Here is a 57,329-nt window from a genome sequence, read left to right as displayed (position 1 = left end):
AAAGATGCAAGTGAATCTTTGGATGAATCTAAGAAAGCCTTTGAAGAAATATACCTATCTATATTAACTGCTATGGAAGCTATAGAAGAGTTAGGAGCAAATTTAAACATTGTAGATAAGGAAAAAGGCGATGTGGTACTAGCTATTCAAAGCATATCTTCAATAACTGAAGAGGCAGCAGCTTCAACAGAAGAACTATCGGCTTCTATGGAAGAACAAGCAGCTACAATGGAAACCATATCTGCTAATGCAGATAATTTGGCTTTAATAATAGAAAATTTAAGTGAACTAGTTCATAAATTTAAATTATAAAGAAGCTTCTAATGGAATATATTTCATAGAAAGCTATTCTAAGAGAATCTATATTTTAAAGGAATATAAAAAAGGGAGAATTTTTCTCCCTTTTATTTATGTTCCTTTAAAAGTTGATCTTTAATATCCCATAAAGGTTTGGATAGGTCAACAAAATATTCATGAGGATTTTCAAATCTTTTAACTTCATCCCAAAGAGTATCTATCTGCTCTTTACAATATTCTCTTATATCATATACACTAGGGCTGTCATAAGTACAATTTCCCTTATCAAATATTTGAACTAACAATTTCTCTGCATAAAAATTTTTCAGGGTTTTTCTTTTCCAAGTATATAAAGGATGAAATATTTCATAGGTTTTACTTTCATCTATTACTTCATCGTGTAAAGTTACTACATCAGCAATAGCTTTTTTTGATTTTTTATCAAACAATCTATAAACTTGCTTAAATCCAGGAGTAGTTATTTTTCCTACATTTTCACTTACTTTAATTTTAGGGACAACCCTGCCATCTGCTTCAACAGCAGTTAATTTATATACTCCACCAAAAACGGGTTCGGACCTAGCAGTAATAAGTCTTTCTCCAACACCAAAGGAGTCTATTTTAGCTCCTTGATTTAATAAATCTCTTATAACATATTCATCTAAACTACTGGAAGCAACAATAGGACAATCTTCATAGCCTGCTTCGTCTAGCATTTTTCTAGCTTCTTTTGATAAATAGGCAATGTCTCCACTATCTATTCTAATACCTTTAGGTCTAAAACCACGAGGAATCACTTCTTCATCAAAAGTTTTAATAGCATTTGGAACACCGCTTTTTAAAACATTGTATGTATCTACTAATAAGATACAATTATTAGGATAAATTTTAGCATAGGCTTTAAAAGAATCTAGTTCTGTAGGGAACATTTGAATCCAACTATGAGCCATAGTACCTAGTGCAGGAATATCAAAATCTCTATCTACTATAGTACAAGCAGTACCAATACTTCCTCCAATATATGCAGCTCTTGCACCTAAAATTGCGCCTTCATAGCCTTGGGCTCTTCTAGAACCAAATTCCATGACAGGACGACCGTTGGCAGCTCTAACTATTCTATTAGCTTTAGTAGCAATTAAACTTTGATGGTTTATAGTTAAAAGAACCATAGTTTCAATAAGTTGAGCTTGTATAACTGGACCTCTAACTATAACGATAGGTTCCTGAGGAAATATAGGAGTACCTTCAGGAATGGCCCATACGTCACATTCAAATTTAAAATCTTTAAGGTAATTTAAAAACTTTTCTTCAAACATATTTTTACTTCTAAAATATTCAATATCATCATTATTGAAGCGAAGATTTTTCAAATAGCCCATAAGCTGCTCAACACCAGCCATTATAGCAAAGCCGCCGTCGTCAGGAATAGCTCTAAAAAACATATCAAAATAGGCTATTTGACCTTCCATGTCGTTTTCTAAATAACCGTTAGCCATAGTGAACTCGTAAAAATCAGCTAGCATGGTAAGGTTCTTTTTATCCTTCCAGTCTATATTAGTCATTACAAAGTCTCCTTTTTAAATATTGTTACCTTAATTATATTCTTATACTCTATAAAATTCAATACAAGGCTTAGGAATCCATAAAATAGTACAAAAAATTATTGACGGGCAATTTCTTTTACTTCTTAGAAACCACCCGTCAATTTAAATAGAACTTATTATAAATATGACAACCTTTTAGTTTTGATGCAATAACAATTTCCAATATGCTATCTAACACTCCTTAATGTCAAATTACTATAAGTCTTTATTAAAATCTACTTGTAACTTAACGACCATTTTTGCGATAATTAAATACTTAATCAAATACTACCAGTTGACTTGTTTTCCGATACTAAATTTTTACTAATGATATACTGATTCGCAGTTTAATATTTTTTAGCTTACTAGTTACTTAATCTAATTACTTGAGGAACTTAATTGAAACTTTAAGCTTGGTGAAACCATTAGGTTGACATATGTTATAGTTCTATTTAATTTAATTATATGCCACCGCATTGCTTTAGTCAAGTAAATTAATGAAATATTTTTTAACTATTATCTGGTAATTTTATAGAACTTATTAAAAAATAAAGAGCTAAAAGAGGTCTAACCTCTTTAACTCTTTATTTTTCCTAAAGATTTCGTAATAGTTTTTTCCCTTTATCTGTAATACTTACTGTTTTCAAAGATGTGGTAGAACAACTACTTGTAGAACAACCACTGCACTTATGTTGGCAAGTAGGTGAACCTGTATCTTCAACAATATAACCCATTCGGATTAATTGATTTATAGCATCTTCAACTAGTGCTTCATTTATGTTTAAGTTTTTACTTATCAAAGTCTTAGAAAAAACTTTAGATTCATTTATCTCCTTTAAAACATCTTTAAGCATGAGATCATCTCCCTAAAATCCTAATAACTTTCCTACTTGGAATACAATAACAGCACCGATCCAGCCAATTAAGAAGGTGTAAACTGCTGTAAATACTGCCCATTTTGTAGAGTTAGTTTCTCTTTTAACAGTACCTATTACTGCTGCACAAGGTGTATATAAAAGAGTCATTACCATGAAGGACATAGCAGTTAAAGGAGTGAAAGCACCTTGAATAGCAGCTATAAGCTGGCTGCCTTCTTCAACTCCTGCATATACCATACCTAAGGTAGCTACTACAGCTTCTTTAGCTACTATACCAGCAAATAAACTTACAGAAGCTTCCCAAGTACCAAAACCAGCAGGCTTAAATATAGGAGCTATAATAGTACCTATCTTTCCAAGAACACTACCTTGACTGTAAGGTTCAACTCCAAAAGGTATAACTGCTAAAATCCAAAGTATAGTAACTACAACAAATATAGTAGTTCCTGCTCTTCTAACAAAGGACCATACCTTATCCCACATATTTCTTAATACACTTTTTAGTGAAGGGAATCTATATGGAGGTAGTTCCATTACAAAGTAAGAAGATTCACCTTTAAATAAAGTTTTGCTGAAAATTTTTCCCATAAGCAATGCAACAGCAATACCTAAGAAATAAATTGAAAATAATATTAATCCACCCTTATTTGGGAAAAATGCCGCAATAAATACTAAATAAATAGGAAGCCTAGCTCCACAAGACATAAAAGGATTAATAAGCATAGCAATCATTCTATCTTTCTTACTATCTAAAGTTCTAGTAGCCATAACTCCAGGTACATTACACCCAAATCCTACTAGCATAGAAATAAAAGTTTTTCCGTGTAAGCCTAAAGCTCTCATAATTCTATCCATAACATATGCAGCTCTTGCCATATAACCTGTATCTTCTAGTATTCCCATAAACATATATAGGACCATAATTAAAGGAACAAATTCTAGAACTGCACCAACACCACCAAAAACACCTTCAGTCATAAAAGAAACTAACCATTCTGGTGAATTTATACTTACTAAAAATCCATTTAAGGCTTCACCTAACCATTCAATTCCTCCAGCAACATATTCACCTAGAAAATCTTGACCTACCTTAAAAGTTAGCTGAAAAATAGTAAACATGATAAGAGCAAATATAGGTAGACCTAACCATTTATGAGTTAAAATCTTATCTATTTTATCGGTCTTAGTATCTATAACCTCTGAAGGCTTAGAAACGCTTTTACTTACTACTTTCCCAATAAAATCATATCTTTTATCAACTATTTCTAACTCATATTCAACAGCATCTTCTTCCAAGGAGACTAATCGTTCTTTAATATGGTCTGGACCTTTAGATTTTATAAGATTGTATATATCTTGATCTCCTTCTAATAACTTTACTGCAATCCAATCTTGAGGATATTCTAAATGAGTATTGACTAATAAGCCTTTAATATTGTTTATCTCTTTATCGATATTTTCTCCATAGCTAAAAGGCATACTGAAAGAATTATCTTTATTTATATAGGCGATAGATTCCTTAATTAAATTTTCTATTCCCTTTTTCTTAGAAGCAACAGTAGCAATAACAGGAACTCCTAATCCCTTAGAAAGTTTTTCTATATCAATTTTAATATTTTTTATTTCAGCTTCATCCATCATGTTTAGAGCAACTATAACTTTAGTACCCATTTCCAAAAGTTGAGTAGTTAAATATAAGTTTCTTTCAATATTGGTAGCATCCACAACATTAATAACAACATCAGGATTTCCTTTTAATATAAAATCTCTAGCAACGACTTCATCCTCAGAATAAGCTCCTAAACTATAAGTCCCAGGTAAATCTACTACATTATATTGTTTATCATTATATTTAAATTTTCCTTCTTTCTTTTCTACAGTAACTCCAGGCCAGTTTCCAACATGTTGATTGGAACCTGTTAAAGCATTAAATAAGGTGGTTTTACCACAATTTGGGTTACCTACCAATGCAATAGTATTCAAATCAATCCCTCCTTTAAATGATAACTATTATCAATAAATCTAAAAAAAAAATTACTTTTCTATCATTATTTTTTGAGCCAATCCTCGACCTAAAGCTAATTTACTTCCAGAGGTATATAAGATAACAGGTCCAGAATCATTTTTTACCATCCGAACTTCCGCTCCTGTATTTAAACCCATTTCAAATAATCTTTTTATTATAGAATCTCCACCTAATATTTCTTTAACTTTTCCTGCTTCACCGCAATTTAAAAAAATCAAAGGTATAGTTGTCATAAGAATCGTCCCTTTCTATTCAACTAAAATACTTGCCGCTTCTTCTTTTCTTAAAGTCAATTTATATCCTCTAAGCACTATTTCTATAGGATCACCTAATGGTGCCTTTCCTCTAACCAATACTTCTATACCAGGCACTATACCCATTTCCAATAATCTTCTTTTAACTGAAGAATCCTTAGAAATAGATTTAACTTTTACAGTAGTACCAACAGATATTTCGCTTAAGCTTTTCATAATGCTCCCCCCTTTATCTTATTTATTTTATAACGAATAGGAAAGTTCTACTTTTGCTTTTTTTAATATAGGAACTTTCCGTAAATGAGTTTCAAAAAAGGCTACATTGAAATGCTTCCATAGAAGCCTTTTTTATAATCAATAGTTTCATAAGCTTTAAATCACCTATAAGGGTATTTGTAACACTAAGCATTCATTTATGGTATAAAGTACCATTTAGAAATCTTAGTTTATGTATGATTTAGAAAATGATAACCATTATCAATATTAATAGGATAATACATTTTACACATAAATGCAATAGTTTGTGAAAAAAATATTGAAACATTTAATAAATAATTGATAGATATTCTTTAACTTTTATGAAATAAGTACATATTTAAACTGAAATGTAAATCTTTCGTAACTTTTTTGTAACTCTAAAATTAAATATGCGAGGTATTATATAAATATACAGGATATCAACAAATTAAAAAAGAAAGAAGGAAAAGAAATGAAGAAGAAGGCTGTTACATTATTATTATCAGGAGTAATGGTTGTTTCAGCAGTTAGTTATTCTTTTGCTGCTACTAGAAACACTCCAGAAACAAAAGAATTAGGATTAAATAAAAGAGAGTATATAATTGAAGAGTTACAAGGAGATATAAACGGAGATAAGATAAAGGATAGGGTATTATTAATAGGTGAGAAGGAAAATGAAGATGATATATATAATAAATCTATTTTTCTTAAAGTAGTAGATGGAAAAAGTAAAAAAGTTTCAGATATAAAAATTAATGATTTTGGAGGATATGAAGGAAAATTATTCTTAGGTGATTTCACAGGAGATAAAGTAGAGGAGGCAATGATAGTTACCAATACTGGCGGAAGTGGAGGTATGGTTGATACAAGAATAATTAGTATGAAGGATAATAAGGGGAAGATAATATTCGATGGAAAGGATAATTTAGGCATAAACTTTAAAGGGAAATTTGCCGACAATTTTAAGGCTGAATTAAAGGAAGATACTTTAGATGAAAAACTAGTTATAGATTTGTCTGCTTTTAAAGACTCATATATAGAACAAGGGATTTATGATAAAAATGGAAAGCTTCTTAAAGAAACAGAACCTTGGACAGATCCATTTTCTGGATTAAATCCTATAGATGTAGATGGAGATGGGGTATATGAGTTATTAGGACATCAAACTATTGCTGGAGCATACCATGCTAATACTATTTCAAGACTTAACAGTATATTCAAATATGAAGATGGAGAATGGAAGGTAAAAGAAACAGAATATACAACTAAAATCAATTTCGATGAAAAATAACCAATTAAGAGTACAGCAAAATCTGGTTTTACAAGTTAAAATTACACAAAGATTTATGGTTTAAACCCATTGATATTTATAAATATTTGTGAATTTTCACCAATGACAATAATCATGATTTTTTATAAAATTTAATATAATTAAGAATCTTATTTGGATTACATCTTATTTGAATAATATAGAGAATTTTATGTTTTCCATTTTGAAAAAAAGATGATGTATAAAATCATAGCATATACAGAAATTTCATATATCTTTATAGATGAAAAAATAAAAAGCAGCTATCATTAAATGAGGGGCTGCTTTTTATTCATATACTTAACATATAAATTCGTTGGTGAAAGGGGGAATAGAAATGTTCTCTAAAGATGTAAATAATATAGTATGGAATTATATGAACATATATGAAATATTGGACCTGAATATGGTAAAAAAGGAAGTACTTTCTTTCGTAGGAGGAGGCGGGAAGACTACTAGTATTTTTTTATTGGGGAACGAATTAAAAATGCTAAATAAAAGAGTCCTTATTACTACTACCACAGCTATGTTTAGCCCTAATAGAGAAGACTACGATTATTTTTTTCTAGAAGAAATTAAAAAGAATTTTATTCCTCATAAAGGAACTATTACGATATATGGAGAGAGTATAAAAAATGGGAAATTAATAGGTTCGGAAGTTTCAAAAGTCGATAATATAATTGAAAGAGATTTATTCGATTTTGTACTTATAGAAGCAGATGGTTCTAAAGGAAGACCTATAAAAGCTCCAGAAGTTTATGAGCCAGTAATCTCAAAGCTTACTACAAAAACTATTGGGATTATAGGGTTGGAGACATTAGGAGAAAAGATTTCCCAAGAAATAGTACATAGACCCGAAATATTTACAAAGGTCATAGGAAAAGACTTATACAATATAATTAATGAGAATGATGTTGTAAAGCTAGTACTACATAAAAATGGATTATTTAAAGATGCCCAAGGAGAGAAAATTTTAATTTTAAATAAAGCGATTAATCAAGAAAGAATAAATAAAGGTTGTAATGTAAAAGAAATGTTATTAAATACGAAACTGAATAAAATACTAGTTGCAGACATAAAAGAGAAAAAATTTTATTGAAGGTGGTTAAGATGATTGTAGGTATTATACTTGCATCAGGTTATTCTAAACGAATGGGAAAGGACAAGCTTTTAATAGAGGTAGAAGGCAGGAGGATTATAGAATGGGTCATAAAGGCCTGCTATGAGTCTAAGTTAGATAAAACCATCCTTGTTTACAGGACTAAGGAAGTAAAAGAGTTGGGGAATAAATATGGTATTAAAACCATATATAATTCTACTGCATACTTAGGTCAAAGTGAAGGATTAAAGTTAGGGATAGGAAAAGAAAAGGCAGACGCTTATATGTTTCTTATGGGTGATCAGCCCTTTATTAGAACAGAATATATAAATCTATTAATTGAAGAACATGAAAAGGAAAAATCTAAGATAATCATTCCCTATTATAATGGAAAAAAAGGAACGCCAACAATTTTCCCATCTTTATTCAAAGAAGAACTAATGAAAGTGAAAGGGGATAAAGGAGGAAGAGAAATAATAGAGGAATATGGTTTTTGGGTTAAGAAGGTTTACATTAACGATGAAAAAGCTGGTTTAGATATTGATACAGAATTTGACCTTGAAAGAATAGAGGGTGAAGACAAATGGACTTAGTAGTTATAAGAGGTGGAGGAGATATAGGATCCGGTATAGCTCATAGGTTATTTATGTCAGGATATAAGGTTGCCGTTTTAGAAATAGAAAAACCTTCAAGTATTAGAAGAGAAGTTTCTTTTAGTGAAGCAATTTATAGAAACGAAATAATAGTAGAGGGAATAAAGGGAGTTTTTGTTAAGGATTATAAAAGTATAAAAGAAGAAATTGAAGGAGGCAATATTCCAGTTTATATAGATGAAAAAGGAAGTATTATTGAAAAGTTAAAGCCACTAGCTGTAGTAGATGCCATTATTGCAAAGAAGAATCTAGGCACAAGTAAGCAATTAGCACTTATAACTATAGGGGTTGGTCCAGGGTTTGAAGGTGGAATAGATGTAGACTTAGTCGTTGAAAGTAAAAGAGGTCATTATCTAGGAAAAGTTATATTTAAAGGACGGGCAGCAGAAAATACAGGGGTGCCAGGGGAAGTAATGGGTTATACAGAGGAAAGAATTGTTAGAGCACCTAAAAGTGGACTTGTAAAATCTTTTTATAAAATAGGAGATAAGGTGAAAATAGGAGATACAATTTGTCAAGTGGATAAAGAAGAGGTAATAGCACAAACTAGTGGTATCCTCAGAGGGATGATAAAGGATGGACTCTTTGTAAAAGAAGGACTTAAAATAGGGGATGTTGATCCTAGGGGAATAAGAGATTATGCTTTCACAATTTCTGATAAAGCTAGAGCAATAGGGGGTGGAGTCCTAGAAGGAATACAATATTTAAGAAAAGAAAGGGGTATCTAATATGGCGGACTTATTTGTAATGAAAAAAGTTTTAGAAGAAGTAGAAAAGGGAAAAGAGGCAGCTATTGCAACTATCACTAAGGCTAAAGGTTCCACACCAAGGGGAATAGGGGCAACTATGGCAGTTATAGAAGATAGTACTACTTATGGAACTGTTGGAGGAGGCAGTCTCGAAAAAAAGGTTATAGAATTATGTTGTGAGGCTATAAAGGAAGGTAATAGTTACAGTATTACCCTTCCCCTACATGAAGAAGGTATAGAAATGATCTGTGGGGGAGAGGTAGATGTATTTATAGATGTTTATAAAGGTAAATCAAAACTGTTTATAGTTGGTGGAGGCCACGTAGGTCACGCTATATACGAACTTGCTTCTTTACTGGATTTTAATATTGTAATATTTGAAGATAGGGAGGAATTCTTAAATAAAGACAGATTTCCTTTAGCTCATGACCTAGTGCATGGAAATATAAAGGAAAGACTAGAAAATTATCCTATAGATAATAATACCTATATAGTAATAGTTACTAGGGGGCATAAGTATGATCAGGAAAGTTTAGAAGCAGTAGTAAATAGTAGTGCCAAATATATTGGAGTAATGGGGAGTAAGAAAAAAGTAATAACCATGATGGAAAATTTGGAAGATAAGGGTATAGATAGAGAAAGATTAAATAAAGTATATTCACCAATAGGTTTAAAAATAGATGATGGAACTCCAGCAGAAATAGCTTTTAGTATTATTGCAGAAATATTGCTGATTAAAAATAATGGAGGATTTTTACACCTGAAAGATAGTTAAAATAATTGAGTTCTCTGCAATAGCAAGATTCTCTCAATTTTAAAGATTTAATTGTTTACAAAATGGAAGAACAGGGGTATAATATAAGCACACCCCCCAGGGGAGGGGATGAAAAATAGGGAGTTGATATAATGGCTACTAAAAAAGTGAATATAGATGTAATGGGTATGACCTGTGCAGCTTGCTCTACTAGAGTAGAAAAGGCACTTAATAAGCAGGATGGAGTAGATACTGCTGTAGTAAACTTAATAGCTCAGAAAGCTACAGTAGAATTTGATACGGAAAAAATAAAGATAGATGGTTTAATAAAAACCATTGAAAAGGCAGGATACGAAGTACCCTTAGTAAAGAGAACTTTAGTCATTGAAGGAATGACTTGTGCAGCCTGTTCAACTAGAGTAGAGAAAGTCTTAAACAAGATAGAAGGTGTAGTTAAAGCTACAGTAAATCTATCCAATAATAAGGCTGTTGTAGAATTTCCATCAGGAGCTGTTGAAGATGAAACATTAATAAAATCTGTTGAAAAGGCAGGATATAAAGCAGAAATAGAAATAGAAAGAGATTTAGATAGAGAAAAGGAAATGAGAGAAAAGGAAATAAAATCTTTAAAGACTTCCTTTATTGTTTCAGCAATTTTAAGTATTCCATTATTTTCAGCTATGTTTTTCCATATGGCAGGGATAGAAACTATACTTACCAACGGATATTTCCAATTGTTATTAGCAACTCCAGTCCAATTTATTATTGGATATAGATTTTATAAAGGTGCCTTTAATTCACTAAGAGGTGGAGGAGCTAACATGGATGTATTAGTATCCATGGGAACGTCAGCAGCTTACTTCTATAGTGTTTATAATGTTATAACAGGAGTTCATGAGTATTACTTTGAAGCTTCAGCAGTGATTATAACTTTAATACTTTTAGGTAAAACCTTTGAAGCAGTAGCAAAAGGAAAAACATCTGAAGCTATTAAAAAGTTAATGGGACTCCAACCCAAGATAGCAAGAGTTATTAAGGATGGAGTAGAAATGGATATACCTATAGAAAAAGTAGAGATAGGCGATATAATAGTGGTTAGACCGGGAGAGAAGATTCCAGTGGATGGAGTCATTGTAGAAGGAGATTCTTCAATAGATGAGTCTATGATTACAGGGGAAAGTATTCCTATAGATAAAGCTATAGGTGATGAAGTAATAGGGGCTACTATAAATAAGTTCGGTTCTTTTAAATTCCAAGCTACAAAAATAGGGAAAGATACTGTATTATCTCAAATTGTTAAATTAGTTGAAGATGCTCAAGGGTCTAAGGCACCAGTTCAAAGATTAGCAGATAAAATCTCAGGAATATTTGTACCTATAGTAGTAGCTATAGCAGTTATAACTTTTTTAGGATTCTATTTCGTTAAAGGCAATTTCAATATAGGATTAATTAATGCAGTAGCAGTTCTTGTAATAGCATGTCCTTGTGCTTTAGGATTAGCCACTCCAACAGCTATAATGGTAGGTACAGGGAAAGGTGCGGAAAATGGAATTTTAATAAAGAGTGGAGAACATCTAGAAAGAGCTCACAAAATGGATACTATAGTATTTGACAAAACTGGTACTATTACTAAAGGAGAACCAGAAGTAACAGATATAGTTGTTTTCAATGAAATAGATAGAAACGAAGTTCTTAGAATAGGTGCTTCCGTAGAAAAGACCTCAGAACATCCTTTAGGTCAGGCTATAGTTAAAAAAGGAGAAGAAGAGTTACTAAAGATTACTGAGCCAGAAAAGTTTATGGCAGTACCAGGAAAAGGATTAAGAGCTACTTTTGAAGGAAAAGAAGTATTGATAGGCAATAGGAAATTAATGGCTGAGAATAATGTATCTATAGAAGAAGGAGAAAAAGAGCTTCTAAAATTAGAAGAGGAAGGGAAAACTGCTATGCTAATAAGTTTAGATAATAAGCTATCAGGTATAATAGCAGTAGCAGATCAGATCAAAGAAACCTCTAAGAAAGCCATAGAGGAATTAAAATCTATGGGATTAGATGTATATATGATAACAGGAGATAATGAAAGAACAGCAAAAGCTATAGCTAATCAAGTAGGAATCACCAATGTTTTAGCAGAAGTTCTTCCAGAAAATAAGGCAGAAGTAGTAGATAAAATAAAATCAGAAGGTAAACATGTAGGCATGGTAGGAGATGGAATCAATGATGCTCCAGCTTTAGCAGCAGCTGATGTAGGTTTTGCCATAGGAACAGGTACCGATGTGGCTATGGAAGCAGCCGATATTACCCTAATGAGGGGAGAGTTAACAGGAGTAGTTACAGCTATGAAGCTTAGTCATAGAACAATGAGAACTATAAAACAAAATTTATTCTGGGCATTTTTCTATAATTCAGTAGGAATTCCTTTTGCAGCTCTAGGATTTTTAAATCCTATGATAGCAGGAGCAGCTATGGCTTTTAGTTCCGTATCTGTAGTTACAAATTCATTAAGACTTAAAAATTTTAAATAATTAGGAGGAATAAGAAATGAAAAAAACTATGATAGTAGAAGGTATGTCATGTAATCACTGTGTTAAGGCAGTAAAAAATGCTTTAGGAGAATTAGAGGGAGTATCAAAAGTAGATGTAGATTTAGAAGCTAAGAAAGTAGAAGTTGAAGGGGAAAATTTAGCAGATGAAAAACTAAAGGAAGCTATAGAAGATGCAGGATATGATGTAGTAGAAATAAAATAGAAAATTGGTGATTTTATGAATGACGGTAAGAAAAGAGCAGCTAATAAATTAAAGACTGCACGAGGACAGCTAGATGGTATAATTAAAATGATAGAAGAAGATAGATACTGTGTAGATATATCTACACAGATTCTATCGGCCATAGGGCTTCTGAAAAAAGCCAATATTGATGTGTTAAATGGACACATTAGATCCTGTGTTGCCACTGCTATATTAGAAGGAGAAGAGCAGGGAGAAGAAAAGATAGAAGAGATAATAAATATAATAGATAAATATATAAAATAGGTTGGCAGATGCCAACCTATTCTCTACAATGTTTAAATATATGTAGATTATTTTTATTAGGAACCCTAATTTCCAAGGTAAGGTAATATCAATCTAATCATATCTTTTATTAAAGATATTTCTTTTTCTGAACATCTTGACAATAAGTCCCTTATTTCATCATCAATTTCTTTAATATAATTTTCATTATTTGATTCTGATACAGAAAACTCTTTATTTAAATGGGTGTTATTAGTATATAAGATATGGCCTTTAAGCAGATAATCAACAGAAACATGAAGAGAATCGGCTATTTTAATCAATGTATCTACACTCATTTTTCTATCTCCTCTTTCAATTTGACCTATATAAAAAGAAGACAATCCTATGATTTCTGCAAACTTTTCTCTTGTTAAATTTAATTTTTCTCGTTCTGCTCTTATTCTTGATCCGATTTCCTTAAAGTTTAAAGGGTCCTTTTCCTTATTCATTATGTCTCACTCCTTATGTTAACTTTAAACTTTTATGTTTTAGAACTAAATTAGCCAATAGCATAAAAAATCATTTGCCAATTTGCATAAAAAATATTATGGTAGTATATAGGGAATGAATCAGATTAAATTAGAAGTTATATGATTAGGGGGGAGGCAGATTGATAGACAAAATCAATCAAGTTAGAGACTCATTACATAAGCAGTTAGAATCTAAAGATATAGATGATAAGGAAATATTAAAGATAAGTCAAGAACTAGATGAACTTATAAAAGAGTACTATGTCTCTGAAATGAAAAAAGAAAATAAAAATGAAGAATATTGAATGTAAAATAAGAAGTAATTTCCTAAAAGAAAGAAAGCTAGTAAAAGAGTACTAGCTTTCTTTCTTTACTATTATTTATATATTCCAATATACCTTCAGATTAGAAATTAAATTCTTTATAAAAAGATTCAAAGAGCTTGTTTTTTCCATTATAACTACAATCTTTTTTTAAGTATATAATAAATAGAATAGAATCACTTAAAATGATTCTAATAATACTATGGAATATAAATATATCATGGCATTTATTGTTTATCAATGAATTGTTTTAAAAAGGAATGATTAAAAAGAAAAAGTAAATAATTAAATAAAAGAGAAGAATAAAAACATTATTGATTTTTGCCAGTAAAAGGATTATAATTATAATTGAAGGTCAAAGAAAGTCAAACTTTTTTGATTCTCCTATTTAATTATAAAGGAGGATGATTTAATGGAATATAAAGATTATTATAAAATATTAGGAGTAGATAAAAGTTCTTCTCAAGATGAAATAAAGAAAGCCTATAGGAAACTTGCAAAAAAATATCACCCAGATTTAAATCCTAATGATACCAAAGCCCAAGAAAAATTTAAAGAAATAAATGAAGCCTATGAAGTATTAGGAGATGAAGACAAGAAGAAAAAATATGATACTTTTGGCAGTGGATATAATTTTACCAATGGTCAAAACTTTGATCCATCCCAATTTGGATTTGAGGACTTTGGTAATGGATATAGGTATACTTATACGACCGGTGGAGATGGTGGTGGATTTAGTGATTTCTTCAATATGTTCTTTGGTGGACAAAATTTTGGAGTAGGAGATATATTTGGAGGAAGGACAAAAGGAAGAAATGCTAGATATGAAACACCGAGACAATCCTATGAATCCCAGCTAAATATTACACTAGAAGAAGGATACAATGGTACCACTAAAGATGTAAATTTGAGAATAGGCGGGGAAATAAAATCCTTGTCGGTAAAAGTTCCTAAAGGAATATTTCCTGGGAAAAAATTAAAAGTTAAGGGAGAAAAATGGGGAATAAATGGAGATATTCTTTTTAAGATTAATTTTATTGAAGATGGGAGAAATACCTTAGAAGGACTAGATATAATATATAAGCTAGATTTACTTCCTTGGGAGGGAGCATTGGGTACTCAAGTCATAGTAAATACTTTGTCGGGAAAAATCAAAGTAACTATACCAGAAGCTATATCTAGCGGTAAGAAAATTAGGATACCTAAAAAGGGATATATAGATATGAAAAATAATGTAGGAGATTTATATATAGAAGTAAATATTGTAAATCCTCCTACATTAACGGAAGAAGAAAAGAAACTATATGAACAGCTTAAGAGTATATCAAAATACAATCCTAGAAAATAAGAGGTGATAAATATGGATTTAAATAAATTTACTCAAAAAAGCTTGGAAGCAGTTCAAAATTCTCAAAATATAGCTATAAAAAATGGAAGTCCTCAATTAGAAGAAGTTCATATTCATTATGGATTAATTAGCCAACAAGAAGGTCTTATTCCCAAAGTTCTATCCTATATGGGGGAAAATGTAGATTTAATTAGAAATGATATTGAAAGAGAAATAGATAAGCTGCCAAAACAATCTGGTGGTGGAGGTTCTATATATCCTAGCAGAATTTATACTAAAGTTCTTTTAAATAGTGAAGATGAAGCTAAGAAGTTTGGAGATGAATATGTTGGAGTTGAACATATTTATATATCTTTATTAAAAGAAAAAGGAACATCATCAGAGAAGATATTTAAGAAATATAATATAAATTTACAAAGATTTTTAGAAGCCTTACAAAAAATTAGAGGCAGTCAAAATATAACTTCTGATAATCCAGAAGCTACCTATGATGTTTTAAATAGGTTTGGTAGAGACTTAGTAGAGGAAGCTAGAAGTGGGAAAGTAGATCCTGTAATAGGGAGAGATAGTGAAATAAGAAATGTTATTAGAATACTCTCTAGAAGAACAAAGAACAATCCAGTTTTAATAGGAGATCCAGGAGTAGGTAAAACTGCCATAGTAGAAGGTTTAGCACAAAGAATTGTAAATGGTGATGTTCCAGAAGGATTAAAAGATAAAACCATATTTGCCTTAGATATGGGAGCATTAATAGCTGGAGCTAAGTATAGAGGCGAATTTGAAGAAAGATTAAAAGCAGTATTAAGCGAAATTGAAAAAAGTGAAGGACATATTATTATGTTTATAGATGAAATTCACAATATAGTAGGGGCTGGTAGAGCAGAAGGCTCAATGGATGCTTCTAATCTATTGAAACCAATGCTTGCTAGAGGAGAAATTCATTGTATAGGAGCCACAACATTAGATGAATATAGACAATATATAGAAAAAGATGCGGCTTTGGAAAGAAGATTCCAAAAAGTTTTGGTTACAGAACCAACAGTAGAAGATACCATATCCATTTTAAGGGGACTAAAGGAAAAATATGAAATTCATCATGGAATAAGAATATCAGATGGTGCCGTTATAGCAGCTGCCACTCTTTCAGACAGATATATAAGTGATAGGTTTTTACCAGATAAGGCTATAGACCTAATGGATGAAGCATCAGCTATGATTAGAACAGAAATAGATAGTATGCCTGTAGAACTAGATGAAATAAGAAGACGTATTTTACAACTTGAAATAGAGAAGGCGGCTCTAAAGAAGGAAACTGATGAAGGGTCTAAGATAAGGTTAGGAAAAATAGAAAAAGAATTGTCGGATTTAAAGGAAAAATATGATATTAAAAAAGCTCAATGGGAAGATGAAAAGAAGAGTATATCCAAGGTAAAGGATATTAAGGAAGAAATAGATAAGGTAAAACGTCAAATTGAAGAAGCTGAAAGAAAATATGATTTGGAAAAACTTTCTCAGCTTAAATATGGAACTTTAGTAGATTTAGAAAAAAGACTTGAAGAAGCAAATGAGAAAAATGAAAATCAAGAAAGAATGTTGAAAGAAGAAGTAACAGAAGAAGAAATAGGAGAAGTAGTATCTAAATGGACAGGAATACCAGTTACTAAACTTGTAGAAACTGAGAGAGAAAAGCTACTAAATTTAGATAAAATTCTTCATAAAAGAGTAGTAGGTCAAGAAGAAGCAGTAGAAAGTGTAGTAGATGCTGTAATTAGAGCAAGAGCTGGTATGAAACAATTAAATAGACCAGTAGGTTCTTTTATTTTCCTAGGCCCTACTGGAGTTGGTAAAACAGAACTTTCTAAGGCATTGACAGAATCCTTATTTGATGATGAAAGAAATATGATAAGAATTGATATGAGTGAATATATGGAGAAACATTCTGTTTCAAGACTTATAGGTGCTCCTCCAGGATATGTCGGGTATGATGAAGGGGGACAGCTAACAGAAGGAGTAAGAAGAAAGCCTTATTCAGTAATTCTATTTGATGAAATTGAAAAGGCTCATCCTGATGTATTTAATATTTTACTTCAAGTACTAGATGATGGTAGACTTACAGATAATCAAGGAAGAACTGTAGACTTTAAAAATACGGTTATAATTATGACATCTAATATAGGTTCCTCTTATTTAATTGAAGGAATAAAGCCTGATGGAACCATAGATGAGTCTTCAAGAAATCAAGTAATGGAAGAAATGCGAAGAACTTTCAGACCAGAATTTTTAAATCGTGTAGATGAAATAGTTATGTTTAAGCCATTGCAAAAGGAAGAAATATTTAAAATAATAGATCTACAAATAGAAGAAATTCAAAAAAGGCTAGAAGATAGACAAATAACCATTGAGTTTACAGATAAAGCAAAAGGATTTGTACTAAACAGAGCTTACTCTATACAATATGGTGCAAGACCAGTAAAGAGATTTTTACAAAAGAATTTAGAAACTGAAATAAGTAGAATAATAATTAAGGGAGATTTAAAAGACAAGGATAAAATAGTCGTTGATGTTAATATGAATGAGTTAGATATTAAAGTAAAATAAGGATGGTCTTATCCATCCTTATTTTTTATATTATTTTAAAATAAATCATAACTTTCCTGATTTAAATATAGAAATAAGAAGTAAAAATCCAGCTAAACCAGCACCTAAGTAACCAATAATACCTATGGCAGAAATACCATAAATCTGTAACCCTGCATTAGCATTTATTACAAGAGAGGAACTAACTAGCAAACCTGCTACAATAATGGAGAAGACAAGTCTATTTACCATTTTGTTTATTTCATTAAAATTCTTATCCATATTTTTAAGTTCAAGATTAAGTCTTAATCTACCTTCTAAGCCTCTATTAATAAGCTCTAGCAGCTTAGGTGGAATGTCTAAAATGGATTTTCCTGATGAAAGAATGGTATTACCCAATAAGGCTAAATCAACATCTTTCAGTTTGTCTTCCATCATTTTATTCTTGAAATAGGGAAGAGCTATATCCATTATGTTTAACTCTTTATCAATTTTAGCTAGAACTCCCTGTAAAGTTAGAGTACCTTTTACTAATAAAGTGATATCTTTAGGCATAACAATATTGTTTTTCTTACAAATAACTATAACTTGTTCTAAAATTTGAGGTAGGTCATAATCATGTATGGATTCTTCAATATAAGTATTATAAAGTAGGTTAATGTCCTGATAAAGCTTATTTGTATCAACTTCTCCTTTTCTAATTCCGATTCTAAGAACAGATTTAGTCATTAATTCAATATTATTAGTAGCTGCTCCTTCTAAAAAGGAGTTGAACTTTTTTCTAATTCCTGAATCTAAATTTCCCATCAAGCCAAAATCTATAAATCCAATCTTATTTTCATAGATTAATAGATTCCCAGGATGAGGATCTGCATGAAAAAAACCATCTTCAAAGACTTGTTTAAAATAATTATAAGTAAGTTTTGTGGCGATTTCTTTAGTATCATATCCTTCCTTATTTAAGGCATGAGTATCATCAATTTTTATACCAGCAATATATTCCATTACTATAAGATTAGGTGTGCAGTATTTTTCATAAACATGAGGACTTTTAATGTACTTTATATCCTTATTATTTAAATTAAACTTTTTAATATTTTCTTTCTCGTGAATAAAATCTAACTCTTTTTGTGTAGCTATACTAAGTTCTTCAACAACTTCTTTAACATCAATAATTTCATTTCTAGTAGTAAAATTAATAAAGGGAGCTAATTTTTTTAGAATACTAATATCAGCGGTAATCTTTTCTTTTACATAAGGTCTTTGAACCTTTACTACGACTTCTTCCCCAGTTTTTAACTTTGCCAAATACACTTCAGCTAAAGATGCAGAAGCTAAAGGTGTAGTTTGAAAGTTTAGAAAAACATCTTCGATAGATCCGGTTAAGTTTCTTTCAATGACTTCTTTCATAACGCTAAAGCTTTCAGGCTTAACATCATCTTGAAGTTTTTGAAGCTCTTCTATATATTCTTTTGGAACTATATCTGGTCTAGTAGACAAAATCTGACCAATTTTAACAAAGGTAGGACCTAGTTCTTCTAAGACCAACCTTAATTCTTTAGGATCACCTATTCCGTTTTTAAAACCATGCTTTAAGGATACTGAAATAATTTCTTTAAACCTTGATTTAGTGTAGTTGTTTTCCATAGCGAAAAAAATACCTTGAAAACCAAGGTATTTTGCTCCCCCCAAACTAAATATTTTTCTCTAGATTACTAATTCTTTGATTTAGTCCTTCTAAATCTTCTTTAGTAGCTAAATTTAATTCTTTTAATAGTTCTTTTAATTTTTCGTCCATAGCGGTATCACTCTTAGCTTTTTGATCTCCTACTACTCTTTTTAGTTCTTCATTAAGTTCTTTGCCTTGCTCCACAGTAATTTTACCTTTGGTTACTAAGGTATCTACCACTTGTGTAGCTTTTTCATAGGTTAAAGCTAAGGTGCCTATACCAGCTAAAAATACGTTTTTTAACATATCTTCCATGAAAACCCCTCCTTCTTATAAATTGTTAATTAAGTAAGTATATCAAGAAGTATTCCTTTTATGTCATCTAATCTCTTTAGGATTTTTAGCCTATTGTTTTCCACGTCTAAAAAGTCCTTTGTTAGTTCGTCTAACTCATTGTCTACCTTCTTTACTAATGAATATACCCTATGTCTACCCCTTCTATCCAATGAATTTTCTTTATAAAAAACATGAGAATTATTGACTGTAACATTTAAAAATTCTTTAACTAATTTTTTATATTCAACTAAATCTTCTATAAACAGCTTGTTCTGTAATTTTCCAGTTTGAGTTTCAATTTTATCATATAACACTTTTAGTTCACTTCTAATCTGTTCTTGCTCAATTTCATTTAGTTTTTGTTTGAAGGTTTCTTGAACAGCTTTTTTATCTTTAACTTTATTTATTTCAATAGGAGATATATTCTCCATTCCAACCCTATCTACTCTTGTCATAATTTCCCCTCCTTACCATTCTATTATACATTATCGACAAATATAAGGAAATAAGTATTAAGACCCTTAAGAAAAATTATTAAAATGACGATAAGATTAATAGAAACTTAATGATGAGGATGATCTTATGGAAATCTTTAAAATAAACAATAAAGAAAATATAGTCAATAGCTATGGAGTGAAACCAACTTTACCCTATGATATAGAAGGCGTTCTAGTAGGGAAAGAGGGCAAGGACATACAAATAGAAAAGCAGGTTGATAATAAAAATGTACATTACTTTTTAAGATTAAAGGAAGAAATAGCTGCAAATTTAGGAGAAACTGTAACCGTAGAAAAAGAAAATATAGTATCTGTAAAGACTGAAGAAAAGGAAGAAAAAGAAGAAAAGGAAGTAAGGAAAGCAGAAGACATAATTAGGGAATTAGGTCTTGAATATACTAAGGAAAATTTAAGAACCATAGAATATTTATTAAATAATGGAATCCCTATTACCAAGGAAAATATAAACTCATTTTTTATGTCAAGGGATTATTTAAATGAGATAATAGAAAATATAGATTATAATTCCTGTATAAAGTTAATGGACAAAGGAATAAATTTAGAAGAAGAAAGTTTACAGAAAATAGCAGAAACTTTAGAAGCGGTGAAGATGGAAAAAGAACCTTTTTCTATAAAAAGATTTCTTAGGTTAGAAAAAGAATTAACCTATAAGGAAGCAGAAAAAATATCTAAAGAGCTGTATGGACAAAAAATGGGGAAAGATGTATATGATAGCATTATAGCTCTTCATAAGAGAAAGTTACCTATTACTAAAGAAAATATTAATAAGGTTATGGAAACAATGAACAAGCTTCACGATTTAAAGGGATTAGATGATGAAGTTTACTTAAAAGTATATAAGGAAGATATCCCCTTTAATATCAACACTTTATTTAGGATTAAAAACTCTTATACCCTAGGAGATATGGATAAAAATATTATAGTTGAAAGTTTTGAACAATTTACTATAACTGAAGATATTTCAATGGATAAATTAATAGGTATCCTTAAAGAATTGGATATAGAAAATAATAGTGAGAATCTATCTTTAATAAGACAATTTATAATAAATGGAGTAGAAACCAATAAAGAAAATTACATTAAAATTAGCTCTATGAAAGACAACCTAATAGAATTAAGACAATTACTTAAAGAAGAAGAAATTGCTCAATTAATATCTGAAGGTATAGATCCTTTAGAAGAAGATATAGAGAATTTAGTAAAAAATATGAAAAAAGGATTTCAAGAAGTAGAAACGGTAGATGAAGGTAAAATTAAAGAAATCTTAGATGAACTTAAAACTTTAGGTTCCCTTAAGGATAAAGATTTACTTCTATTGATAAAAAAAGGAGAAGATTTTAATTTAAAGTCTATAAAAGAAATAATAAATACAAATGAAGATACACAGTTAGGAATTAATCATAGAACCTTAGAAAAAGCTGTAACCTTAAGCCATATTTTCAATACTCTAGGAGAGGAATTAAGACCCTCTACTCTCTCCTTTGCAGTAAAGAGATACAATACTATAACTTTAGATAATTTATATAAAAGTCAATTACAATTAAATTCAGTAGAAGAAAGGATAACTCCTGTAAGTAAGGCAGAAGAGAACCTGATTTTTAAGGAATATTTAAATGCTAGAAATAATCTTACAATTAATATGGTAAAAGAAAGTATCAAAGATGGTATGGCTCTAGAGCATATGCCATTGGAAGAGTTAAATCAATATGTGGATAAAAAACTTAATAAATATAAGGAAGGAGAAAGAATATCTAGAGAGGTAAAAGAGCTTAAAGGCTTAGAAGAAAAGTTAATTCCTGTGATTATGAAAAATCAGCTTCCAATGACTTTGAAGGAACTAAAGGATTTAAATTCCTTTACGCATAATGGAAAACAATTAAATAATTTATTAAAAGATATGTTAGATGAAAAAAGTCCTTATTACAATGAGGAAGTAAAGGAAGGTATAAAGTTACTACAGGAGAAAATATCAAGTAGTGTAAAAAATGGAAGTGATAGTGTAAAGGAAGAATATAAAAAACTAATAAATACTTTAGTAGATTTAAATAATTCCTTTGATTCCAAAGGCGAGAAGGATAAGGAAACTTATGAAAAAGTTGAGGAATATCTATCTATTCAAAAAAAGATATCTAAAGAAGACTTAATTTTACAGCTTCCTATTGAGATAGGCGGAGAATATGAAAATTTAAATTTAATAATTCCTAATATAAAAAGAGGAATAGATAAAAATTATATGAACTTTTTCTTGAACCTAGATACTGAAAAACTAGGAAAGGTAAATTTAAATCTTGAGGTAAAAGGTAAGGATGTCTTTATAAATATTGAAGAAAAAGGAGATAACCTTCTTTCAAACATTAAAGTATTTGAAGAGGGACTAAGTAAAATAGGATATAATCTAGCAGAATATGCTTAAGTAGGGATGATTAGGTGAAGATATGAAAAAAAGATTGGTATCCAACAATTATATAAAAAAAGCATATGATAAGAAAAGCCATATAAATAAAATAGACTTAAAAGAAGAATTTAGTGTAAATAGCATTGATAAGATTCCAAAGGAAATGTTTCTTATTCTTGGAGAAGCCTTATCTTTTATAGAGAATATAAACAATTTAGAGGAGGAAGGAAATGAGGATTAATAATAATATTCCAGCGTTAAATACCCATAGATTACTTAATATTAATACAAATGCATTGGGAAAAACTTTAGAGAGGTTATCATCTGGTAAGAGAATAAACAAGGCTTCAGATGATGCAGCAGGACTAGCTATATCACAAAAGATGGAGGCTCAAGTAAAAGGACTTAGACAAGCTTCTAGAAACTCTTTAGATGGTATATCTTTAATACAAACAGCAGAAGGAGCTTTAAATGAAGTTCATGCAATGCTTCAAAGAATGAGAGAATTAAGCGTCCAAGGGGCTAATGGAGTATACGAGGATGGAGAATTGGAAGCTATACACAATGAAATTGAACAATTAACAGAGCAAATTGATAAAATAGCCGAGGAATCAGATTTTAATGGAATAAAACTATTAGATGGTTCAAAAAAAGATTTAAAATTACAAATTGGCGCTAATGAAGGTCAATCTCTGAATATTAATATGGCTGAATTTAAAGTAGATACAACTACTCTGGGAATAAATGGTATCGTAAGCAGTTCTTCACAAAGTGAAGACTATAGCAAAGCTATAGAAAAGTATAATACTGCTATACAAACAGTATCTTCTCATCGTTCTAAACTAGGAGCATACCAAAATAGGCTAGAACATACTATAAGAAATGTAGATAATACTGCGGAAAATTTAACAGCAGCAAAGTCTAGAATAGAAGATGTAGATATGGCATTAGAAATGTCTGAATTTACTAAGCTAAATATATTACAACAAGCAGGAACTAATATGTTGGGACAAGCTAACCAGTTGCCACAAACTGTACTGCAACTGTTAAAGTAGGTGATTAAACTATGGAAATTGATTTAGAGAAGAGAATATTGGCTGCCAATGAATGGGGATTGGTGGCTCTTCTCCATGAAGGTCTTATAGATAACTTTAAAGAAGCTAAAAAAGCTATAAGTGAGGAAAATAACGAACTTTTAACATTAGTAAATAATAGATCTAGAGATATATTAACAGAGTTGTTAGTAATATTTAGAGAAAGTAATGAGTTATCAACAAATTTAAAGGAAATTTACATTTTTATCAACAAGTTAATAACAGAAGGCGAACTTAAAAAAGATATCAATTCATATAATGAATCTATAAAAATATTAACTCCAGTATATGAAGGTTTTAAAGAGTTGGAAACCAAAGAACCTCCTAATATCATATCGGGACTTACTTATGGTAAAAGTTCTTTGGAAGAACACAATATTAAGACAGGAAAAACCTTTCAAGGATAAAAACCAAATAAAAAAGCTATGGTAAAATACCATAGCTTAATTTCTATGTATCCGTGCACCCAGTTTTGACAATCCTATTCCAAGCGTTACCTGAACAGTTAACTCAAATCAGGCACCCCCGCGGCACACGAAAAGTTTCACTTACCGCTGCTTCCTTCCGGATCTGACGGGATTCATGAGTTTCCGTTGCGCAGGACCCAATCGTCACTGCCACTTATTCAGGGCAGACCTTACAATAGAGATGCCTAGACTGGGAATTCAATCCTGCTATAGCGGATTGCAGGTTACAGGGCACCGCTGCCTCCCCATCTAGCACGGCAAAAATAATAATGGCGGAGAGAGAGGGATTCGAACCCTCGAAACGCTTCCACGTTTACCCGCTTTCCAGGCGAGCGCCTTCAGCCAACTCAGCCACCTCTCCACATCATTGCCTAAATAAATAAATAAATTATTTATTTGTCCCACAGGATTATATTATAACTAAAAATAAAAAATATGTCAACTATAAATAAAGTCATATTAATATAATGGGTGTAAAAGTGTATCCAATCTGTTATAATATAATATATTAATAAAAATGTAGGTGAAGCTCATGTATCAAGCTTTGTACAGACAATATAGACCGAAAAACTTCGATGAAGTATTAGGGCAAAAACATATAACAACCACTTTAAAAAATCAAATATTAAAGGGAAATATTGGTCATGCCTATTTATTTGCCGGGACTCGAGGAACTGGAAAAACTTCTACAGCAAAAATATTTGCTAGAGCAGTAAACTGCCTAAATCCTATAAATGGAAATCCCTGTAATCAATGTGAAGTATGCACAGGGATACTAGATGAAAGTATAATGGATGTAATGGAAATGGATGCTGCTAGTAATAATAGTGTAGATGATGTCAGAGATTTGAGAGAAAAGGTTATATATCCTCCATCTATGGCTAAGTATAAAGTATATATAGTAGATGAGGTTCATATGCTTTCAAAAGGAGCTTTTAATGCTCTTCTTAAAACTTTAGAAGAACCTCCAAAGCACCTAATATTTATACTGGCTACTACAGAAATGGAAAAGTTGCCCCAAACTATTCTATCTCGTTGTCAGAGGTTTGATTTTAAGAGGATAGTTACCAAGGATATAATGGAAAATATGAAAAGTATATGTGATAATTTAGATATTTCTGTAGAAGATAGAGCTCTCAATCTAATAGCTAGAAATTCTGATGGAGCTATGAGAGATGCATTAAGCTTATTGGATCAATGTATTTCTTTTAAAGAAGGAGATCTTACTTATGAGGATACGGTAAATATATTAGGAATAGCTAATACAGATTTAATCTTTAATATGGTAGATAATATTAAAGACAAGGAATTAGAAAAAGTATTACTTGTTATAGATGAGACTATCCAAAATGGAAAGGATATTCATCAATTTATTAAGGATTTAATCTATCATTTCAGAAATTTAATGGTTGTAAAAACATCTCAAAATCCAATAGATATAATAGATATGGATCAAGATACTTTAAATCAATATCTTCATCAGAGTAAAAGTATGACCATAAACTTTATTTTGAAAGCCTTGGATATACTCAGTATAAGTGAAGGTCAAGCTAAATGGTCAACCCAACCAAGAATTATTCTGGAAATGGCAGCAATAAAATTAATTAAACTAGAAAAAGAAATGGATTTAGAAGAAAGAATTAAAAGACTTGAGATGGGGATAAAAACTGAGAAAGTCGATGTTAAGGAAGAAATTGTTGGGAAGGAAAGTAGTCCTTTAGTTAAAAAAGATAAACCTAAGGAAAAATCTCAAGAAGAGCCTAAAGAAGAATTGAACCAAGAATCAATTAATATAGTTGATGATGGAAAGGAATTACTTTTTGAAACTATATCAAAAGAATGGTCAAAGATATTGAAAATGATAAAGGATAAAAGAATCAATACTTATGCTCTTTTAATGGAAGGAATACCAATTTCCTATAATAACAATTTACTCACCATTGGATATAAAGAAGGATATGGTTTCCATAAGGAAGCTGTAAGTGGAAAGAATCATAAGGACTTTGTTGAACAAATAGTTTCTTCTTATTTTAATAAAAATATAACTGTTAATTTTGTAATAGATGAAAAAAAAACTGAAATTCTAGTTGAAAATAAAGATAATAAAGAAGAAGCAATAAAAGAAGTTATAGACTTCTTTGGAAAAGATATAGTAGAAATAAAATAAGGAAGGAGAATTACTATGGCAAGAGGTGGATTCCCAGGAATGGGTAACATGGGAAATATGATGAAGCAAATGCAGAAAGTACAAAAGCAAATGGAGGAAATGCAAAGCCAATTAGAAGAAACAGAAGTAGAAGCAAGTTCTGGTGGTGGAGCAGTAACTGTTAAAGTAAATGGAAAAAAAGAAATATTAGGAATTACTATAGATGAATCTGTAGTAGATCCAGAAGACATAGAAATGTTACAAGACTTAATAATGGCTGCCGTTAATGAAGCTTTGAGAAAAGCGGAAAATATGATGGCAGAAGAAATGAAGAAACTTACTGGAGGAATGAACATACCAGGACTGTTCTAGTGGGAGGCTTTTAAATGGATTATTATGCATTGCCTATTGCAAATTTAATTGAACAGCTTTCAAAGCTACCAGGCATAGGAAGAAAGACTGCTCAAAGACTTGCATTTTATGTACTGGAAATGGAATCGTTAGAAGCAGATAAGCTAGCTAATGCCATAACCAATGCAAAAGAGAAGATTAGGTTTTGTAGTGTATGTTGTAACTTAACGGATGATGACCCTTGTTATTTATGTAAAAATGACTCAAGAGACAAGTCTATTATATGTGTAGTAGAAGGGGCAAAAGACGTTATAGCTATGGAGAGAACTAGAGAATATAAAGGATTATATCATATACTTCATGGAGTTATTTCTCCTATGGATAATGTGGGACCTAATGATATAAAGGTAAAAGAACTTTTAAATAGGTTGGGTGATGGAGAAGTAAAGGAAATAATTCTTGCTACTAATCCAACAGTAGAAGGAGAAGCAACAGCTCTTTATCTATCAAAGTTAATAAAACCTTTAGGAGTCAAAGTAACAAGAATAGCCCATGGAATTCCTGTAGGAGGAGACCTAGAATACTTTGATGAAGTGACTTTATCTAAAGCTATAGAAAATAGAAGAGAATTGTAGTTAATAAATGAATAATGTCTAAATCAAATAAAGTTCTTCAAAAGCAGGAGAGAACATGGAATAAATCCCATAAAATCTCCTGCTTTTTATATTTCTCCTTCTCTTTCCTCTTTCTCTCAACCTCTTGAAACCACTCTGTTTCCCCTTCTTATTCCTTTCCTTATTCCTTATCTCTTAATTCTTATCCCTGCCCCAATTCTTTGAAGAACTTTATTTTCAGATTACATAGTTAGAGCAGGAAAAAGAAATTAAGGATTTAAGGATAAATATAAGAAAAATAATATAAAAATATTGTAGATTATAAGATTTAAGGTTTAATGATGTTATGTATCTAACTATATTAAAAAATATGGTATAATATAGGCAAGATTGTCCAGTATATTCCAAAACTTTATAAATATATACAATAGGAAAAGGAATGAGGATAGTGGTCATGAATAAAAAATCTTTATCAGAAGAAGACATAAAAATGAGATACATTATCCCTGCTATAGAAAAAGCAGGATGGGATATAAAAACTCAAGTAAGAGCTGAATATAGCTTTACAGATGGTAGAATTATTGTCAGGGGAAATCTTGTAGCCAGAGGGAAAAGAAAAAGAGCAGATTATATTTTAAGCTACAAGCCTAATATGCCCCTTGTAATAATAGAAGCTAAAGATAATAAAAAATCTATGGGAGCTGGTATGCAACAGGGACTTGAATAAGGAAGAAAAGGAAAAGTTAATAAGGGAAGGAAAAATAAGAAAAGAAAAACCATTGCCAGAGATAACAGAGGAAGAAAAATCTTTTGAGATACCTGAGGGATGGGAATGGGTTAGAATGGCAGAAGTAATAGATGTTCGTGATGGTACACATGATACCCCTAAATATGTAGAAGAAGAAAAATATCCATTAATAACAGGAAAAGACTTTCTTAATGGAAAACTTACATTTGAAAAGACTAAATATATAAGTAAAGAGGATTATGAAAAAATAATTAAAAGGTCTAAAGTTGAATCAGGAGATATTATCTACTCAATGATAGGTGGAAATATTGGAAGTATGGTAATGATTACTGATATTACTGACATTGCTATAAAAAATGTTGCACTTTTTAAACGGTATTGTGCAGAGTCATTTATACCTAAATATTTATTATATTTTTTAGAAGGAAGAAAAGAATTAATGAAAGCTTCGACAAAAGGGGGAGCACAACCATTCTTATCATTAACTATGTTAAGAAATGAACTATTTGTATTACCACCTTTAGAAGAACAAAAACGCATAGTAGAAAAAGTAGATAATATAATGAATATGTTAGATGAACTTGAAAATGAGCTAACTACTAAGATTTAAAAGACTAAAAGTATTAATAGGTGTACCTTACATCCATTTAAAAATAGATATAATATGAGAGTGGAACATATTGATTGTAGTGCAGTGATTTTAACAAACTTAATTAGTGAGATGTATAAAGCGTATGAGAAAAACTTACATGAACCAACTAAAGAATTATATAAAGCACTTTGGGAGGAAATAGAATAATGAGGATAGTCTTTTTCAACATTTCTTAAATAGTTGGTTGGTATAAAGATGCAACAGTTTATAGAAAAGTTAATTCGCTACCTTATAATAAAGATACTGATAGAGGGCTACCAGAGTTTGGATATGAGTATAATCTAGTTGCAGATAAATATGCATCTAAGGTATTCTTTACTTTGTCCTAATAAAATAGAGTTCTTCAAAAGCAGGAAAAATGTAAATCTTAAAAAGATTACCTATATAATAAAAATCTGAACATGTAAAATTTGATTTATTAAATTTTTTCTAATATAATTATCTCAAATTATACAAATAAATTAAGGAAATCTATCTTTTTAATACTTAGATGGTTTTTTTATTTTGAAGGGACTTGAGACATTGAAAAAAGATATAAAAGAAAACTATATTTTTTCCAGAAAAACTCTTATTCATCTCATTATACCACTCATAGTTGAGCAATTACTAGCAGTTGCCGTTGGTATGGCGGATACCATAATGGTTGCAAGTGTTGGAGAAAGTGGAGTATCGGCTGTATCTTTGGTGGATTCAGTAAATATTCTGCTGATAAATATATTTGCAGCATTGGCAACAGGTGGAGCTGTGGTTGCAGGGCAGTATATAGGAAGAAATCAGAATGAAAAAGCCTCAAAGGCAGGAGAACAACTCATAGTATTTGTAACATTTATTTCACTGGTCATAATGGCAGTGATGTATACTGGTAGAAGGTTTATATTAAATGTGGTATTTGGCTCCATTGAACCTGTTGTTGAAGAATATGCCAATACTTATATGATGATTGTATTTGCAAGTATTCCGTTTATAGCAGTATATAACAGTGGGGCAGCATTATTTAGGGCGATGGGAAATTCCAAAATCACTATGAAGACTTCCCTAATAATGAATGCTATCAATGTAGTTGGAAATGCAATATTAATATACGGATTTCGTATGGGAGTTGAGGGAGTTGCCATTCCAACATTTGTGTCCAGGGCTGTGGCTGCTATAATTATAGTCTTGTTGCTCAGGGATGAAAGTCTTATTATTCATATAAGTAAGCCCTTCAAATATAAATTTGATGGTAAATTGGTTAAGAATATCCTACAGATAGGAATACCAAATGGAATAGAAAACAGCATGTTTCAGCTAGGTAAGATATTATTACTAAGTGTGGTATCTGAATTTGGAACTGCAGCTATTACAGCAAATGCAGTTGCAAGTACGTTTACAGCTTTTCAATTTCTTCCTGGTGCTGCCATAGGACTAGGTTTAGTTACTGTAGTCAGTCAGTGTGTTGGAGCCGGGGATTATGACCAGGCCAGATATTATACAAAGGTACTTCATAAATATACTTATATAGCTTTAGCTCTAGTAAACGGAATTATAATACTGACATCGCCATTTGTATTGAAGCTATATAATCTGTCACCAGAAACTGCTGCACTTGCAAGAAAGATAATAATATTCTATGGAATAAATGCTTGCTTAGTATGGCCATTGGGCTTTACTCTTCCGAATACACTAAGGGCTGCAAAGGATGTACGATATGCCATGATAATAAGCATAGGCTCCATGTGGATTATAAGGATTGGGCTTGGGATATTATTTGCTAGATATTTGGGTTTTGGAATGTTTGGTGTCTGGATAGCCATGATTTGTGATTGGTATGTAAGAGCCGCATTCTTTATACACCGATATAGAGGACATAAATGGGAAGAAAAAACTACTCACCCTTGTAGAAGTAGTGAGTAGTTTACTAATAGTTACCAAAAAAATCTCTAATTTCTATCACTTAAACAAGTTTCATATACCTAATCCTTTATGACTTAGCTTTTAGTCCTATTTCCTTTCCTTGAAGAACTTTATTTTCAGGTTACAGGAATGTTGTTTTAATAAAATAAAGTTTTTTAAAATCAGGAGAGTTCATGATTTAATCCATGAATTCTCCTGATTTTTTATCTTCTTAGAAAAAAGTAATTAAGGGATTATAATATTTATATCTTACGATTGGTTGAACTTGTGCAAATATTATGGGATATATATTGAATTCTTCACATTATATCTACATTGTTATTGACAAAAGTAACCTAGTATAATAAAATAAAACCAACAATATGACCATGTGGTCACATTGTTGAAAGGAGGACTAATTGTGCCTAAAAGTACATTTTTTAATTTACCTGAGGAAAAAAGAGACGCAATTATCTCATCAGCTCTAGAAGAATTCTCTTCAGCTAATTATAACTTAGCTAGTATCAACCAAATATGCAAGCGAGCTAATATAGCTAAAGGAAGCTTTTATCAATATTTTAGAGATAAGTTAGATTTGTATGTTTATATTATGACTATAGCCATTAATACTAAAATAGAGTTTTTCAATACTGCTCTTGAACGATTTCAAACTTTATCTCTATTTGAACAAATTCGTTTACTATTTAAAAAAGGATTAGAATTTACTAAAACTTATCCTATGTATGCAGCTCTAGGAGAACAATTTTCAAAAGAGAATGATAATATTGCAAAGTCAGCAGTTTTAAAGGAGGGAGAAAAGAAGTCTTCACTATTTTTTGTTCACATGATAGATAAAGCAAAATCTAAAGGTGAGATACAAGATAATGTAGATACTTTAGCACTAAGTATGTTATTACAATCTCTAAATCAGACAGTAATTGATTATATGATGGATAAATATAATGAGATTAATTATGAACAGTATGAAGAAGAGGTTAATCAATTGGTTAATTCGCTATTAAATATTATTTTTAAAGGAATTTCAAATAAAGATAACTTTTATAGATAATAATTTAAAGGAGGTCTATTTATGTTGAATAGGAAAACAGATTTTATATTGGGTATGTGTTTTGCCTTGGCTACAATAATATTTATTGTTGTTTTTCTTACAAATGATTTATTTTTTAACTGGGCATTTGAAAGACATCATAATATTCTTAGTTGGTATATAAGACCAATATTTATTATACCTATAGTAGTGTTTGCATTTAAAAAGAGCTGGACAGGTATATTTGCTTCAATCTTTGCACTATTTACAAGTATGTTTTGGTTTCCAGCACCAGAAACCAGTAATCTAAATGTATTATCTTTCCTTTCTTATGAAATGGATTATTTGAAAGGTACATGGAACATTACAAAAATTTTAATGAGTTTAACCATTCCCACTTTTTTTGTAATGCTTATTCTAGCTGCTTGGCAGAGAAATTGGAAATGGCTTTTCTGGGTTGTTATTTCAGCTGCTATATTAAAGGTATTATGGAGTGTTGTTTTTAGTGGTAATGCAGGTATGGCCATTTTAAAACCTGCCATTACAGGTGTAATTATATGTATTGTAGGATTTTATTTTTTAAAAAGAAAAAATCATCATAGAAGTAAATAAAAGTAGAAATATAAAGTTAATTTATTATTAATAACCAAAGAATGCCTTTAATTATGGAGGAAGTTTTAATATTATCTAAGTTAACCTCATTATTCCCATATAATACTTTTTAATGAAATATAGTTTTATCTTCAGTGCCATTTCTATATAGATGCATTATTCTTTTATAAAAATTTAAAAACTGAAATATTTTATGTTGGGGGGATTGTTCATGCCTTATATCCATGAGTTTGGAATAATTGATTGTATTGAAAAAAATAAAGATTATGATTTCTATGAACCTGAAAAATATAATTGTATTTCTGTTGATGGTGACCTTATTGATGAAATCTATTATAAGGGATTTGGAGATAAAATGAAAAACCTTGAAACATTTGCACATAATACAAATAGACCATATAAAGATCTTGCATATTATGGAGTGACATTAATACCTCCCAAGTCTCTTAAACAATTCTTAAATATTATTATTGAAGAAAATGCTAAGTATAAATCAAAAGAACTTAAAGAATTGACTAAGAAAATTTGTGATGCAATCAAAGAAAATAAATGGTTAATTCATTTTGGGATTTAAGTATTATTATCTGCTAATTATGTATATGCTTTTTATATATTATGAAAGAATTAAATTAATGAATATTTTGCAGTTTTTATAAAATATCCAATAAGTTGAAAAATGTGTAGTCGAAAAGAAATTATACAAGGGAATACACAATATTAATATATCTCTTGACATAAAATTTTTATTAAACTAAGCTTGTAGTATGAGTTAACGTTAGCTCTCAAATTGAAAATAGGAGAGTGAAATTATGTATCATTCAAGATGGAAAGGCAGTCACTATGAAGCAGGACTACGTTATGGGAATATATTGCATAAAAAAGGTGTTAATCCCATAGATAACATACCTATAAATGATGAGAGAAAAGAATTTGCAGCAAAATGTCTGCCAATTTACGAGAAATTTTATCCGGAAATAATTGAAGAAATAAAGGGCATGGCAGATGGATTACAAATTGATTATATGCATATAGCAGACTTTCTTTTTACTATGTATTGCTTTGTATTTGATAATAAATGTTCTTGTTTTGCTTTCTCTTACAAGGGGAAAACCATCTTTGGTAAAAATAGTGATTTTATTGTGAGTATGGAAAAGTTGTGTGATAGTTCTTATTATAAGCTGAATAATGCCTATTCATTTGTTGGCAATACGACTGCATGGACAGAAATGGAAGATGGTGTCAATGAACATGGATTAGCAGCTGGATTGACTTTTATTTATCCCATAAAGATAAAGCCTGGATTTAATGCAGGAATGCTTGTCAGATATATTTTAGAGAAATGTAAAACAACAGATGAAGCTATTTTAGCATTAAAAGAAATCCCTATTGCTTCACCGCAGACAATTACACTGGCAGACAAGTCTGGTAATATTGCAGTTGTGGAATGTAATTGTGATAAAGTTGTTATCCTAGCCCCTAGAGAAGGAAAAAATTATGTCTTTACAACCAATCATTTTATATCTCGTGAAATGCAGGAATACCAATTTGATGGTGTTGATGATATACATTCTCATGAACGATATGAAACATTAGTAAATGCATTTACAAACAACCAAGATTATTCACTAGATTTTGCAAAAAATCTTTTATCTGGAAAGATGGGATTTATGTGCCAATATGATCGTAAGCAAGGACTTGATACGGTCTGGTCATCAATCTATGATTTAACAGATGATATAATTTTTAGAGTTGAAGGAAATCCTTCAAGAAAATCATTTAAACAGGATAAAAGGCTTAGCTTCATAAAATGATCATTATCCAAAGAAGGCAACAAACCAATAGTAATAATTTTAATCATTTTAAGGAAGAAAATAACTATGTTCATTATTTATGTAATGAACATAGATTTATAAGTATTGATAGAGAAGGGCTTATTGTTGAATTTTCAGGTCGATTGTTAGTAAAATTATAGCAGATTAGAAGATATTATATGGAATGAGAATATGTATCAGGTAGGTGGGATTATGAGAAGAAAAGATAGAGAAATGAGTAGAGAATTTGGACTTAAAGTCATAGATAAATCTAGATATGGAGTTCTTTCTATGATTGGAGAGGATAACGAACCTTATGGAATTCCTCTTTCTATTGTAAGAGATGGGAACAACTTGTATTTTCATTCTGCAATGGATGGAAAAAAAGTAAAGATATTTGAGAAAAGTCCTAAAGTTAGTATAGCATTTGTTGGAGAAACAAAGATTCCAGAAAACTATACAAAAGAAGAATTAGATGAAATTGTAAAAGATGAATCAAAGGCTGTACTACTAATTAGTAAGGTCTTTACCACTGAATACGAATCAGCAGTTGTGAAAGGTAAAGTAAAGTTAGTAGAAGATGAAGATGAGAAAATTAAAGCTATGAAGCTTATATGTGAAAAATACACTTTAACAAAGATGGACTACTTTAATATGGCAATTAAGGCAGGATTAAAACGAACTAATGTATATAGAGTAGAAATTGAAGAAATTAAAGCCAAGAGGAAAAAATATGATATACATGGCGAAGAAATGAAATGGGGTAGAATGGAATAGTTTCATAGGTAAGTAAAATCTCTAATTTCATAGTGAAGTAAATATATTCTATATGTATTAAAGCTATTGATATAATGAAGACTTTAAAGGTTTTGTATCAATAGCTTTTTATATAGCTAGAGATTTTAAGAATAAAGATACTAATAAAGGATATATAGAAAGTTACAACTTTTATTAAAATAGCAATATGATAAAATAAGATTATAATGTATAAATATGTAACTTCGGAGGAGAAACAAGAATCAGAAGAACAACTAAACCATTACCTTGAAGAACTAGGATTTGACATAATATAAGGAAATTTAGAATAAAGAACTGAGAATTGATGATTAAATTGAAAAGTTGGGAGGTTGTATCAATGAAATGGAATGAGGCAAGAAAACTGTATCCTAACAAATGGCTTTTATTTGAGGCTGTAGAAGCTCGTTCTGAGGCAGGAAAAAGAATTATTGACGAACTATCTATTATAAATGTATATGATGAAGGTAGAGCTGCTCTTAGGGAATATGCAAATAGACATAAGAAAGATAAAAGCAGGGAAATGTATGTTTATCATACTAAAAATGAAGAGCTATTCATAGAAGAAAGAAATTGGATTGGGGTGCGAAAAAATGGCTAATCTCAATCTAAAATATGGACTTCCTTTCTGCACTATTAAACTTTCATATAAGAGTAAAAGTATTTCTATTGATAATGTACTTTTAGATACAGGTTCAGGAGGAACTGTATTTAAGATGGATATTGTTGATAAAATAGGTATAACAATAGAAGTCGATGATATTATTGAAACTATTTCTGGAATAGGTGGTTCAGAATTTGTATATAAAAAGGATGTAGATTCAATAATACTTGGAGACATGGAATTGAAGAATTTTAAAATTGAAGTTGGAGTCATGGATTATGGTTTTGATATAAATGGCATAATAGGAATGGACTTTTTGAAAGAAGTAGGAGCAATAATCAATTTAGATGAAATGAAAGTAACGAAGGATAGTAGGTGAGAAAAGTGAAGAAAGTTAGAGAAGGATATAAGATGACGGAATTAGGAGATATACCAGAGGATTGGGAAGTTAGGAGAAGTTACTAAAATAATTATGGGACAATCTCCAGATTCATCAAGCTATAATGAAGATGCAAAAGGTATACCTTTTTTCAAGGTAAAACGGAATTTGGTACTATTAATCAATTGTAAAGAAATGGTGTACAAAACCTACAAAGATTGCCAATCCATTTGATATTTTAATTTCGGTTAGAGTGCCAGTTGGAGATGTAAATATCAATAATATTAAATCGTGTATTGGGAGAGGTCTTGGGGCTATTAGGCAAATTGCTAAAAGTCATTTTAAATATATATTCTATATTTTGCAAGTTTACCAAAACGAATTAAAAAAGTTTTCACAAGGTAGTACATTTGAGGCTATAAATAGTTTAGATTTAAAAGCATTAAAAATAGTAGTTCCACCACTACAAGAACAACAAAAAAAAGCCTCTATTCTATCCTCAGTAGACGAACAAATAGAAATTACCGATAACCTTATAGAAAAAACAAAGGAGCTTAAAAAAGGGCTTATGCAGAAGCTTCTTACAAAGGGTATTGGACATGAAAGGTTTAAAGATACGGAGATAGGAAGGATACCAGAGGATTGGGAGTAGGAGGTAAATGTAAATTATATAATAATAGTAAAATGTTGTAATGGAGAAGAGTTTTAAGTGAATATTCTATTTAGAGAAGGAAAGAAATTGTCTTGATTTTAAAATAAAAATATAGTAACATACAAATAACTAGGTTAAAAATTTCACATAAAACATCGAGGAGGCAAGAAAATATGATAAGAATCCAAGCACCACCTAGATATATACAAGGTAAGAATGCATTAGATGAATTAGGACAGTTAGTAAAAGATTTTGGAGATAATTTTCTAATTCTTTCAGGTAATACAGCTTTAAAAATGAAAAAAGATGATATTGAAAAGGGCTTTAAAGAGGCAGGAATTAACTGTACTTTTGAAAGATTTACAGGAGAAATAACATATGCTGAAATTGATCGTGTAGCTGATATTATAAGAAAGGGTAATTTTAATGGAATTATAGGACTTGGTGGAGGAAAGGTATTAGATACAGCAAAAACAGCTGCAGCTAAAACTAATATTCCTGTAATTATATCACCTACTATTGCGTCATCTGATGCTCCTTGTAGTGCTGTTGCTGTAATTTATGACGAGAAAGGTAATGTTTGTGGTTTTGAATTCTTTAAGTCAAATCCAGACTTGGTTTTAGTAGATAGTCAAATGATAGCAAATGCACCGGTACACACTTTAGTAGCAGGAATAGGTGATGCATTGGCTACTTATTTTGAAGCAAGAGTAGGTTATGAAGAACATAAGAAAAATGTAGTTGGAAGTTATATTTCACAAACAGGATATGGATTGGCAAAACTTTGCTATGAGACCTTAAAAAGGGATGCATTAAAAGCTGTTCAGGCCGTTGAATTAAATGTAGTTACTCAGGCTTTAGAGAATGTTATCGAAGCAAACACTTATTTAAGTGGTATAGGTTTTGAAAATGGTGGAGTCTCATGTGCACATTCTATTCAAGATGCATTGACAGCTATTCCTGAATGTCATGAGTTTTTACACGGTCATCGTGTTGCTTTTGGTACAGTAGCATTACTAGTTTTACAAGATAAGTCAGAGGAAGAATTGGAAGATGTACTAAAACTTTGTACAGATGTTGGACTACCTGTTACCTTAAAACAATTAGGTTTAACTGAAGATGTAGAGAGAAAGATAAAAGAAGTTGTTAATATTGCGTATGTACCAGAGGGAGAATCTTCAGTATACAATATCCCAGAAGGAACAACTTTAGACGATATATATGCAGCTATTTTGATGGCTGATAAAATAGGTCAAGAATATCTTGATAAAATAGGGAAATAACTTAAGTTAATAAATAGAAATTTTAAGAGAGTAATATATTTTCTGTATAAAGGTATATTACTCTTTTTGTATATGCCTATATCTAATTTTTATATAATTTCTTTATCGAACACATTTTAAATATTAAGGATTCTATTATAGCTTCTAACCAAGAAGTGATTACCATGGGATGAAGATCAGGTAAATTCTACAATAATAAGCTATACTTTAATATCATCAATTCAATCAGCAGATTTTAAAGATATAAATAAGTCATTTGAGTTAACTAAGTACATAGAAGATAGAGGATTTTTTTATAAAAAGAAAATCTAAGGGAGAGTACTATATGTTAAGTATTAACAATAACTCTATATAATGAGGAGAGAGTCTATATGAGAGTGTATATAGGAATTAAATATCATGAAAATTATAGTAACAAATCAATTGTTGATAAAATCTCATCAATCTTTGAAAAAAGAGGATATGAAACAATTTGTATTGTTCGGGACATCGAAAGTAATCGACAGATAGAGTATAATCCTCATGAATTAATGAAATTAACATTCGAGAAAATTGATATGTGTGACTTGGTTGTTATTGAATTAAGTGAGAAAGGTGTAGGATTAGGAATTGAGGCAGGATATGCTTATGCCAAAGGAATACCTGTTATCACAATAGCAAAAGGTGGTTCTGATATATCTGAAACATTAGTTGGAATATCAAACAAAGTTCTCTTTTATGATGACATTGAAAGTATGGGGATTCAATTAGATAGTTTATAATGCAAATATTATTTATTTTTTCAAATAATCAAAAAGATTCCGATGTAAACAGTTGGGAACCAGTTGACAATATGGAAAATATATGTAATAATACATAAAAAGTGAGTATGCTTAAGCATTGATATGTGAGCAGCATAGGGATTATTGAGATCCTACACGAATGGTTATAGCCCTTCGGAGTCACTCTTATGAGTGATTCCGTGGGGCTTTTTATATTTTTATGGAGGTGGTATTGATGATTAGATTGCTTAGACAGCCTGATAAAAAAATAATTCTAGAATATCTTGATAGAAATGAGATTGAAACATCATTTTTATATGCCAATATTATTGAATTTGGTGTTGATAATATACAAGATATAAGAAGATGTGCAGATTACTATGGATTTTTTGACGGAGAAGTATTAAAAGGCATTTTATCTTTCTATAATCTAGGAAGTTGTATACCTCACTATGAGGTAGATGATGCTGTGCCTTTATTTGCAGAGATAATGAAGGACAAAGAATTTGAATTTTTACTAGGGATGGAAAAAATCATAAAACCTTTATATGAAGAGATTAAAGATTATAAAGAAACTCAGGAATATGATGAAAGTTCTTATTTTATAAACGCTAATTTCAAGCCCTTTATATTAGATGGAGTAAAATTTATAGATGCCAATAAAGTAGTAAATGATGATTTAATTGATTTTATTGTAGCAGCTCGTGCAGATGGATTTAATCAAATTGCAACGAGAGAAGATATTAGAAAAACATTAACTCAAAGAGGAGAAGAAGAGGATTTTATCATTGCAGAAAAAGATGGTAAAATAGTAGCACAGGCATGTGTGCAGACATATACCAATAAAATCAACCAGATTGGTGGTGTTTATACAGTTAAAGACGAAAGAGGTAAGGGGTATTGCAAAATGGTCGTCTCTGAAGTATGTAGTAGAATTATTGCAAAAGGTAAGATGCCAACTCTTGCTGTTAAAAAGAATAATATGCCTGCTGTCAAAGCTTATACTGCATTAGGGTTTGAACATTATAATGATTACCTAATCGTGAGATTCAGGTAAAAAAGATAAAGGGGTGTTTTTATGGCAGATATTATTATTAAGTTACTTGAGAAATCAGATGAAGAAGAACTTTTTAAATTTGAACTTGAAAATAGAGCTTTTTTTGAGAGCATGGTTTCCTCAAGAGGAGATAGCTATTATGAATTTAATAACTTCAGAATGATAATGAAAGAATTAATAGAAGAACAAGAAAAAGGATTAGTATATATGTATTTAATAAAGGATGATACTGACAAGATTGTTGGTAGAGTAAATCTAGTATCAATAATAAGAGGAAGTTTTAATAAAGCTGAGTTAGGTTATAGAATAGGAGAAAAGCATCAGGGAAAAAAATATGCAACAAGTGCGGTAAAATTTGTTTTAGATGAAGCAGCTAACAAGCATAAACTTCATAGAGTAGAAGCAGGAACATCACCTGACAATATAGGTTCACAAATAGTTTTAATTAAGAATGGTTTCCAATTTACTGGGCGTTATAATAAATATATTTATCATAGTGGGAAATGGCACGATAGTATAAATTTCGAAAAAATACTTGATTAACTTATCAGAGTTCATTTAAGAACTATTAGGACATATTCTATGACTTAGATAAAGTATTTACACATGGGAGGATATATGAATTTAATTGATCTAAGGGAATTTGAGTTTGAAAGAGATAAAATAATTTTATTTAATGAAAACGAATTTATTTTTGGAGATACAAAGTGTGAAGAAGGAATATGTAAAAGATATTTTTACAAATATAATATGAAAAATAAACATATTTACAAGATAAATGAAGAAGGAATAGAGACTTCTGAGTATGCTTCGTATAATAGTTGTATCTTAAATGATTATATATATACTGATTCATATAAGGTTCAGAATAGTCATGTAGAAACCCTTATTTATAGGATTAGTCTTATAGATGGAAAAATAGATAAACTTTATTCTATAAGTAGGGATGCAGGTGTTATTATCTTGAGTGAGGAATATGCTCTTTTAATTGGCTGTGATTATGGAATCGATGAAGAACATTCTGATGTACAAAAAGATATTAAAGGTGAATATGATTATGCTATTTTATGTGATTTAAAATATAAAAGAGAATATGGGGTAAAGGATAAGAGAGTTATCTTAGGGATCTGGGATTATTTTATTCCTTATACTGTTGATAGAGTTAGGTGTATAGTTTTTGAAGAAGCTTATATGGAAGATTGGGAACTTGAAGATGAATTTGAGGAAGGGAGTAAAAAGGAGGACTTCTATAGAAATGGTTATAGGGAAAGTATTAATATCATTTCTTTAGAAAAATTTGTTGAGTCCATAAAAAATGGATATGAGATGATTCCTTTTTCTCAAATACATAAAACGGAACTTACTGCTTGGACAAGATATTTTGGTATGGATGATGGAAATATTTATTATAGGACAAAAGACTTTATAAATAAGATTGAATACATATATTCAATAGATAAGAGAACTTTAGAAAAGAAATTATTAAAATCTGTAAATATGCATAATAGCCAGACTACGGATATATGGCATGATATTACAAATAGAAAAATATATGAGAAGAAAATTATAAATGATAGTATAAAACAAATTAAAGAGATTTATGATGGAGATTTTATTTTTGAATATAGCGAACTAAAAGAAGAATTTAATGATTTAGTGGGTGAATATGTTTTAACAAGTTTTTGGACAGAAGATGATAATGGGGACAATTATAAGTATTTTACTAAAATAAGAAATATTAAGAGTGGAATGATAGATATTTTTGAAGGGATTTGTATAGTGATTAAAGATAATATAGTTTTATTTAAGGGATAGTATCGTATTTATATTGGAGGAGCTAAAATGTATATAGATTACTTATATAATCATCCTGAATATATTAAAATAGTATCAAGTTGGATTCATAGAGAGTTCGTTGTAAAGGCGAAAGGTAGTCTAAATTTAGAAAAGGTTGTTGAGTATTTTAGTAATACAAATATAGAATCTTTTCCAATAACACTTATTGCAATCATAGATAATGAGTGCATAGGAACTGTTTCTATTTTCGAAAATGATTTAAAGACCCAAAAAGATTTAACCCCTTGGCTAGCATCATTGTATATAGATCCTGATTATAGAGGTCAAGGAATAGGAGAAATGTTGATTAATCAAGTTAAGGAGGTAGTAAAAGGATTGGGTTTTAAATCCTTATATTTAAGAACTGAACATACTTCTGAATACTACATAAGACTAGGTTGGGAGTTTGTTTGTAAAACGCAAGATGAAAAGGGACAAGAAACTGAAGTTTTTAGATGCCAAGTTAAATAATCATTTAATGAGTATAATAAATTCAACTTGTTTATATATTATGAAACAGGATAAGTCTAAAAAGTTCTTAATATATAATCCCTAAGTGTTGAATCTTCTTCTATAAAATAAATAGGAGCCAAGACAATGATAAACAGGCATTTATATAGAAAGACTGGTAGTCATATATATATTAAACAACCAACTTGTGAAGAACTAGACTCTATATCACTATTATGGGCTGATGAAGAAACAATGAAAGATGTAGGTGGATCTATTATATTTTAAGATAGTAGAAAAAAAGACTGGTATCATCAGATGGTTCAACCCACAGACGGAAAGAATTTTTATTGTCTGGTGTATAGCCTTGAAGATGAACCAGTTGGTGAAGTAAGTTTTCACAGGTATAATGAGATAACTAAAACAGCAGAATTTAATGTTAAAATTTTAAGTAAGTATCGTGGTAGGGGTTATGCTAAAGAAGCAACCATACTACTGCTCGACTATTATTTTAATGAGTTTTTTGGAGAAGTTATGTTAGACAGTATAGCAATAAGTAATAACAATGGTCAAAAGACATTGCTAAATATAGGCTTTGAGCATAGATCTAGTACTGATGGTGTATCTTTAGTGAGTATAGACAAAGAGAAATATAATGAAAGTTATAAAAAGTAAATTCATCTTATGGGGAATGAAAAACGTATTAGAAAGACTCCATTAATTCTAGAAGAAGACTCTCATCTTTTAGACAAGAAAGGAGAAAGTAGATGAATAAAACATTAGAATTTTTATTAGATAATGCTTGTCCATCCATAGAGTATAGGATAAAAAAAGAAGTTTTAAATGAAATAGGTCTGTGTGAAAAAAGGGAACTACAAAGTCAAATTTTAGAGGATAGTGTTGTTCAAGGTTTTTTGAAAAGTCAAAATACAGATGGTTGGATAGATGAAGATTTTCATAGTGAAAAAGGAGTTGAAACTGCGATAAGAGTATTATCGGAAAAGGGGGTATCGTCAGAACAATCATTAATTCAAAAAATGCTTAATGAATTAGAAAAAAGAGAAGAGACATTTGATAAGGGATGTCTATTTAATGTTGGGAAGGTATTAGATGAAAAAGGATTTGGAGGTTCACAGTTAATTAGAGCCACTATATTTACTTATGCAGGTATAGAAAATAAAGAATTTATCAAAAAACAAATAAAATATGCGTTAGATAAGTTCAAATTTGTACTTACTATAGATAAAATAGATGATATTACAGAGCAGTATAAGAACAAATTAGTTTTTAAAGATGAAGTGAAATGGCCAAGCATATATGACCTTAGACTTCTTGCTTTTACAAAAGAATGGAGAAGCACAGAAAATAAAAGAATGGTTATTTCTTCAATACGTCAATTAGTAAAATTATCACCTATTCCAGACATACTTGTTCTAAAAGGACACCAATTAATTGCACCAGCTTCATTCTGTATGCATGATTTTAATCCATATATCAATACTTTTGAAGATAAAGATTGGATGATATGGTTTCATAGAATGGAGCTATTATCAAGGCTTGGAGTAGTAAATCATATTGGAGAATTAAAGGATCAGGTTGATTTTCTTACTAAGGTTTTAAGAGAAAACAATGGAATATTCAAAAAGAAATTAAGTCATTATTATTTTACAAAATGGGGTACGTATACTGGATTGGCATTAGAAAAAGATTGGAAGTCAGAAAAAAGACGTATATGCGATTTGACATTTAGAAGTTTGTTAATATTACATTATTCAGAAATATATTAGACATGTTTTTAAAACGTCATGTACATATCAATTTATCAATTATAAAAGATGTATCCTTTCAATATAAGTGAAGTTTTCATTAAGTGATATATTGTCAACTACATAAAACTTATTATACAGATTATATGGGGAGGATCTGCAACTTGGATAATATAGATAAGTGGGATAGACTTAAAGAAGAAGTTTTTCATATAGAGTATCAAAAGCAAATACAGGAGAAATACAATTGATAATGACTAAGATTACAGGTAATTTTAAACGTGGTAATGAGAAAGCGAACAAAGTAAGGTAAAAAACATGGGCTATTAAGATACTAGTTTTAAGTGGATTAGTTTAATGATGTCAGGCAGAGATTGCTTTAGTAGGGCTAGTGAGGCAATAATGAAATATGGAAGACCACTAGAAAAAAGTTTTTTTGAAAGATATTTTAAAGATGGCTCACTGGATAATATCATAAATGAACTAAAGAATTTCTATAATGAAGATGGTAGACTTGTGCATGGATTGGAATCTTATTTTAGATTACCTTAGTAGGATGTGATGAATTTATCAAGGAGCGGTTTTCTTAGTAACTCATAACCTCATGTACTGATATTTATAGTTATTAGAAATATGGAAGGAAAACATACTGAAAAAACAAAAGAATATTATGATATCATAACAGTTAAAAGTAGAAATATTTCTGAATGATAAAGAAAGTGGTGTTTTTAAAACATTGTAATATAAAGCGTTATAAGCTATAATCAACGTTACTATTATATATAAGGGAGGTGATTTTAATGGCAATAAATTTTGGCGTTACACTGAGCGTACTCCATGCAAGGTCTATTGATAAACAGACTGCGAGCTTTGCATGGAGGAGAGATATCGCTGCATAAATGATTCTGTTTATCATTTAGGCTTTGCATCCTTAAAGACTTTAATATTTTAAGGAGCGGGGTCTATATGAAAAACAACTTAATTTTAAAACCGTACAAGAAAGAATTTGACTATTCTTATACTTCTGGCGCATATGCAACTTATGAATTGATAAAAATTAAGCCAGAAATTGTTAAAGCAGTTTATATCCATTCGAGATATTCTAACAAAGAGGAAATGGAAAGGGTTTGCAGAGATAATAAAATCCCTTTTCTGTATGATGATAAAACTTTTATTCGAATAAATCAGAAAGAGAATAGTTATATTATCGGAGTGTTTGAAAAACATTCATACATTTTGGATAAGTCAAAACCTCATGTAGTTCTTGTAAATCCAAGTGACATGGGAAATATAGGGACTATAATAAGGACCATGGCAGGGTTCAACATATGTAATCTTGCAATAATTACTCCAGCAGCTGATATATTTAATCCCAAAACCGTTAGAGCTTCTATGGGGGCATTGTTTAGAATTAATTTTCAGCTCTTTAATTCTTTTGAAGAATATAGGGAAATGTATTCAAGACACTCATGTTATCCCTTTATGCTTAAAGGAGAAATATGCTTGAATATTGATAATTGTTCAAAAGAAAATCTTTTTAGTTTAATATTCGGCAACGAAGCAACAGGGCTTGATGAAAGTTTTTTAGATATAGGGACAAGTGTAAAAATTCCTTCTTCAGATCTTGTTGATTCATTAAATTTATCAATTGCAGCAGGAATAGGCATTTTTACTTTTGCAAGTAAAAATGGTCTGATATAAATAGTTAATTATTATTTTTATCCATGCCTGATAATTAAAAATTATTATCAGGCATGAGTCGAAATACAAGACGGTGAGCATATGATTGCTAAAACTTATTAGTAAGGATATAAAAATGAATAAACTAAGCTTCATCTTTTTAGTATTTCTACTTATTTAGATATCTTAATTTAATCACTTGTTTCTCTAATAATTTCTTTTTGCATTTTCTTACTTAAAGAGTTTAATATTAAATCATATGACATATCTATCATTTGTTTTAAAATATCATCAGGCACATTTCCATCTAAATATACGGAGTTCCAATGTTCTTTATTCATATAATATCCAGCAACAATATGTTGATATTGTTCCCTTAAAAATTGTCCAAAGGGTGGTTCGCATTTTAATGTAATAATTGCTTTTTTATCTTTGTCTTCTCCCTGCATAGCAAACATTTTTCCTCCTATAAGGTATCTTATTGCATTCCATTCTATCTTAAAATCTTTATTAGCTCCTTGTTTAGAAAGGCAATACTCATCTAGCCATCCATATTTCATATAAAACACCTCCTTTGTATTAAAGAAAATCATATTAATTCACATCTTCTAATAAACAGTTTCCATAATATTATAGCGTACCTAAAAAACTTAAGTTAGAAAATTTCTAAATATCATTATATAATAAGTATTTAAGTTGTCATAAGTTTATAGTAAAATATAATACACAGAATTATTGGCATTTAATAATATCTATAATGGAGGTTTCAAATATGGCATTAAGGAATATACGTGTTTTAGGTGATGATATATTAAGAAAAAAGAGTAAACCAATAGAAAAAATTGATAATAGAGTTTTAACCTTACTTGAAGATATGGCAGAAACAGTGCATAATCATGAGAATGGAGCAGCAATAGCGGCACCGCAGATTGGTGTTCTAAGAAGAGCCGTTGTAATAGCTATGGGAGAGGAGACAATATATTTAGTCAATCCAGAAATAATTGAAACTGAAGGAAGTCAAGAAGTTATAGAAGGGTGTTTAAGTATTCCAGGTAAATGGGGTAAGCTAATAAGACCTGCAAAAGTTAAAGTAAAAGCTTTAAATGAAAAAGGAGAAGAATTTATAATAACAGGAGAAGATGATCTAGCAAAGTGTTTATGCCATGAGATAGATCATTTAGATGGGATACTTTTTATAGATAAAGTAACAGAATTTATACAAGAGTAATAATAGTAAGTAATACATTATCAATATTATTTTTTTCTTTTTGATAAGCAAGGAAGTTCAATGTTATAATAAGAAGCTCTAAAAAGAAATATACTAAATTTCAAGAGTAATTAAAATAGAAATAGTTGAAATAAATACCTATCAAAAAACATGGTTTAAGAAAAATTTCATTTTTAAACCATGTTTTTTCTTGTCTAATTTCAGATTATAATATATATACGTCTTTGGACCTTCAGAAAAACTAAAGGTTTCCACTTCTTCTACATCTACATAGAAAATTTTAAATATAGGATTATCAGGTGATTTATTAACAGGCACGAAACGTTTTGGAGAATTAAAAAAATCCCTTAACGGCATATCTCAAAAGGTTTTGACACAGCATCTTCGAGCAATGGAAGCAAATGGGCTAGTAATTCGTAAAGTATATGCAGAAGTATCACCAAGGGTGGAATATTCCCTTACAGAGATAGGTTATAGCTTAAAGACTATACACGATGCTATGTGGCAGTGGGGTGAGGAATATAAAGCTAAATTATAAGATGAATATAACAATAGAATAAGGGGTAGGGAATCTGCTCTAAATGTAATGCTTATCACATATGGTGGAATAATAATGGTGGAATAATAATGGTGGAATAATAATGGTGGAATAATAATGGTGGAATAATAAATATTATCTATCACATTGTAAAGGGTCTTAAATGTGCCAATAAGTCTATTGCATTATATAAATTGGAGGTATCAAGTATATGGTGAATAACATAATTAATATAGTACAAAATCTTATACAACAAGATGATAAATTTAAGATTATTGATATTTTACGAAATTTTATAAGTAATGAAGATACAAATAATATTATGGATATAGGCTGGGCATATTGGAATATTTCAGATAATTATGCTATGCTTAGAATGGCTGATGAAGAGTTTAAGAATCATATAAAATTTGCTGAGTTTATAAATAAAGAACTACCTAAAGAGATGTTATATTGGACGGTTTCAGATGGAACACAAAAACAAACACTAATTTTAGGTGGGTATGAAAAGTTTTGGTATGATTTATATATTACAGCTTGTAATACTGCACCAAAGACAAATGATAACTTTAGAATTAGATTCGAATCCCATAGAGCTGCAATATCTTTAATAGGATCTAAGCTTGGGGAACCTAATATAGAAATGTCGGAATTTGCTTTAAATAACATTAAAGACCTCATAAACGAAAACCCAACTGATTACAATATGAGATTTTATACGATTACATATTACTCATTATTACTAGTAATTAATACATATTTAAATAGGTCACAGTCTGAAGCCTTAGATAAGGCAATGGAATCATTTAATGCATTGGTACCTTATTTAGATATGGATAATGAAAAGGAGAATTATGATGAAATTGTAGGTACCTGGGAGCAACTTAATAGCAAACGCTCTAAGTATAATCAAGCAATGGTTGGTATAAATAACTTAATAATGAATTTAATCGATATATTTCAATATAAGATGGCATTAGAATGTTATAAGATATTTGAGGAGAAAAGAATATCCACTAATGATTATTTTAAAAGTAGAATTGAGCATGCAAAGTCCAATGTATAGTATTTCATAGAAAATATAGAAATGTATAAAGACGATCTAAGCAAAGAAAAGAACGTTGTGAAGAGGTCATTTATTGTCTGAGCTTATGTAAGAAATACACCTTCTTGATGATGATATTTAGCAGTATCAAGAAGGTGTATTTTGTTTATATAGTGCAATAGGACGACTAAATAGGTTTATAACAAAAATAGTGGGTTTAAAGAATTATTTGTTACATGATATGAACGTGTAAGAGCCTATAGTTAGATTTACAATAATAATGGTAAATGTTATAATGTTCTTTATTAGAACAAAGATTATTTTTCTAATCCCAGAAGCCAACCAACACTTACATATAATACTTGCGATAAGGCCATTAGTTCAACATCGGTAATAATTCTTTTTTGCTGCTCAAGTTTAGAGATACTGGCTCTATCAATGTAAACAGCTAATGTTTCAAGTTTGGCTGACAGTTCTTTTTGCGTCAGGTTATTTTTTAATCTAGCAGTTTTTACCCTGGGACCTATAATATTACGTTTTTCTGAATCTAACACTAACTTCATAATGAACCACCTCTGTTCTATATTGGAACAACTAGTATTTTACCCAAGATTATCCAATAGAATGTTCTAATAAAGAACATATAGCAGATTTTGGATAAAATATTGGCTGTAATTTGTAAGAATAACTTTCATATAAAAGAAATAATATGCGTTGTCATAAAGAAAAAAGATACTCAGTGCAGCAGTATCAATAATTAGATAGCATATAATTATCTTCAAAATTGAAAGTCGTGAAGAATATTACTATGACTTTATCTATTTAATATACTTTAGGAGGTTATTATGTGGGTATAGATAAATTTAATATGAAGAAATAATCTTACCAATACTTTAAGATAGTACAAGTGTGATAATTATAACAAAGTAACAACGAATACAACAACAGACTTATATAATAAAAACTACTAGGAGGTGGAGATGAATTTATAGATTTGCTGTTCACCTGAAAAAAGGAATTAGAACAAAGTAATAATGAGTTCTAAGAGGAACCTATAAAAATTTTCGAAGAAAAATATATGTCTATATTAATACAGGTATAGCTGTATAGATTGCTTTAATAATTTGGAGGAAATGTAAAATGACAGACAAAAATCTATATAAAGAAAAAGGAATAAAAGAAATAGAAAAAGATGTATTTATTGAAGATTTAAAACATTTAAAACGAGAAATTGAGATGTTGAGGAGTGAATTAAATAAGGAGGTTATTGAGGGCGGAAAAGGTATAAGTGATGTAGAAACAATTAAGTTAAGTCAAAGATTAGACGAACTAATTGCTAGGTATTTAAAAGGTATATCAGAAATGGTTTAAGTAGATTGGATATTATAGTGTAAGGAAAAGTCCTGTACTCTCTTTATTTTTCATATGTAAAAAGACAAGCTGTATTCACTTAGAAAATAAGAATTTTGATTATTAAAAGTCAAAACATATTTGCTAATTATTCTTTGATGACTCCTAGATGTGATTTAGTTATTCAAATAAAAATAAATGATTTTCTGGATAGAATTTGTAACATCAATTGAAATATAGATAGTTTATTAAATATGTTAAAAAAATATTGGAATGAATAAAAAAAGAGTCAAAAGATCAATTTTGGCTCTTTTCTAAATATTTACATCTGACACATAATAGAAACTATCTAGTAAATTTATACGGAAATTGTTTAACAATTCCTTCAGTCATTATATCAGCTATTTTTAGTGCTTGCCTTTCAATCTCATCATATAGTTCTATGCCTGTTGCATAATTGTGGTTAAGAATATTAACTACTTCAGATTTAGTTAGTGCTAGATGCTCATATAGCATTGCTCTCCAATCTTCTTCAGACCAATAAGGATTAATATAGCCAAGAAAGGCAGCAATTTCATCTGCATTGGCATACCATCTTTTTTCAGCATCAGCTACTGCATTGTTATCTCCAGCCTTAGCGGTTTTAATGAGTTCAGCCGCAATAACAAGATGTTCTTTAAACAACTTACTAAACTTAGAAGCAATTTCATTTCCATTGCTATCTGCAATAATGTATCATAGGGTTGAATTGTATAAGCAAGTATTTCCCCTGGATACATAGTCATATTTATCATCACCTTGCTAATATCTATATTTCATAGTATGCTGTATCAAAGAAGAAGTTTTATAAAATGCTTATATAATAAAGAATAAATTTACTAGAATTAATTTGTATTTTTAAGTATTTTTTGCTGTTATGTTTAAGCATTTATCCTTTAATTATTGAATAAATATGAAAAAAGGTTTATATTATTTTAAGAATGTAGGTGAAAAAATGAGAAAAGGGATTAATATTTTTGTAATAAAGTTAAATAAAAAAATATTAATTTTATTAGCATTTATAATATTATTAATTCTTATGGTATATTTTTTAAAAGGCTCTATGGTATCTGATATTTTTAGCCATAAGTCACCCAATAAAATTGTAATAGATCCAGGTCATGGTGGAATTGATGGAGGAACTGGTGATAAAGATGGTTTACTTGAAAAGGATATAAACTTAGATGTAAGCTTAAAATTGAAAAAAGTATTAGAAAAAGAAGGATTTAAAGTAGTAATGACTAGAGAAAAAGATGTTTCTTTAGAAGAACACAGTGATATTAAGGCTTCTAGATATATAAAAGATTTAAATGCAAGAAAGACTATTATAAATGAAAACGACCCAATTGTTTTTGTTAGTGTTCATGTAAACTCTAGCAAAAAGAGTACAGCTAGGGGAGTTAAAGTATACTATTATCCTACATCCACTGAAGGAAAAATGTTAGCTCAAAGTATTTGTCAATCAGTAGATATAAATGTTTATCAAGATTTCCTAAAGGATAATTCAATGAAAGCCGAAGCTATTCCAGAAGATTATTTTGTATTAAGAGAAACAAAATATACTGGAGTATTAGTAGAAGTAGGATTTATAACTAATATAGAGGATAATAAATTGATAAAAAACAATAGATACCAACAGAAGATTGCACTAGCTATAAAGGAAGGTATAAAAGAATATATAGAATAAGAAGATTATGAAGCAGATATAACGAATTTAAAATAAGTTTAAATGATAGGTTTGTAATTTAAAATCTCCTCTTTAATTGTATACAATTAAAGAGGAGATTAGTTTTTATTCTAAAGCTGATTTTACTTCTTCTATCATCTTCATAGTACCAGTAAGTCCACCAGAAGATACATACCATACTTGGGCATCAAGATATATAATTTTATCATTTTTATATGCAGTTGTAGATTTAATTAAATCGTTGTTTAATACCTGCTGTGCTGATGTATCTGCACCAACAACAACTCCTCTATCTATGACGAAAAGATAGTCTGGATTTTGTTCCACTATATATTCAAAAGAAATCTTTTTACCATGGTTTGAAACTTCAATATCTTTATCTACAGGAGTTAGTCCAAACTCTTTGTGTATAATACCAAATCTTGAACCTTCTCCATAAGCACTAAGGTTACCATCATTAGCCATAACAATTAAAGTGCTTTTTCCATCAGCCGCTGCCTTTTCATTTAAAGATTTAATGGAGTCTTGGATATTTTTAATTTCTTTTTCTATAAAATCTTCTTTATCAAAAACTTCACCTAATATTTTCATATTATTTTCAAATGAATCTATATAATTTGCTCCATCTATTGAAAGATATAAAGTTGGAGCAAGTTTTTTAAGCTCATCGTATACTTTTGCCTGTCTTCCAGAAATAATAATTATATCTGGCTTCAATTCAAAGATTTTTTCAAAGTTTGGTTCAAATAAAGTTCCAATGTCTACATATTTATCATCATTATATTTTTCAAGATAAGAAGGAATATTAGATTTTGGTAATCCAAGTACTTCTATACCCATTTTATCAAGCGTATCTAATACACCATAATCAAAAACTATTACGTTTTTAGGATTTTTATTTACAGTGACTTCATCCAATTCGTGCTTAACAGTAACTGTAGTATCAACATTAGTAGTGTCAACGTCAGTAGAAGTTTCTTCAATTGGTTCTTTCTCATTTACCTTGGGCTCTGAGCTGCATGCAGTAAGAGCTAAAGCAGAAATGATTACTATTAATAGTAAAATTAAACTTTTGTTTCTTTTCATTTTATCCACCTCATTAATTTTTTTATTTTTAATTTCAAGGTTTTTAACCTTTATTTTCTTTATAAATGTATTAGAAATATACACAGATTTTGTTGTTTTCTATATCTTCAATTGTAAAATCTATATCATATATACTTTCTAATACTTTTTTATTAATAATCTCATTAGTATTACCTTCTTTAATTATTTTTCCATCTTTTAATGCCACTATATAATCTGAATAACAAGATGCAAAGTTAATATCATGTATAACTATAGCGACAGTTTTTCCTAAATCATCTACTAAGGACCTTAGTATTTTCATTATTTGTACAGAATGTTTCATATCTAGATTATTTAATGGTTCATCTAATAAAATATACTCTGTGTTTTGAGCTATAATCATTGCTATGTAAGCTCTCTGCCTTTGACCCCCACTTAATTGATCAAGATATTTATGTTCTATATCTTTAAGCTTCATATAACTTATTGCTTCGTCAACATATCTTATATCCTCTTTAGTTAAATTGCCTTGACAGTAAGGAAAGCGTCCAAAGCTTACTAGTTCTCTAATAGTTAGTCTTATATTTATATGATTTGATTGTTTTAATATAGATATCTTTTTTGCAAGATCAGTATTATTCCATTGAACTAATTCCTTGCCATCAATAAAAATTTCTCCGTTGTTTTTTGGAATAAGTCGACTTATCATAGATAGCAATGTACTTTTTCCAGCACCATTAGGACCAATAAAAGATGTGATTTTTCCATTTGTTATTTGAGTGGATACATTGTCAACTACACTCTTATTGCCATATTGTTTTATTAGATTTTTTACCTCTATCATACTTTATTCTCCTTTAACAATAGATATATAAAATAGAATCCTCCAATGAAGTTTATAATAACGCTTATAGGCATGCTAAAGTTAAAAATTCTTTCAATAATTAGCTGACCTCCCATTAATGCAACTATACTTATTAATATAGATGTTATTATCAAATATTTGTGTTTATAAGTATTTAAAAATTCACGAGCAAGATTTACTACAAGAAGTCCTAAAAATGTTATTGGTCCAACTAAAGCTGTAGATACTGACACCAGTATAGCTACGATAACCAACATTTTTCTAACAACATTGTCATAATCCACTCCTAAGTTTATTGCATGCTCTTTTCCCAAAGATATAGTGTCTAGCACTTTAGTATACTTATGAGTATAAATTAACATTGAAAGAATGATTATAGAAGATAGTATCAAAATATTTGTGTTTATATTATTAAAACTAGCAAACATCTTATCCTGTATTAGTGAAAACTCATTAGGATCTATAAGCATCTGCATAAAAGAGGATAAACTTTGGAAAAAAGTCCCAAGTATTAGTCCTACCAATAGAAGAAAGAAAATATTATTTTCCTCTCTCTTAAATAAGAATGTATATAATAGTGCTGAGAAAATTATCATTAATCCAATAGATATAATAAAGTTTAAATTACTATTTATGACAGCTAGGTTTTTAGATCCAAGGGCAAAGACTACAAAAGTTTGTATAAACATATATAATGAATCTAATCCTAATACACTAGGGGTTAGTATACGGTTGTTGGTAATTGTTTGAAATATCATTGAAGAAAAGGCTATAGCCCCTCCTGTTAGAATAATTGCAATTACCTTTGGTACTCTTCTATAGAGAAAATACTCAAAATTGCTACTGTTTAGACCTATAAATATAAATAGTACGATTAATATAATTGATAAAATTGTAAGAAAGCCTATTTTTCTTCTAATTTTCATGATTTATTCCCCCTAACTAATAAGTAAAGGAATATAAGGCTTCCTATTATTCCAACTGTAAGACTAATTGAAACTTCATAAGGAAATATGATTATACGCCCTAAGATATCACAGAATAAAAGGAATATTGCTCCTAGTAAAGCTGTATGAACGATATTCTTTTTCATATTATCTCCTTGAAAAATTGTAACTATATTAGGTATTATAAGACCTAAGAAAGGTATCTTTCCTACTGTAATTATGACTAATGATGATATTAAAGCTACTATAACAATTCCTATATTCATTACTCTATTATAGTTAAGTCCTAAGTTTGCAGAAAAATCTTCTCCCATTCCTGCGACAGTAAATTTATTAGCATATATAAATGCAATTATTACAAGAGGAATACTGATATATAAAAGTTCATATCTTCCCTTAATTGTCATAGAAAAATCTCCTTGCAACCAAGAAGAAATATTTTGTACAAGATCATATTTATAAGCAAAAAAAGTGGTTATTGAATCTATAATACTTCCAAGCATCATTCCTATAAGCGGAATAAAGATAGTGTTTTTAAATTTTATCCTTTTTAATATCTGCATAAATAAGAATGTTCCTGATACTGCAAAGATAAAAGCAATCATCATTTTCTTAAGAGGACTAGAAGCAGTGAATAAGATTAATGACACTAAAACGCCTAATTTAGCTGAGTCTATAGTTGCAGCTGTTGTTGGAGATACAAACTTATTACGGCTTATTTGCTGCATAATCAATCCACTTATACTCATACCTATCCCAGCTATAATAATACTAATTAAACGTGGAATTCTACTAAGAAGCAATATTTGAATTTTATCTTCATTAAAATATAGTATATCTAGTAGGCTTATTTCTTTCACTCCAATGAATATTGAGCTTAGTGATAGAATAATTAATGTTATAAATAAATATCGTTTTTTCATGATGCCTCCTTACTGTAAACAACCAAGCTTTTTATTTGACACCTCTCTTTCTTCATTGATATAATTAATAAAATACTTAAGATCTTGATATCGATTTTCTATTGATATCAATTATCACTTATAATAACATTTACTTATTGATCATGTTTAAAGATATTTGTATTTTTATAACTATATTTGGTGATTTTTTAGAGAGGTGAATTATAATGGTGCTGAGTAATAACTGTTTAGCTGAAAAGCATATTTCTAATACTATAGAAAAATTCTTTTCATGTACCCATATTCCAATTAAGGCGTTTAAATGGGATGGTACCATCATACATTCAATAGGGTATGACACAAGGTTAAATAAGGTATTTGATCATAATGATATCTATGAAAGGATTGAAAATGAAATAATAAAAAAAGATGAATCTTCTATAGTCACCATTGACTGTTTAGATAAAGTTAATTTTACAGCTTGTTATATTTGTCCTAGAACTGTAGAAAGAGGTATATATATTTTAGGTCCTTATAGTATTGAGAAAACAAATAATATGGAATTTTTATATAAACCTAGTTCTTGTGTTCCGCACTTAATCTCTTTATTAAGGATGATAGGAAAAGATAGTCTTTATATAAGACAAAGTATGTCTTCACAAAATTCTCCTTATAGTTTTCATGTTAAGAGAGCGATAGATTATATTGAAGCTAGATATAGCGAGCAAATAACACTAACAGATATTTGTAATTATTTAAAAATTAATAAATGTTATTTTTGTACTATTTTTAAAAAAGAAACAAAAAAGACGTTTACACAGGTTTTAAATGAAATTAGAATAGAAAAAAGTAAGGAATTGTTATTGAAGAAAAATATATCCATCTTAGAAGTAGCGCTTTCTGTAGGATTTAATAATCAGAACTATTATAATATGACTTTTAAAAAGCTTACGAATAAGACACCATTAGAATTTAGAAATCAAAACCATTAGAACTCTCTTAGATTTTTAAAAGACAGGGTAATTTAGAAGGAGGAAGATCATGAGTCTAATGAAGGTAAATCAATATATAAGAAGTATTGAACTTAATAGAGAGAAGATATCTTATTTTCAAAACCATCCATTCAATCTTCCTATAATAAAGGATTTACATACTTTAGAATTTCATCCTAAAGTAACTTATATTGTAGGAGAAAATGGTACGGGAAAATCTACTATATTGGAAGCAATGGCAACAGCTTATGGTTTTAATCCAGAAGGTGGTACTATGAACTTTAATTTTTCTTCTTGGGAATCCCATTCAGATTTATATAAATTTATAAAAATAATAAGAGGAGTAAAAAGACCAAAGGATGGGTTTTTTCTAAGAGCTGAAAGTTTTTATAATTTAGCGACGAATATAGAAATCTTAGATGAAGGGGGAATGAGTCCAAAGATTATAGATTCTTATGGTGGCATTTCTCTTCATAAACAATCTCATGGAGAATCATTTTTTGCAGTACTTATGAATCGTTTTAGTGGAAATGGATTATATATATTAGATGAACCAGAAGCCGCTTTATCTCCCTCAAGGCAAATGGCTATGTTAAGTAGAATCCATGAATTAGTGGAAAAAGAATCTCAGTTTATAATTTCTACTCATTCTCCGATTATAATGGCATATCCAGACTCTTTTATTTATGAAATAAAGGAAGGTATTATAAAAACAGAATATGATAAAACAGAAACTTATCAAGTGATGAAGGCTTTTTTAAATAATACTAATAAAATGTTAGATATTCTTATGAAGTAAGAATGAACTTTTCAAAAACGTTTATTTTAGGAATTCTAGTTAAAGAAGTATAATCTGAAATAAAAAGAAAGGGAAGAGATAATATGCCGTTTACTTTTGCTCATCCAGCAGCAGTTCTTCCAATTAAAAATAAATGGGATAAATATTTTGATTTAACAGGATTAACTGTAACTTCTATAAAGTACTTGTCTAAAGATTGTAAGAGTGTATAACAGTATATATTTTTGTTATAAATAGGATATTAAATAAACAATTACCGGAGTCCAAAAGATTTTGAACGAAGCTGAAAGATGCAATCCCCTTCTATAACAGTGTTTTTTTGTTTAGGAGAGGAGGGTTCACTAGAATCTACTGGACTAAATCTATATGGATGATAAAGAACAGTTGGAAGTCCTGTACTTCCCATAACAAATAATCGTTTTCTATGGTCTAAGATGAAAACTGATGCTGTTTCGCCTATTTTTAATATTGATCCAAGCTTTTGCCACATCGCATTTTCTCTTATACTGTAGTTGAAAAGCCAATTTTCTACTTCCTGTCTCTTATTAAGCCATACATCTAAAGTCATCATACGCTCCTCCAGCGATCCCCAAGAGATTCACCATGAAAGATTATTCGCTCTAGTGAAATAGGGATTTCTACTTCATGACCTAAATAATCTT

The 57,329-nt window shown here is 29.8% G+C and carries 65 protein-coding genes, 1 tRNA gene, 1 other RNA gene and 2 pseudogenes (1 of these 69 cut by a window edge); 50 read left to right on the top strand and 19 right to left on the bottom strand.

Annotated elements, in window-relative coordinates; all coding sequences use genetic code 11:
- Window positions 1–312, top strand: partial view of a methyl-accepting chemotaxis protein gene (locus KQI42_RS04170; protein ID WP_216517030.1) — the final stretch only. Its footprint begins 1,770 nt before the window's first position; 312 of the gene's 2,082 nt are visible here — the last part of the coding sequence; its start codon lies beyond the left edge, outside the window; it ends in the stop codon at window positions 310–312.
- Between the two features lie 92 nt (window positions 313–404).
- Here KQI42_RS04170 and KQI42_RS04165 read toward each other — a convergent pair whose 3' ends face one another.
- The 5 genes from KQI42_RS04165 to KQI42_RS04145 form a co-directional block, all read right to left on the bottom strand.
- Window positions 405–1,859: a nicotinate phosphoribosyltransferase gene (locus tag KQI42_RS04165; protein ID WP_216517028.1), complete on the bottom strand. Its 1,455-nt coding sequence runs from the start codon at window positions 1,857–1,859 to the stop codon at window positions 405–407.
- 614 nt (window positions 1,860–2,473) lie between these two features.
- Window positions 2,474–2,734 carry a FeoC-like transcriptional regulator gene (locus KQI42_RS04160; protein WP_216517026.1) on the bottom strand — a complete coding sequence of 87 codons (261 nt, stop codon included), beginning with the start codon at window positions 2,732–2,734 and terminating at the stop codon, window positions 2,474–2,476.
- Between the two features lie 12 nt (window positions 2,735–2,746).
- Window positions 2,747–4,741: a ferrous iron transport protein B gene (gene feoB / locus KQI42_RS04155; RefSeq protein ID WP_216517024.1), complete on the bottom strand. Its 1,995-nt coding sequence runs from the start codon at window positions 4,739–4,741 to the stop codon at window positions 2,747–2,749.
- A gap of 51 nt (window positions 4,742–4,792) precedes the next feature.
- Window positions 4,793–5,017 carry a FeoA family protein gene (locus tag KQI42_RS04150; RefSeq protein ID WP_216517022.1) on the bottom strand — a complete coding sequence of 75 codons (225 nt, stop codon included), beginning with the start codon at window positions 5,015–5,017 and terminating at the stop codon, window positions 4,793–4,795.
- Window positions 5,018–5,032: 15 nt separating this feature from the next.
- Entirely contained in the window at window positions 5,033–5,254 is a 222-nt protein-coding gene (locus KQI42_RS04145) for a FeoA family protein (RefSeq protein ID WP_216517019.1), read from the bottom strand.
- A gap of 493 nt (window positions 5,255–5,747) precedes the next feature.
- Between KQI42_RS04145 and KQI42_RS04140 the strand changes: the two genes are divergently transcribed.
- The 8 genes from KQI42_RS04140 (at window position 5,748) to KQI42_RS04105 (ending at window position 12,872) form a co-directional block, all read left to right on the top strand.
- Window positions 5,748–6,566 (top strand): hypothetical protein, encoded by an 819-nt coding sequence (locus tag KQI42_RS04140; protein WP_216517017.1) that lies wholly within the window; start codon window positions 5,748–5,750, stop codon window positions 6,564–6,566.
- A 355-nt stretch (window positions 6,567–6,921) separates the two neighbouring features.
- A complete protein-coding gene (gene yqeC, locus KQI42_RS04135; RefSeq protein ID WP_216517015.1) occupies window positions 6,922–7,683 on the top strand; it encodes a selenium cofactor biosynthesis protein YqeC in 762 nt (253 codons plus the stop codon).
- Between the two features lie 11 nt (window positions 7,684–7,694).
- A complete protein-coding gene (locus KQI42_RS04130; protein ID WP_216517013.1) occupies window positions 7,695–8,276 on the top strand; it encodes a nucleotidyltransferase family protein in 582 nt (193 codons plus the stop codon).
- Window positions 8,267–9,064, top strand: a complete 798-nt coding sequence (gene yqeB, locus KQI42_RS04125) for a selenium-dependent molybdenum cofactor biosynthesis protein YqeB (protein ID WP_216517011.1) — start codon at window positions 8,267–8,269, stop codon at window positions 9,062–9,064. The genes KQI42_RS04130 and yqeB overlap by 10 nt, the downstream gene beginning before the upstream one ends.
- A 1-nt stretch (window position 9,065) precedes the next feature.
- Window positions 9,066–9,860 (top strand): XdhC family protein, encoded by a 795-nt coding sequence (locus KQI42_RS04120; protein ID WP_216517009.1) that lies wholly within the window; start codon window positions 9,066–9,068, stop codon window positions 9,858–9,860.
- 131 nt (window positions 9,861–9,991) lie between these two features.
- Window positions 9,992–12,364: a heavy metal translocating P-type ATPase gene (locus tag KQI42_RS04115; RefSeq protein WP_216517007.1), complete on the top strand. Its 2,373-nt coding sequence runs from the start codon at window positions 9,992–9,994 to the stop codon at window positions 12,362–12,364.
- Between the two features lie 16 nt (window positions 12,365–12,380).
- Window positions 12,381–12,587: a copper ion binding protein gene (locus tag KQI42_RS04110; RefSeq protein WP_216517005.1), complete on the top strand. Its 207-nt coding sequence runs from the start codon at window positions 12,381–12,383 to the stop codon at window positions 12,585–12,587.
- Window positions 12,588–12,602: 15 nt separating this feature from the next.
- A complete protein-coding gene (locus tag KQI42_RS04105) occupies window positions 12,603–12,872 on the top strand; it encodes a metal-sensing transcriptional repressor (protein ID WP_216517003.1) in 270 nt (89 codons plus the stop codon).
- 65 nt (window positions 12,873–12,937) lie between these two features.
- Here KQI42_RS04105 and KQI42_RS04100 read toward each other — a convergent pair whose 3' ends face one another.
- Entirely contained in the window at window positions 12,938–13,342 is a 405-nt protein-coding gene (locus KQI42_RS04100; RefSeq protein WP_216517001.1) for a helix-turn-helix domain-containing protein, read from the bottom strand.
- Between the two features lie 161 nt (window positions 13,343–13,503).
- On the opposite strand from KQI42_RS04100, the gene KQI42_RS04095 reads away from it, so the two are divergent.
- The 3 genes from KQI42_RS04095 (at window position 13,504) to clpB (ending at window position 17,632) form a co-directional block, all read left to right on the top strand.
- The gene (locus tag KQI42_RS04095; RefSeq protein WP_216516998.1) at window positions 13,504–13,668 is read left to right on the top strand and encodes an aspartyl-phosphate phosphatase Spo0E family protein; all 165 of its coding nucleotides are present in this window, start codon (window positions 13,504–13,506) and stop codon (window positions 13,666–13,668) included.
- A 430-nt stretch (window positions 13,669–14,098) separates the two neighbouring features.
- Entirely contained in the window at window positions 14,099–15,034 is a 936-nt protein-coding gene (locus KQI42_RS04090; RefSeq protein WP_216516996.1) for a DnaJ C-terminal domain-containing protein, read from the top strand.
- 12 nt (window positions 15,035–15,046) lie between these two features.
- On the top strand, window positions 15,047–17,632 hold the full coding sequence (gene clpB / locus KQI42_RS04085) for an ATP-dependent chaperone ClpB (protein WP_216516994.1): 2,586 nt from the start codon (window positions 15,047–15,049) through the stop codon (window positions 17,630–17,632).
- Between the two features lie 45 nt (window positions 17,633–17,677).
- On the opposite strand, the gene KQI42_RS04080 is transcribed toward clpB, so the two are convergent.
- The 3 genes from KQI42_RS04080 to KQI42_RS04070 are packed head-to-tail and all read right to left on the bottom strand — an operon-like array spanning window position 17,678 to window position 20,071.
- The gene (locus KQI42_RS04080; RefSeq protein WP_216516992.1) at window positions 17,678–19,258 is read right to left on the bottom strand and encodes an ABC1 kinase family protein; all 1,581 of its coding nucleotides are present in this window, start codon (window positions 19,256–19,258) and stop codon (window positions 17,678–17,680) included.
- Between the two features lie 46 nt (window positions 19,259–19,304).
- Window positions 19,305–19,595 (bottom strand): phasin family protein, encoded by a 291-nt coding sequence (locus KQI42_RS04075; RefSeq protein ID WP_216516990.1) that lies wholly within the window; start codon window positions 19,593–19,595, stop codon window positions 19,305–19,307.
- A 29-nt stretch (window positions 19,596–19,624) separates the two neighbouring features.
- Complete coding sequence (locus tag KQI42_RS04070) at window positions 19,625–20,071, bottom strand: YaaR family protein (protein ID WP_216516988.1); 447 nt, start codon at window positions 20,069–20,071, stop codon at window positions 19,625–19,627.
- 127 nt (window positions 20,072–20,198) lie between these two features.
- Between KQI42_RS04070 and KQI42_RS04065 the strand changes: the two genes are divergently transcribed.
- Genes KQI42_RS04065 through KQI42_RS04050 form a run of 4 tightly spaced genes read left to right on the top strand, consistent with a single transcriptional unit; the run spans window position 20,199 to window position 24,030 of the window.
- On the top strand, window positions 20,199–22,547 hold the full coding sequence (locus KQI42_RS04065) for a DUF6240 domain-containing protein (protein WP_216516986.1): 2,349 nt from the start codon (window positions 20,199–20,201) through the stop codon (window positions 22,545–22,547).
- Window positions 22,548–22,569: 22 nt separating this feature from the next.
- A complete protein-coding gene (locus KQI42_RS04060; RefSeq protein ID WP_216516983.1) occupies window positions 22,570–22,770 on the top strand; it encodes a hypothetical protein in 201 nt (66 codons plus the stop codon).
- Window positions 22,760–23,584: a flagellin N-terminal helical domain-containing protein gene (locus tag KQI42_RS04055; protein ID WP_216516981.1), complete on the top strand. Its 825-nt coding sequence runs from the start codon at window positions 22,760–22,762 to the stop codon at window positions 23,582–23,584. Before KQI42_RS04060 ends, KQI42_RS04055 begins: the two co-directional genes overlap by 11 nt.
- Before the next feature lie 11 nt (window positions 23,585–23,595).
- Complete coding sequence (locus tag KQI42_RS04050; protein ID WP_216516979.1) at window positions 23,596–24,030, top strand: flagellar export chaperone FliS; 435 nt, start codon at window positions 23,596–23,598, stop codon at window positions 24,028–24,030.
- A 51-nt stretch (window positions 24,031–24,081) separates the two neighbouring features.
- Here the strand turns inward: KQI42_RS04050 and ffs are convergent.
- Together ffs and KQI42_RS04040 are read right to left on the bottom strand one after the other, a co-directional pair.
- Window positions 24,082–24,348: signal recognition particle sRNA large type (gene ffs / locus KQI42_RS04045), an RNA gene on the bottom strand.
- A 12-nt stretch (window positions 24,349–24,360) separates the two neighbouring features.
- Window positions 24,361–24,451: transfer RNA gene (locus KQI42_RS04040), tRNA-Ser, on the bottom strand.
- A gap of 171 nt (window positions 24,452–24,622) precedes the next feature.
- Between KQI42_RS04040 and dnaX the strand changes: the two genes are divergently transcribed.
- The 26 genes and pseudogenes from dnaX (at window position 24,623) to KQI42_RS03915 (ending at window position 45,228) form a co-directional block, all read left to right on the top strand.
- Entirely contained in the window at window positions 24,623–26,257 is a 1,635-nt protein-coding gene (gene dnaX / locus KQI42_RS04035; protein ID WP_216516976.1) for a DNA polymerase III subunit gamma/tau, read from the top strand.
- Window positions 26,258–26,272: 15 nt separating this feature from the next.
- Window positions 26,273–26,608, top strand: coding sequence for a YbaB/EbfC family nucleoid-associated protein (locus tag KQI42_RS04030; RefSeq protein WP_216516974.1), 336 nt, complete (start codon window positions 26,273–26,275; stop codon window positions 26,606–26,608).
- 14 nt (window positions 26,609–26,622) lie between these two features.
- Window positions 26,623–27,222: a recombination mediator RecR gene (gene recR / locus KQI42_RS04025; protein WP_216516972.1), complete on the top strand. Its 600-nt coding sequence runs from the start codon at window positions 26,623–26,625 to the stop codon at window positions 27,220–27,222.
- Window positions 27,223–27,649: 427 nt separating this feature from the next.
- A pseudogene (locus tag KQI42_RS04020) lies at window positions 27,650–27,925 on the top strand (type I restriction endonuclease subunit R); the annotation flags it as partial.
- Complete coding sequence (locus tag KQI42_RS04015; protein WP_216516968.1) at window positions 27,921–28,559, top strand: restriction endonuclease subunit S; 639 nt, start codon at window positions 27,921–27,923, stop codon at window positions 28,557–28,559. The pseudogene KQI42_RS04020 and the gene KQI42_RS04015, both read left to right, overlap by 5 nt.
- Window positions 28,560–28,619: 60 nt before the next feature.
- On the top strand, window positions 28,620–28,748 hold the full coding sequence (locus KQI42_RS21235; RefSeq protein WP_281420287.1) for a hypothetical protein: 129 nt from the start codon (window positions 28,620–28,622) through the stop codon (window positions 28,746–28,748).
- Window positions 28,749–29,105: 357 nt separating this feature from the next.
- Window positions 29,106–30,494, top strand: coding sequence for an MATE family efflux transporter (locus KQI42_RS04010; RefSeq protein ID WP_343231640.1), 1,389 nt, complete (start codon window positions 29,106–29,108; stop codon window positions 30,492–30,494).
- 400 nt (window positions 30,495–30,894) lie between these two features.
- Entirely contained in the window at window positions 30,895–31,542 is a 648-nt protein-coding gene (locus KQI42_RS04005) for a TetR/AcrR family transcriptional regulator (protein ID WP_216516964.1), read from the top strand.
- A 21-nt stretch (window positions 31,543–31,563) separates the two neighbouring features.
- The gene (locus KQI42_RS04000; RefSeq protein WP_216516962.1) at window positions 31,564–32,133 is read left to right on the top strand and encodes a hypothetical protein; all 570 of its coding nucleotides are present in this window, start codon (window positions 31,564–31,566) and stop codon (window positions 32,131–32,133) included.
- Window positions 32,134–32,344: 211 nt separating this feature from the next.
- A complete protein-coding gene (locus KQI42_RS03995; protein ID WP_216516960.1) occupies window positions 32,345–32,707 on the top strand; it encodes a hypothetical protein in 363 nt (120 codons plus the stop codon).
- A 235-nt stretch (window positions 32,708–32,942) separates the two neighbouring features.
- Window positions 32,943–33,944, top strand: coding sequence for a C45 family autoproteolytic acyltransferase/hydrolase (locus KQI42_RS03990; protein ID WP_216516958.1), 1,002 nt, complete (start codon window positions 32,943–32,945; stop codon window positions 33,942–33,944).
- Window positions 33,945–34,157: 213 nt separating this feature from the next.
- Window positions 34,158–34,721, top strand: coding sequence for a pyridoxamine 5'-phosphate oxidase family protein (locus KQI42_RS03985; RefSeq protein WP_216516956.1), 564 nt, complete (start codon window positions 34,158–34,160; stop codon window positions 34,719–34,721).
- A gap of 358 nt (window positions 34,722–35,079) precedes the next feature.
- Window positions 35,080–35,340: a hypothetical protein gene (locus tag KQI42_RS03980; protein ID WP_216516954.1), complete on the top strand. Its 261-nt coding sequence runs from the start codon at window positions 35,080–35,082 to the stop codon at window positions 35,338–35,340.
- The gene (locus tag KQI42_RS03975; protein WP_216516952.1) at window positions 35,333–35,722 is read left to right on the top strand and encodes a retropepsin-like aspartic protease; all 390 of its coding nucleotides are present in this window, start codon (window positions 35,333–35,335) and stop codon (window positions 35,720–35,722) included. Before KQI42_RS03980 ends, KQI42_RS03975 begins: the two co-directional genes overlap by 8 nt.
- A 184-nt stretch (window positions 35,723–35,906) precedes the next feature.
- Window positions 35,907–36,374, top strand: a complete 468-nt coding sequence (locus tag KQI42_RS03970; RefSeq protein ID WP_343231642.1) for a restriction endonuclease subunit S — start codon at window positions 35,907–35,909, stop codon at window positions 36,372–36,374.
- 173 nt (window positions 36,375–36,547) lie between these two features.
- Window positions 36,548–37,657, top strand: a complete 1,110-nt coding sequence (locus KQI42_RS03965; RefSeq protein WP_216516948.1) for a glycerol dehydrogenase — start codon at window positions 36,548–36,550, stop codon at window positions 37,655–37,657.
- Window positions 37,658–38,028: 371 nt separating this feature from the next.
- Complete coding sequence (locus KQI42_RS03960) at window positions 38,029–38,418, top strand: nucleoside 2-deoxyribosyltransferase (protein WP_216516946.1); 390 nt, start codon at window positions 38,029–38,031, stop codon at window positions 38,416–38,418.
- Between the two features lie 235 nt (window positions 38,419–38,653).
- Window positions 38,654–39,475: a GNAT family N-acetyltransferase gene (locus KQI42_RS03955; RefSeq protein WP_216516944.1), complete on the top strand. Its 822-nt coding sequence runs from the start codon at window positions 38,654–38,656 to the stop codon at window positions 39,473–39,475.
- 21 nt (window positions 39,476–39,496) lie between these two features.
- Complete coding sequence (locus KQI42_RS03950) at window positions 39,497–40,018, top strand: GNAT family N-acetyltransferase (RefSeq protein ID WP_216516942.1); 522 nt, start codon at window positions 39,497–39,499, stop codon at window positions 40,016–40,018.
- Window positions 40,019–40,093: 75 nt separating this feature from the next.
- Window positions 40,094–41,290, top strand: a complete 1,197-nt coding sequence (locus KQI42_RS03945; RefSeq protein WP_216516940.1) for a hypothetical protein — start codon at window positions 40,094–40,096, stop codon at window positions 41,288–41,290.
- Between the two features lie 27 nt (window positions 41,291–41,317).
- Entirely contained in the window at window positions 41,318–41,782 is a 465-nt protein-coding gene (locus KQI42_RS03940) for a GNAT family N-acetyltransferase (protein ID WP_216516938.1), read from the top strand.
- Window positions 41,783–41,908: 126 nt separating this feature from the next.
- Window positions 41,909–42,049 (top strand): hypothetical protein, encoded by a 141-nt coding sequence (locus tag KQI42_RS03935; RefSeq protein ID WP_216516936.1) that lies wholly within the window; start codon window positions 41,909–41,911, stop codon window positions 42,047–42,049.
- A gap of 24 nt (window positions 42,050–42,073) precedes the next feature.
- Window positions 42,074–42,436 (top strand): annotated as a pseudogene (locus KQI42_RS03930) (GNAT family N-acetyltransferase); the annotation flags it as partial.
- Between the two features lie 92 nt (window positions 42,437–42,528).
- Window positions 42,529–43,548 (top strand): hypothetical protein, encoded by a 1,020-nt coding sequence (locus tag KQI42_RS03925; protein ID WP_216516932.1) that lies wholly within the window; start codon window positions 42,529–42,531, stop codon window positions 43,546–43,548.
- Window positions 43,549–43,884: 336 nt separating this feature from the next.
- Window positions 43,885–44,079, top strand: coding sequence for a hypothetical protein (locus KQI42_RS03920; RefSeq protein WP_216516931.1), 195 nt, complete (start codon window positions 43,885–43,887; stop codon window positions 44,077–44,079).
- Window positions 44,080–44,493: 414 nt separating this feature from the next.
- Complete coding sequence (locus KQI42_RS03915; protein ID WP_216516929.1) at window positions 44,494–45,228, top strand: TrmH family RNA methyltransferase; 735 nt, start codon at window positions 44,494–44,496, stop codon at window positions 45,226–45,228.
- 170 nt (window positions 45,229–45,398) lie between these two features.
- On the opposite strand, the gene KQI42_RS03910 is transcribed toward KQI42_RS03915, so the two are convergent.
- Window positions 45,399–45,767 carry an MmcQ/YjbR family DNA-binding protein gene (locus KQI42_RS03910; RefSeq protein WP_216516927.1) on the bottom strand — a complete coding sequence of 123 codons (369 nt, stop codon included), beginning with the start codon at window positions 45,765–45,767 and terminating at the stop codon, window positions 45,399–45,401.
- 212 nt (window positions 45,768–45,979) lie between these two features.
- Between KQI42_RS03910 and def the strand changes: the two genes are divergently transcribed.
- The 3 genes from def (at window position 45,980) to KQI42_RS03895 (ending at window position 48,039) form a co-directional block, all read left to right on the top strand.
- Window positions 45,980–46,435, top strand: coding sequence for a peptide deformylase (gene def / locus KQI42_RS03905; RefSeq protein ID WP_216516925.1), 456 nt, complete (start codon window positions 45,980–45,982; stop codon window positions 46,433–46,435).
- A gap of 277 nt (window positions 46,436–46,712) precedes the next feature.
- A complete protein-coding gene (locus tag KQI42_RS03900; protein WP_216517072.1) occupies window positions 46,713–46,973 on the top strand; it encodes a winged helix-turn-helix transcriptional regulator in 261 nt (86 codons plus the stop codon).
- 211 nt (window positions 46,974–47,184) lie between these two features.
- Entirely contained in the window at window positions 47,185–48,039 is an 855-nt protein-coding gene (locus KQI42_RS03895) for a hypothetical protein (protein WP_216516923.1), read from the top strand.
- Window positions 48,040–48,335: 296 nt separating this feature from the next.
- Here the strand turns inward: KQI42_RS03895 and KQI42_RS03890 are convergent, their stop codons facing one another.
- Window positions 48,336–48,581, bottom strand: coding sequence for a helix-turn-helix domain-containing protein (locus KQI42_RS03890; RefSeq protein ID WP_216516921.1), 246 nt, complete (start codon window positions 48,579–48,581; stop codon window positions 48,336–48,338).
- 577 nt (window positions 48,582–49,158) lie between these two features.
- Between KQI42_RS03890 and KQI42_RS03885 the strand changes: the two genes are divergently transcribed.
- A complete protein-coding gene (locus KQI42_RS03885) occupies window positions 49,159–49,389 on the top strand; it encodes an aspartyl-phosphate phosphatase Spo0E family protein (protein ID WP_216516919.1) in 231 nt (76 codons plus the stop codon).
- 324 nt (window positions 49,390–49,713) lie between these two features.
- On the opposite strand, the gene KQI42_RS03880 is transcribed toward KQI42_RS03885, so the two are convergent.
- On the bottom strand, window positions 49,714–50,052 hold the full coding sequence (locus tag KQI42_RS03880; protein ID WP_216516917.1) for a hypothetical protein: 339 nt from the start codon (window positions 50,050–50,052) through the stop codon (window positions 49,714–49,716).
- A gap of 268 nt (window positions 50,053–50,320) precedes the next feature.
- Between KQI42_RS03880 and KQI42_RS03875 the strand changes: the two genes are divergently transcribed.
- Entirely contained in the window at window positions 50,321–51,094 is a 774-nt protein-coding gene (locus tag KQI42_RS03875) for an N-acetylmuramoyl-L-alanine amidase family protein (RefSeq protein ID WP_216516915.1), read from the top strand.
- A gap of 105 nt (window positions 51,095–51,199) precedes the next feature.
- Here KQI42_RS03875 and KQI42_RS03870 read toward each other — a convergent pair whose 3' ends face one another.
- The 4 genes from KQI42_RS03870 to KQI42_RS03855 all read right to left on the bottom strand — a co-directional run bounded on the left by KQI42_RS03870 (window position 51,200) and on the right by KQI42_RS03855 (window position 54,897).
- Window positions 51,200–52,180 (bottom strand): siderophore ABC transporter substrate-binding protein, encoded by a 981-nt coding sequence (locus KQI42_RS03870; protein WP_216516913.1) that lies wholly within the window; start codon window positions 52,178–52,180, stop codon window positions 51,200–51,202.
- A gap of 70 nt (window positions 52,181–52,250) precedes the next feature.
- Window positions 52,251–53,006, bottom strand: coding sequence for an iron ABC transporter ATP-binding protein (locus KQI42_RS03865; RefSeq protein WP_216516911.1), 756 nt, complete (start codon window positions 53,004–53,006; stop codon window positions 52,251–52,253).
- Entirely contained in the window at window positions 53,003–53,953 is a 951-nt protein-coding gene (locus KQI42_RS03860) for an iron chelate uptake ABC transporter family permease subunit (protein WP_216516909.1), read from the bottom strand. The genes KQI42_RS03865 and KQI42_RS03860 overlap by 4 nt, the downstream gene beginning before the upstream one ends.
- Complete coding sequence (locus tag KQI42_RS03855) at window positions 53,950–54,897, bottom strand: ABC transporter permease (RefSeq protein ID WP_216516907.1); 948 nt, start codon at window positions 54,895–54,897, stop codon at window positions 53,950–53,952. The genes KQI42_RS03860 and KQI42_RS03855 overlap by 4 nt, the downstream gene beginning before the upstream one ends.
- Before the next feature lie 206 nt (window positions 54,898–55,103).
- Here KQI42_RS03855 and KQI42_RS03850 point away from each other — a divergent pair, with 206 nt between their 5' ends.
- The 3 genes from KQI42_RS03850 (at window position 55,104) to KQI42_RS03840 (ending at window position 56,879) form a co-directional block, all read left to right on the top strand.
- Window positions 55,104–55,868 (top strand): helix-turn-helix domain-containing protein, encoded by a 765-nt coding sequence (locus tag KQI42_RS03850; RefSeq protein WP_216516905.1) that lies wholly within the window; start codon window positions 55,104–55,106, stop codon window positions 55,866–55,868.
- 49 nt (window positions 55,869–55,917) lie between these two features.
- Window positions 55,918–56,667: an AAA family ATPase gene (locus KQI42_RS03845; RefSeq protein ID WP_216516903.1), complete on the top strand. Its 750-nt coding sequence runs from the start codon at window positions 55,918–55,920 to the stop codon at window positions 56,665–56,667.
- Window positions 56,668–56,750: 83 nt separating this feature from the next.
- Window positions 56,751–56,879, top strand: a complete 129-nt coding sequence (locus KQI42_RS03840) for a DUF4184 family protein (RefSeq protein ID WP_216516901.1) — start codon at window positions 56,751–56,753, stop codon at window positions 56,877–56,879.
- 41 nt (window positions 56,880–56,920) lie between these two features.
- Here the strand turns inward: KQI42_RS03840 and KQI42_RS03835 are convergent, their stop codons facing one another.
- Window positions 56,921–57,235: a hypothetical protein gene (locus KQI42_RS03835; RefSeq protein ID WP_216516899.1), complete on the bottom strand. Its 315-nt coding sequence runs from the start codon at window positions 57,233–57,235 to the stop codon at window positions 56,921–56,923.
- Between the last annotated feature and the right edge of the window lie 94 nt (window positions 57,236–57,329).

It is taken from the genome of Tissierella simiarum (genome assembly GCF_018917865.1).
In the GTDB taxonomy this organism is placed as follows: Bacteria; Bacillota; Clostridia; order Tissierellales; family Tissierellaceae; genus Tissierella_C; species Tissierella_C simiarum.
The sequence above is the reverse complement of the archived record's forward strand: the minus strand, read 5'-3'. Positions and strand labels throughout refer to the sequence as shown.

What these genes read in the sequence shown, in the direction of transcription:
- KQI42_RS04150 (WP_216517022.1), bottom strand. Translation starts at nt 5,017, where the DNA reads ATGACAACTATACCTTTGATTTTTTTAAATTGCGGTGAAGCAGGAAAA.
- KQI42_RS03870 (WP_216516913.1), bottom strand. Translation starts at nt 52,180, where the DNA reads ATGAAAAGAAACAAAAGTTTAATTTTACTATTAATAGTAATCATTTCT.
- KQI42_RS03860 (WP_216516909.1), bottom strand. Translation starts at nt 53,953, where the DNA reads ATGAAAATTAGAAGAAAAATAGGCTTTCTTACAATTTTATCAATTATA.
- KQI42_RS03980 (WP_216516954.1), top strand. Translation starts at nt 35,080, where the DNA reads ATGAAATGGAATGAGGCAAGAAAACTGTATCCTAACAAATGGCTTTTA.
- KQI42_RS04075 (WP_216516990.1), bottom strand. Translation starts at nt 19,595, where the DNA reads ATGGAAGATATGTTAAAAAACGTATTTTTAGCTGGTATAGGCACCTTA.
- KQI42_RS04000 (WP_216516962.1), top strand. Translation starts at nt 31,564, where the DNA reads ATGTTGAATAGGAAAACAGATTTTATATTGGGTATGTGTTTTGCCTTG.
- KQI42_RS03890 (WP_216516921.1), bottom strand. Translation starts at nt 48,581, where the DNA reads ATGAAGTTAGTGTTAGATTCAGAAAAACGTAATATTATAGGTCCCAGG.
- KQI42_RS04110 (WP_216517005.1), top strand. Translation starts at nt 12,381, where the DNA reads ATGAAAAAAACTATGATAGTAGAAGGTATGTCATGTAATCACTGTGTT.
- KQI42_RS04070 (WP_216516988.1), bottom strand. Translation starts at nt 20,071, where the DNA reads ATGACAAGAGTAGATAGGGTTGGAATGGAGAATATATCTCCTATTGAA.
- dnaX (WP_216516976.1), top strand. Translation starts at nt 24,623, where the DNA reads ATGTATCAAGCTTTGTACAGACAATATAGACCGAAAAACTTCGATGAA.
- KQI42_RS04065 (WP_216516986.1), top strand. Translation starts at nt 20,199, where the DNA reads ATGGAAATCTTTAAAATAAACAATAAAGAAAATATAGTCAATAGCTAT.
- yqeB (WP_216517011.1), top strand. Translation starts at nt 8,267, where the DNA reads ATGGACTTAGTAGTTATAAGAGGTGGAGGAGATATAGGATCCGGTATA.
- KQI42_RS04060 (WP_216516983.1), top strand. Translation starts at nt 22,570, where the DNA reads ATGAAAAAAAGATTGGTATCCAACAATTATATAAAAAAAGCATATGAT.
- KQI42_RS03965 (WP_216516948.1), top strand. Translation starts at nt 36,548, where the DNA reads ATGATAAGAATCCAAGCACCACCTAGATATATACAAGGTAAGAATGCA.
- recR (WP_216516972.1), top strand. Translation starts at nt 26,623, where the DNA reads ATGGATTATTATGCATTGCCTATTGCAAATTTAATTGAACAGCTTTCA.
- KQI42_RS03855 (WP_216516907.1), bottom strand. Translation starts at nt 54,897, where the DNA reads ATGAAAAAACGATATTTATTTATAACATTAATTATTCTATCACTAAGC.
- KQI42_RS03975 (WP_216516952.1), top strand. Translation starts at nt 35,333, where the DNA reads ATGGCTAATCTCAATCTAAAATATGGACTTCCTTTCTGCACTATTAAA.
- KQI42_RS03895 (WP_216516923.1), top strand. Translation starts at nt 47,185, where the DNA reads ATGGTGAATAACATAATTAATATAGTACAAAATCTTATACAACAAGAT.
- KQI42_RS03985 (WP_216516956.1), top strand. Translation starts at nt 34,158, where the DNA reads ATGAGAAGAAAAGATAGAGAAATGAGTAGAGAATTTGGACTTAAAGTC.
- KQI42_RS03955 (WP_216516944.1), top strand. Translation starts at nt 38,654, where the DNA reads ATGATTAGATTGCTTAGACAGCCTGATAAAAAAATAATTCTAGAATAT.
- KQI42_RS03995 (WP_216516960.1), top strand. Translation starts at nt 32,345, where the DNA reads ATGCCTTATATCCATGAGTTTGGAATAATTGATTGTATTGAAAAAAAT.
- KQI42_RS04140 (WP_216517017.1), top strand. Translation starts at nt 5,748, where the DNA reads ATGAAGAAGAAGGCTGTTACATTATTATTATCAGGAGTAATGGTTGTT.
- clpB (WP_216516994.1), top strand. Translation starts at nt 15,047, where the DNA reads ATGGATTTAAATAAATTTACTCAAAAAAGCTTGGAAGCAGTTCAAAAT.
- KQI42_RS03875 (WP_216516915.1), top strand. Translation starts at nt 50,321, where the DNA reads ATGAAAAAAGGTTTATATTATTTTAAGAATGTAGGTGAAAAAATGAGA.
- KQI42_RS03885 (WP_216516919.1), top strand. Translation starts at nt 49,159, where the DNA reads ATGACAGACAAAAATCTATATAAAGAAAAAGGAATAAAAGAAATAGAA.
- KQI42_RS04165 (WP_216517028.1), bottom strand. Translation starts at nt 1,859, where the DNA reads ATGACTAATATAGACTGGAAGGATAAAAAGAACCTTACCATGCTAGCT.
- KQI42_RS04090 (WP_216516996.1), top strand. Translation starts at nt 14,099, where the DNA reads ATGGAATATAAAGATTATTATAAAATATTAGGAGTAGATAAAAGTTCT.
- KQI42_RS04050 (WP_216516979.1), top strand. Translation starts at nt 23,596, where the DNA reads ATGGAAATTGATTTAGAGAAGAGAATATTGGCTGCCAATGAATGGGGA.
- KQI42_RS03845 (WP_216516903.1), top strand. Translation starts at nt 55,918, where the DNA reads ATGAGTCTAATGAAGGTAAATCAATATATAAGAAGTATTGAACTTAAT.
- KQI42_RS04115 (WP_216517007.1), top strand. Translation starts at nt 9,992, where the DNA reads ATGGCTACTAAAAAAGTGAATATAGATGTAATGGGTATGACCTGTGCA.
- KQI42_RS03910 (WP_216516927.1), bottom strand. Translation starts at nt 45,767, where the DNA reads ATGAAATATGGATGGCTAGATGAGTATTGCCTTTCTAAACAAGGAGCT.
- KQI42_RS03940 (WP_216516938.1), top strand. Translation starts at nt 41,318, where the DNA reads ATGTATATAGATTACTTATATAATCATCCTGAATATATTAAAATAGTA.
- KQI42_RS04105 (WP_216517003.1), top strand. Translation starts at nt 12,603, where the DNA reads ATGAATGACGGTAAGAAAAGAGCAGCTAATAAATTAAAGACTGCACGA.
- KQI42_RS04160 (WP_216517026.1), bottom strand. Translation starts at nt 2,734, where the DNA reads ATGCTTAAAGATGTTTTAAAGGAGATAAATGAATCTAAAGTTTTTTCT.
- KQI42_RS03960 (WP_216516946.1), top strand. Translation starts at nt 38,029, where the DNA reads ATGAGAGTGTATATAGGAATTAAATATCATGAAAATTATAGTAACAAA.
- KQI42_RS03920 (WP_216516931.1), top strand. Translation starts at nt 43,885, where the DNA reads ATGATGTCAGGCAGAGATTGCTTTAGTAGGGCTAGTGAGGCAATAATG.
- KQI42_RS03950 (WP_216516942.1), top strand. Translation starts at nt 39,497, where the DNA reads ATGGCAGATATTATTATTAAGTTACTTGAGAAATCAGATGAAGAAGAA.
- KQI42_RS04080 (WP_216516992.1), bottom strand. Translation starts at nt 19,258, where the DNA reads ATGGAAAACAACTACACTAAATCAAGGTTTAAAGAAATTATTTCAGTA.
- KQI42_RS03865 (WP_216516911.1), bottom strand. Translation starts at nt 53,006, where the DNA reads ATGATAGAGGTAAAAAATCTAATAAAACAATATGGCAATAAGAGTGTA.
- yqeC (WP_216517015.1), top strand. Translation starts at nt 6,922, where the DNA reads ATGTTCTCTAAAGATGTAAATAATATAGTATGGAATTATATGAACATA.
- KQI42_RS03840 (WP_216516901.1), top strand. Translation starts at nt 56,751, where the DNA reads ATGCCGTTTACTTTTGCTCATCCAGCAGCAGTTCTTCCAATTAAAAAT.
- KQI42_RS04100 (WP_216517001.1), bottom strand. Translation starts at nt 13,342, where the DNA reads ATGAATAAGGAAAAGGACCCTTTAAACTTTAAGGAAATCGGATCAAGA.
- KQI42_RS03915 (WP_216516929.1), top strand. Translation starts at nt 44,494, where the DNA reads ATGAAAAACAACTTAATTTTAAAACCGTACAAGAAAGAATTTGACTAT.
- KQI42_RS04145 (WP_216517019.1), bottom strand. Translation starts at nt 5,254, where the DNA reads ATGAAAAGCTTAAGCGAAATATCTGTTGGTACTACTGTAAAAGTTAAA.
- KQI42_RS03990 (WP_216516958.1), top strand. Translation starts at nt 32,943, where the DNA reads ATGTATCATTCAAGATGGAAAGGCAGTCACTATGAAGCAGGACTACGT.
- KQI42_RS04030 (WP_216516974.1), top strand. Translation starts at nt 26,273, where the DNA reads ATGGCAAGAGGTGGATTCCCAGGAATGGGTAACATGGGAAATATGATG.
- KQI42_RS03925 (WP_216516932.1), top strand. Translation starts at nt 42,529, where the DNA reads ATGAATAAAACATTAGAATTTTTATTAGATAATGCTTGTCCATCCATA.
- KQI42_RS03850 (WP_216516905.1), top strand. Translation starts at nt 55,104, where the DNA reads ATGGTGCTGAGTAATAACTGTTTAGCTGAAAAGCATATTTCTAATACT.
- KQI42_RS04130 (WP_216517013.1), top strand. Translation starts at nt 7,695, where the DNA reads ATGATTGTAGGTATTATACTTGCATCAGGTTATTCTAAACGAATGGGA.
- def (WP_216516925.1), top strand. Translation starts at nt 45,980, where the DNA reads ATGGCATTAAGGAATATACGTGTTTTAGGTGATGATATATTAAGAAAA.
- KQI42_RS03945 (WP_216516940.1), top strand. Translation starts at nt 40,094, where the DNA reads ATGAATTTAATTGATCTAAGGGAATTTGAGTTTGAAAGAGATAAAATA.
- KQI42_RS04120 (WP_216517009.1), top strand. Translation starts at nt 9,066, where the DNA reads ATGGCGGACTTATTTGTAATGAAAAAAGTTTTAGAAGAAGTAGAAAAG.
- KQI42_RS03835 (WP_216516899.1), bottom strand. Translation starts at nt 57,235, where the DNA reads ATGACTTTAGATGTATGGCTTAATAAGAGACAGGAAGTAGAAAATTGG.
- KQI42_RS04055 (WP_216516981.1), top strand. Translation starts at nt 22,760, where the DNA reads ATGAGGATTAATAATAATATTCCAGCGTTAAATACCCATAGATTACTT.
- KQI42_RS03935 (WP_216516936.1), top strand. Translation starts at nt 41,909, where the DNA reads ATGATAAACAGGCATTTATATAGAAAGACTGGTAGTCATATATATATT.